Raw genomic sequence first — 56,356 nt, forward strand, 5'->3', positions numbered from 1 at the left:
CGACCACCAGGACCGTCTTGACCAACGGGGTCTCGGGCAGCACATTGGCCACCCGGTCGGCGTAGCGCCGCTCGTGGATCAGCGCCACCATGTCGGAGTTGTCGAACAGGTACTTCAGCTCGCCCTCGACATAGCGGAAGTTGACGTTGACCAGGATCGCACCGGCCTTGATGATGCCCAGCATCCCGATCACGATCTCGATGCGGTTGCGGCAGTACAGGCCGACCTTGTCGTCCTTCTTGACGCCCTGGTCCAGCAGGTAGTGCGCGAGCCGGTTGGCCCGCTCCTCCAGTTGGGCGTACGTCAGCTGTTCGCCCTCACAGATCAGGGCGACGCGGTCGGGCACGGCGTCGATGGCATGCTCGGCAAGATCGGCGATGTTCAGGGCCATGGCACCTAAACTAGAACGTGTTACATTTTTGTTCAAGTAGCACCCGCACACCGGTCCGAACGCAGAGAGGCGATACCCGATGAGTGAGACCGCCAAAGGCCCCGACGCCCTCATCGAGCAGCGCGGACACACCCTCATCGTGACGCTCAACCGGCCCGAGGCCCGCAACGCCCTTTCCGGTGAGATGCTCTCGATTATGGTCGAGGCCTGGGACCGTGTCGACAGCGATCCGGAGATCCGCACCTGCATCCTCACCGGCGCAGGCGGCTACTTCTGCGCGGGCATGGATCTCAAGGGTGCGGCCAAGAAGCCGCCCGGCGATTCCTTCAAGGACGGCAGCTACGACCCCTCACGGATCGACGGGTTGCTGAAGGGTCGTCGTCTGACGAAGCCGTTGATCGCCGCGGTCGAAGGTCCCGCCATCGCTGGCGGCACCGAGATCCTGCAGGGCACCGATATCCGTGTCGCCGGCGAGAGTGCGAAGTTCGGTATCTCCGAGGCCAAGTGGAGCCTGTACCCGATGGGCGGGTCCGCGGTACGCCTGGTTCGCCAGATTCCGTACACCATCGCGTGCGACATGCTGCTGACCGGTCGCCACATCACCGCAGCCCAGGCACTGGAGTACGGACTGATCGGGCACGTCGTGCCGGACGGAACGGCCCTGGAGAAGGCGCTGGAGATCGCCGAGGTGATCAACAACAACGGTCCGCTGGCGGTGCAGGCCATCCTGAAGACCATTCGCGAGACCGAGGGCATGCACGAGCTCGACGCGTTCAAGCCCGACACCGCCAACGGCATCCCGGTGTTCCTCTCCGAGGACGCCAAGGAGGGCCCGCGGGCCTTCAAGGAGAAGCGGGCACCGAACTTCCAGATGAAATGAGCGCCGGGCGCCCGGCGCGCACGCCCCACGTGGCGACCGCACCGGCCACCCGATCGACGTCGGAGTCGTTACCGACCAGTGCGTAGTGCGACGAGAGTTCGGTCGTGCCGTTGATCGCGCATTCGTAGTGCACACGGTGAACGACGTCGCGCAACCATGTCTGTGCCGCCGACCGCCTGTTCGGCGCGAGTCCCCGCAGCTGACACGCCACCACCAGCCGGCGCGCACCACCGCCGAGCACGGCGTCGACGGCCGCGTCCGCCGTATCCCGCGCGCAGCGACCCCGCCGGCGCCACGATGCGCGGACGTTACCGTCCACCAATGACCTTGCCGCACAGTCGGCGTCGACGACGACCACGACCGTGTGGATCGCTCCCGCCGATATGGCGGGCAGATCCGGACACCCGGCAGCCGGCGCGGCGTGCCGGACACAGGGCGACGGACCGGTCACGACCGTCCGGCCGGAAGATATGGCATGCTCGACCACCTTCGCCACGAGCACGCATTCCGGCCCGAAAACGGCTACCGCCCCCGTTGAGCTGGACATGACATTCTCCGATCACACGCGCTCTGCCCGAGGCTCGACATCGGCCAATACGGTTTCGATCACCGTGCACGCCTGCGCGATGCCGGAGCGGTAACCGGCCCCGACGTCCCCCGCCCCGTCCCCCGCGGCCGATAGTCGGTCGAGGATCCGCGACAGTGCCGAACGGACCATCGCGCGTTCCCGCCGCCGCGCCGCACCGACGCCGTCGAGGTGCAGGCCCGAGGCCGATCGCGCGATCTCGTCCAACGCACAAATTCGGGCGTACCTGGTGGCCGAGGCGTGGCCGCGCCGATACTCCGGATCGTCGTGTTCCGGAACCGCCGCGGTGATCATCGCGATCACGGCAAGCAGTTCCTCACCCGCGTTTGTGCGCCGTTCATCGACAAGCATTTTCCGTCATGTTCTTTCCACGATAAGGTCACCAGAAAAAATTCTATCCGCCACCGAATTACGAATTATTCGGCCCCTTTTAATGGCGACCCAACTGCCAATTCGCGCCGCGCGATCGCGTCGTTCTGTCACCGGAGCGCGCGCGGCCCGCAACACGCCCAATCCGTCGAAAGACGGCTACCGTGAGGGCTTTTTGCGGCGGACCACCGTCTCGTTGGAGAGTTTCTCGCGCTTGGCCGCTCTTTTTTCCTTGAGCGTCAGGGTCGCTTTTCGGAGCTCTCGCCCCTGAGATTTACTAGCCATTTTTCCTCCTGTGCGCTAGCAATACCTACGAGGCCCGACCATACCCGAGAAAAAAATAAAAGCCAGTTGCCGTAAATGGTGGTTGTATTCGTCAGCCGTGCCGGCGACGGTACTCCGCGGAAGCACCGGGGTGCAGCGGCACGGCACCGGTCTGGATCAGGGATTGCGCGTCGAGGAACTGGCTTCCGATCGCCTGGGCGGGAACGAGCGAGGCGGGTTGGTCGAGCAGCAGATCCACCATCGTGGCGACCACCGAGCCGGCGACATCGCCGCGCGCCAGCAACAGGTTCGCCACTCCGACGGTGGTCACCGCGGGATGACTGCCGTACACATCCGCGGGCACCGTCACCGCTTCGTACGTCGTTCCGTGACGCAGACGCAGGGTATCGACCACCGTCGTCAGGTCCAACAATCGGATGCCGCCGATATTCGCGAACGCCGGTGTCGGGAGACCACCGGCCCACATGACCGCATCTACCGAACCGGCTTTCAGCGCGGACGCTGCCGCGTGCATCGACTGAACCACCCGCCGCACCGCGCTCGGGGCGGCCAGCCCGACCGCGGCGAGCACCCGTTCGGACAACCTGGTCGCCCCCGATCCCGGTGCTCCGACGCTCACGACGCGGCCGGCGAGCTCCGCGGGTGACCCGATGGGAGACTCTTCGAGCACCGCGACCTGGAAGTAGTTCTCGTAGACCCGGCCGACAGCAGCCAGACCGTCGGCAGCGGTGTCATCCTGCGCGGTGTCGCTGAGGCTCATCGCCAGATCGGCGTGCCCGGAGTGGAGCATCTGCAGGTTCTCTGCCGAGCCGCCCGTGACCACCGGTTCGAGATGCACGGAACCGGCCCGGTCGGCCGCGGCGGCGAGCAGCCCGCAGAAGTCCCAGAAGAAGCCGCCGGGCTCGCCGGCGGCAAGCCGGACCGGGGCCACCGCACCGCCACCGCATGCGGTGGCGGTCAGAACGGCCGTCAGTGCCGCGAGGCCCCGCAGTGCGGACCTGCGATCCAACACCGGGGGCCTCGACGACACCGCAGACGACACCGCAGACGACATGATCAGCCAGCGTAGATCGTCACACGAATGCGCGACCCTGCTCGCGGTCCAGCGCGGTCTCGGACTTGTTCTTCAGGACGAAGATGTAGACCATCAGCGATACCGCGATCACCACCGTGACGTACCCGATGAACCATCCGACATGACCACCGCCCTTGGCGGCCTGATAGATCAGTGGCGCCGTGCCACCGAAGGCCGAGTTGGCAAGGGCGTAGCCCAATCCCACGCCGAGTGCCCGGATATGGGACGGAAACAGCTCCGCCTTCACGATGGCGTTGATCGAGGTGTAACCGGTGAGGATGACATAGCCGACGCAGACAAGGGTCAATGCCGTTGCCGCCGACGTGGTCTGGGGCAGGTAGGTGATCAGCACGTAGGTGTAGATCAACGCGCCGACGCCGAAGAACACCAGCAGCGGCTTGCGGCCCACCTTGTCGCTGATCAGCCCGCCGATCGGTTGGATGGCCATCAGGAACGTCAGACCGATCAGATTGATCCAGGTGGCCGTCATGCCCTGGTCCTCGAAGGTGGACTTGACGATTGCCGGTGCGTTGACGCTGTAGGTGTAGAAGGCGATGGTGCCACCGATGGTCACCAGGAAGCACACCAACAGCGCCCGCCAATGCGCGGTCAACAGCTCACGCATGGACCCTGACCCCTGGTCCTCACCGCGGCGGACCGCCTCGAGTTGTTCCGGGGTCAGCGACTCGTCCATGCTGCGGCGCAGCCAGAAGACCACCACGGCGGCAATACCACCGATGAAGAAGGCTATACGCCAACCGAATTCCTCGATCTGCTCACGATCCAGGAACACCTGCATGACCAGCAGCGTGAGTTGGGCCAGCACGTGACCGCCGACCAACGTCACGTACTGGAACGACGAGAAGAACCCGCGTCGCTCCCGCGTCGCCGCCTCGGACATGTAGGTCGCCGACGTGCCGTACTCGCCACCGGTGGCGAAGCCCTGGACCAACCGGCACAACACCAGGATCACCGCGGCCCAGACCCCGATGCTCTCCCGGCCCGGGGACAGCGCGATCACCAGCGAACACGCCGCCATCAGCGACACGCTGAACGTCAGCGCCGCCCGCCGGCCGCGTCGGTCGGCGAACCGGCCGAAGAACCACGATCCGACCGGGCGCATCACGAAGGTCACCGCGAAGATCGCGTACACGTAGAGGGTGGAATTCTTGTCCGCAGAGTCGAAGAACTGGTTCTCGAAGTACGAGGCGAACACGGTGTAGACGTAGACGTCGTACCACTCGACGAGGTTGCCCGACGATCCCCGCAAGGTGTTGAAGATCGCCCGGCGGGTGGCCGCCGGTGAGGATGCGGGGGGCGGAGATCCGGGCCCGTCGCCGGCGGGCTCTCGGGTGGCCGAACTGGTCATGTCTGTCCTCCTTGTCCGCGACGCCCCGCACGGATGCGCCCGCGCCGACATCGTTGTCGCTCCCCACTGTGAAGGCTGTCACAACGGTTCGGGAAGCCGCAGCACAAAGTCCTAACAGTCCCTTAGGACGAATCCGTGGCCATCGGTGCGGGGATCCGCATCGTCAGACACAGCCCGCCCGCCCGACCGGAATCGACCTCGAAAGTGCCACCGGCACGCTCGATGAGGGCGCGGGCGATCGCAAGGCCCAGACCGGAGCCCTGGCCGACGGTGTTGGCGGCCCGGAAGAAGCGGGTCGCCACCCGGGGCAGGTCTCTGGTGGGCACACCGCGGCCGTCATCCCGAATCAGTAGGACGACCTCGGCGTCGTGGCGCGCGACGGTGACCCGCGCGTGCGCGCCCGGCCCTGCGTACTTGGCGATATTGCTCAGGGCGATGTCCAAGATCTGGGTCAGGTCCTGCTCCGGCAGCAGTGCCGGGACGGCGGGCAGCGTCTCGACGGTGACGTCGATGTCGGCATCGGCCATCGCCGCTGCCCAGAACTCCACTCGCTCGGCGGCGATCGCACCGACATCGCCGGTGTGGCCGTCCCCGTCGGTCTCGGCACGGCTTTCCGCGCTCGCCAGGGCGAGCAGATCGTTGACGATGCCGGTCAGGCGATCCACTTCCAGCGTCGCCTTGTGGTGGGCAGCCGCCGATGATTCGGGCAGCGCCATGCCCAGCGTGTCCAGCCGCATGCTCAATGCTGCCAGCGGATTTCGCAGCGCATGCGCGGAATCGGCGATCAACCTGCGCTGTGCGGCGTCGGCGGCGTCGATATCGCGAGCCATCGCGTCGAAGGTCGCCGACAGTCGGCGCACCTCATGCGGTCCCGCGTACCGACCGGGGATCGGCTCATCGAGGGTGGGTGGATCCGTGGGGGCGCGGTCGCGCACGCGATGCCGCAGCGATACCGCGCGAGCCGCCAGATCGGTCAGTGGTCGTACCGTCCACCGCGACAACGCCACCGCGATCGCGGAAGCCAGTACCAGCAGGCCCACCGCGCCTGCGGCGATGAGCGCCCACGCCCGACCGATCTCGGTGCGGGCGGCGGCCGTCGACGCGGCCAACACCACCGCGCCATCGACCTGCGTGCCGGTCCCGACCGGTACCGCGATCAGCACCCGCGCGGGTGACCACGGCGTGACGGCATCCGGGAGACGGCTGCGCTGATTGCGTAACGCATCGGCGGCGGCGTCGGCGAACTCTCCGTCGATATCGCCCACCCCCGCCGCCGCACGCGGCCTACCGTCGCGTCCGACGATCACCACCGGCTCGTCGTAGAGCTGGTGGTAGCGCTGCACGACCTGCTGCAGTTCCGGATCGGGCGCGTCATCGGTACGGGCGGCCAGATCGGCGAAGTAGGAGGCCGCCGCGAGGCGGTTCTCCCCGAAGCGCTGCATCCGCTCGCGACCCAGCGTGATCGCCAACGGGACCGCGAGCCCGATGACCACGATCGCCGAATAGACGACCAGCACGAGCAGGACGCGCCGCCACATCTCAGGAACCCCAGCGGTAGCCGTACCCGCGGATGGTCGCGATCGCCTCGGGCCTGCCGAGCTTCGCGCGCAGCGAGGTCATGTGCACATCCAGACTGCGCGAGATGGCCACGTAGGCGTCACCCCAGATCGCATCCATCAGTTCCTGCCTGCTGACGGCTTCCCCCCGACGCGCGACAAGATATGCGAGGATCTCGAATTCTTTTGGTGCAAAAGCGATCTCGACGCCGGCAACTTCGACGCGGCGGGCACCGAGTTCGACCACGATGTCACCGGACCGGATCACCTCGGGCTCAGGTGGCGCCGTGGCGGCGGTTCGCCTGCGCGCAGCAACCTCGATACGGGCTCGCAGTTCGCCCAGACGCGCCGGCTTGACCACGTAATCGTCGGCACCCGCCCGCAACGCGCGCACCACCGAGCGTTCGTCGTCACGGGCGGTCAGCACCACCACCGGGATCTGGCTCACGCCGCGCAACCGGCGCAGGATGGTCATCCCGTCGTCGTCGGGCAGCCCGAGGTCCAGCAGCGCGAGATCGATATCGCGGTGACCCAGCAGCAGATCGGCTCCACGGCGCATCCGCACCGGTGCATGGCCGACCTGGGCGAGCGCGTCGACGAGCGCCTCACCGACGCCGTCGTCGTCCTCCACCACCGCGATACGCATCGCGTCAACGGTACGACAACGACGGTCGCAGTCAGGCTGTGCGCGCTGGGCTGATCAGCCGAGCACCCTCGCCGTCGGGGTGAACACCACCGGCATCGACTCCAGCCCGCTGACAAAGTTGGCGGGCCGCAGCGGCAGCATGTTCTCGTCGGCCAACCGCATATCGGGCAACCGCGCCAGCACCTTCTCGATCATGATCTTCAGCTCCAGCCGCGCCAGCTGGTTTCCCATGCAGAAGTGCGTGCCGAAGCCGAACGCGACGTGGTTGTTCGGGCTGCGGTCGATGCGGAAGTTCTGCGGGTCGCCGAACACCTGCTCGTCGAAGTTCGCGGACTCGAACATCAGCATGATCTTCTCGTCCTTGCGCAGCGGCGTGCCGTAGAACTCGGTGTCCGCGGTCAGGGTGCGGCACATGTTCTTCACCGGCGAGGTCCAGCGCAGCATCTCCTCGATGGCGCCCGGTAGCTTGCCATCATCCGCCCTCAACTGGGCCCACTGGTCCTGGTGACGCAGCAGCTGTTCGGTGCCGCCGGAGAGGGTGTGCCGGGTGGTCTCGTCACCGCCGATCAGGATCAGCAGGGTCTCCATGACGATCTCGGCGTCCTCCATCCGCTGGCCCTCGACCTCGGAATTGACCAGCACGGAGAACAGGTCGTCGGTGGGATCGGCCCGCCGCTTGGCGATCACGTCCATGGTGAAAGCGGTGTATGCCGCGAAGGTGTCCATCAACAACTGGACAGTCTGCTCGTCGACATGAGAGCTCAGCCCGCACACCAGATCATCGGACCATTTGAGCAGCAGGTCGCGCTCCTGCGGCAGTACACCGAGCATGTCGCCGATCACTGCCATCGGCAGCGGGGCGGCGATATCGCGGACGAAATCGCACTCGCCCTTCTCACACACCGCATCGATGAGGGTGTCGCACAGGACACCGATCGATGGCAGTTTGTCCATCACCCGCTTGCGGGTGAATCCGGCGTTGACGAGCTTGCGGCGCAACAGATGTGCCGGATCGTCCATATCGATCATGTACGGCATACCGGGCTGGTCGGGCCGAATTCCACCTGCGTTGGAGAACAACTCCGGGTTACGTTCGGCATCGAGCACCGCGGCGTGGCTGGCCGCGGCGGCTTGGCCGTTACGGTCCCGGAACACCGGCTCGTGCGCCCGCATCCAGCGGTAGGCATCGCGGGCCTGCCCGTCGGCGTAGAACCGGCCGTCGGCGAGATCCACATCGGGACGTGCCTCGGTGACCGAACCGGTCAGAACCCCTGTCATGCGATCTCCTCGGCGTCGGCGAAGGTCATTTCCACGTTGCGGGCGGAGCCGGAGAACATGGCGCGCTTGGGAAAACCGAGCGCCGCCAGTTCACGGCCGTAGGGATGCGAGCCGAGGCGGACCGTCACGCCACCGGGCCGGTAGCGCACACCCGACATGATCATCTGTCCCGACGTCCTGCGGGTCACCCCGTCCAGATACGAATACGTCGGGTGCACCTGCGGTTTGCCGGTGAACATCGCCGGCACCGGCAGCCCGGGCGCGAAGTCCATCCCGACGGCGAACTGTCCGTCGATCGATGCATCGAAGGAATAGTGGTGACCGTCGCGAATGACGAAGTCCGCCAGCACCTTCGGGTAGCCCCAGATCTGGCGGCCGGCGGCCATGGTGAACTGGCCGTCGACGGGCAGGTGATGGATGAAAGCGCCCGCCGCACCGAAGGCCTTGAGGCCCGTCGCGGTCGATCCGGGCGGGTTCACCATGACGTTGGTGCCGTACTCCAGATACGGACCGAGATCACCGTCGACATAGCGCATCAGCATCAGCACCACCACGGCCTTGCCGGGTCGGTAGCGGCATACGGTCAGCCCGCTGTAGTCGATCATGGCTTGCGCGGCATCGGCGTCCACCGAGAACATCGCCATGTGCTGCTCGGCGGTACGGATCTGCACGGGCATGGTCACGGTCTGGCCCGCGATCGTGTACTGCGATGTGGCGTGGGTCACGCGCCCAATCTAGGACGCGTAGTAGACACCTGGCAAGGAAGTGTCTACTCGTAGCGCCACCCCTTCCCGACGAAGAGACGCAAAACTGCCGATTACGGCACCAAAACCGCAGTTCTGCGTCTGCTCGGCAGCTAAACCAGGGCCGCGAGATCCTTGATCTGCTCCACCGACCGGGCCCCGACCACCATCATCGTCACGCCCGAGGCCTCCCAGGCCTTGATCTGCTCCTTGACGTAGTCGAGGTTGCCCACGATCGCCGAGTCGTCGACCAGTTCGTCCGGGATGATCTTGGCCGCTTCGTCTTTGCGGTCGCTGCGGAACAGCTTGGTGACGTCGTCGACCACCTCGGCGTAGCCCATCCGGCGGTAGACGTCTGCGTGGAAGTTGGTGTCCTCGGCGCCCATCCCGCCCATGTAGAGCGCCAGGTGCGGTTTCATCAACTCCATGATCGCCGGGCGGTCATCGGTGACGACGACCTGTGCGGTGGCACAGATCTCGAAGGTCTCGCGGGTGCGCCGTGCACCCGGGCGGGCGAAGCCCTCGTCGAGCCATTCGTTGTACATGCCTGCGATGCGCGGCGAGTAGAAGATCGGCAGCCAGCCGTCGGCGATCTCGGCGGCCAGCGCGACATTCTTGGGCCCCTCGGCCCCGAGCATGACGGGGATGTCGGCGCGCAGCGGATGGGTGATGGGCTTGAGGTTCTTACCCAGTCCGGTGGTGCCCTCACCGGTCAGCGGCAACGGGTAGTGCGGGCCGTCGCTGCGCACCGGCGCCTCGCGCGCCCACACCTGGCGCAGGATGTCGATGTACTCCCGGGTGCGGGCCAGCGGCTTTCCGAACTTGGCGCCGTACCAGCCCTCCACCACCTGCGGGCCGGATACCCCGAGGCCGACGATATGCCGCCCGCCGGAGAGATGATCAAGGGTGAGCGCGGCCATCGCCAGCGCGGTGGGCGTGCGCGCCGACAGCTGCAGCACCGAGGTGCCCAGCCGCATCCGCGTGGTCTCGCGACCCCACCAGGCCAGCGGGGTGTAGGCGTCCGACCCCCACGCCTCGGCGGTGAACACGGTGTCGAAGTCGGCCTCTTCGGCCGCGGCGACCAATTCGGCGTGGTTGGTCGGCGGCTGCGCGCCCCAATAACCCAGTTGCAAACCCAGCTTCATCGAAGCGCCTCCAGACCCGTGGTTGAAACCATTCTTAGAACCTGTTCTACTCGATGCTGTGACCACAGGCCAAAGCAGCCCGGTGCAGATCGACAAGCATGAGCGGCCCCTCTCGGCGCCGCTGAGGCTCTCATTCGACTACACCCGTTCAGTAGGACCGCTCCTGTCTCAGTTCTTCACCGCGCTACGCCAGCGACGCATCGTCGGCGTACGCGGATCCGACGGCAGGGTCCTTGTCCCACCCGCCGAGTATGACCCCGTCACCTACGCGGCACTGACCGAGGTCGTGCCGGTCGGTGCGGTGGGCACGGTGCAGTCCTGGACATGGCAGTCCACCCCGCTGGAGGGCCAGCCCCTGGACAAGCCGTTCGCGTGGGCGCTGATCCTGCTCGACGGCGCCGACACCCCGCTGCTGCACGCGGTCAAGGCCGCCGAGGGCGCGATCAAGACCGGCGACCGGGTGCATGCGCACTGGATCGACGAGCCCGTCGGCGCGATCACCGATATCGCCTACTTCGTCCCTGGTGAGGACTCCGAGCCGGAGGGGCAACCCGATGACCGTGAGCCCGTCACCGTGCAGGTGACGCCGAGCTTCATCGAGATCCAGCACACCGCCTCACTGCCGGAGACCACGTTCCTCAAGGCGCTGCAGGAGGGCAAGCTGCTCGGTGGCCGCACCAAGTCCGGCCGCGACGGCAAACCCGGCAAGGTGTACTTCCCGCCCAAGGAGGCCGACCCGGCCACCGGCCTGGCGCTCGACGAGTTCATCGAGCTCGTCGACAAGGGCACCGTCACCACCTTCGCGGTGATCAACATCCCGTTCCCCGGCCAGCGGATCAAACCGCCCTACGTCGCGGCCTATGTGCTGCTCGACGGTGCCGACATCCCGTTCCTGCATCTGGTCACCGAGATCGATCCCGCCGATGTCCGGATGGGGATGCGCGTGCAGGCCGTGTGGAAGCCGCGCGAGGAGTGGGGCCTGGGTATCGACAACATCGACTACTTCAAACCCACCGGTGAACCCGACGCCGACTACGACTCCTACAAGCACCATCTGTAAAGGGCTCACCTGACATGACAGATATCGCAGTGGTGGGCTTCGCACACGCGCCCCACGTCCGCCGCACCGACGGCACCACCAACGGCGTCGAGATGCTGATGCCGTGCTTCGACAAGCTCTACACCGAGCTCGGCCTCAAACAGACCGATATCGGTTTCTGGTGCTCGGGATCCTCGGATTACCTTGCCGGCCGCGCCTTCTCGTTCATCTCGGCGATCGACTCGATCGGCGCGATCCCGCCCATCAACGAGTCGCATGTCGAGATGGATGCGGCGTGGGCACTGTACGAGGCCTATATCAAGCTGTTGACCGGGCAGGTCGAGACCGCCCTGGTGTACGGCTTCGGCAAGTCCTCGGCGGGCACGCTGCGCCGAGTGCTGGCGCTGCAGACCGATCCGTACACCGTGGCCCCGCTGTGGCCGGACTCGGTGTCCATGGCGGGTCTGCAGGCCCGCGCCGGACTGGATTCCGGCAAGTGGTCCGAGGAGCAGATGGCCCAGGTGGCACTGGATTCCTACGCCGCGGGCGGCCGCACCGATCGCCACGAGGTCACCGGCAGCGTGGCCGACCTGCTGGCACAGCCGTACTTCGCCGATCCGCTGCGTCGCCACGACATCGCCCCGATCACCGACGGCGCGTCGGCGATCGTGCTGGCCGCCGGCGACCGGGCCCGCGAGCTGCGCGAGAATCCGGCCTGGATCACCGGTATCGAGCACCGCATCGAGACCCCGATCCTGGGTGCCCGCGATCTGACCACATCGCCGTCCACTGCGGCCTCGGCGAAGGCGGCCACCGGAGGTGACACGGGCTCGATCGACATCGCGGAGATCTACGCCCCGTTCACCCATCAGCAGCTGATCCTCACCGAGGCCATCGGACTCGGCTCGAACACCAAGGTCAACCCGTCCGGCGGCACCCTGGCGGCCAACCCGATGTTCTCGGCGGGTCTGGAGCGCATCGGCTTTGCCGCCCAACACATCTTCTCTCGTTCTGCGCAGCGCGTCCTCGCGCACGCCACCAGCGGCCCCGCGCTGCAACAGAATCTCGTCGCCGTCCTGGAAGGGAAATAACAGTGGCAGGTCAGCTGGCCGCGGTGCTGGGCACCGGGCAGACGAAGTACGTCGCCAAGCGCCACGATGTGTCGATGAACGGCCTGGTGCGCGAGGCCATAGATAAGGCGCTGGCCGATTCCGGCTCGACGTTCGATGATATCGACGCCGTGGTGGTCGGCAAGGCGCCCGACTTCTTCGAGGGCGTCATGATGCCCGAGCTGTTCATGGCCGACGCGACCGGCGCGACCAACAAACCGCTGATCCGGGTGCACACCGCCGGTTCGGTGGGCGGGTCGACCGCCATCGTGGCGGCCAGCCTGGTGCAGTCGGGCAAATACAAGCGCGTGCTGACCATGGCCTGGGAGAAGCAGTCGGAATCGAATGCCATGTGGGCGTTGAGCATTCCGGTGCCGTTCACCAAGCCGGTCGGCGCCGGCGCCGGCGGATACTTCGCCCCGCACATCCGTGCCTATATCCGCCGCTCCGGGGCGCCGAATCACATCGGGGCGATCGTGGCCGTCAAGGACCGGCTCAACGGGGCCAAGAACCCGTTGGCGCATCTGCATCAGCCCGATATCACCGTCGAGAAGGTGATGCAGTCCCCGATGCTGTGGGACCCGATCCGCTATGACGAGACCTGCCCGTCCTCCGACGGTGCGGCGGCGCTGGTGATCGGCAACGAGGAGGCCGCCGAGGCGCACCTGGCCAACGGCAATCCGGTGGCGTGGATCCACGCGACCGCGCTGCGGACCGAGCCGCTGGCCTACGCCGGTCGCGATCAGGTCAATCCGCAGGCCAGCCGCGATGCCGCGGCCGCGCTGTGGCGTGATGCCGGTATCACCTCACCCATCGACGAGATCGACGCCGCCGAGGTGTACGTCCCGTTCTCCTGGTACGAGCCGATGTGGCTGGAGAGCCTGGGCTTCGCCCCGGAGGGCGAGGGCTGGAAGCTGACCGAGGCCGGTGAGACCGCGATCGGCGGGCGCATCCCCTTCAACGCCTCCGGCGGTGTGCTCTCGTCGAATCCGATCGGCGCCTCCGGCATGATCCGGTTCGCCGAATCGGCCATCCAGGTGATGGGCAAGGGCGGCGATCATCAGGTCCCGGGTGCCCGCAAGGCACTGGGTCACGCCTATGGCGGTGGCGCGCAGTACTTCTCGATGTGGGTCGTCGGGGCAGACAAGCCCACGCGGTGACCGCGCCGGTGACGCTGGCGGGTCGGCGGTCGCGGGAGGCGGCCGTCGCCCGCGACAAGGATGCCTGGTTGGCGGTGTTCGCCGACGACGCGATCGTCGAGGACCCGATCGGTCCGTCGCATTTCGACCCCGAGGGTAAGGGCCATCGCGGCAAGGAGGCCATCGCCGCCTTCTTCGACAAGGCGATCGCCCCGAGTCAGCTCGAATTCCACTTCGAGAAGACCTATGTCTGCGGCCCCGAAGAGGCCAACGTCGGGCATATCGTGATCGTCGCCGGCGGCTACCGCGTGGTGGCGGAGGGCGTGTTCACCTACCGCGTGAACGCCGAGGGCAAGATTGCTGCGCTGCGCGCGTACTGGGAAGTGGACAAGGCGACCGCCAGCGCACAACGGGTGTGACGGCCGGGTGTGCGGGCTCCGATCGCGTAGGCTGGGCAGCGATTTCGTCCGCTAGGTGTCTCGAATTGATGTTGTCCCGATCACATGTAGTCACTGCCGCACTGCTCGCCGTCGGCCTCTCCGCCTGCGCTCCCAGCCAGCCGGGTGCCCCGAGCAGCGCTGCGCCGACGCTGCCCGCGTTCACCACCAGCGCCACTCCCACGACCACCGCGCCCGCGCAGGCCACCGATTACACCCGGCTGCTGTTGACCGCCGCCGATCTCAGTGACGCCGAGGACACCTTCACCGAGCGGCACATCGAAGCCTCACCCGGCGGGCTGCCGGGGGCGAGCGCGTTCTTCGTCAACGCCCAGGACACCCGTGCCATCAGCTCGACGATCCTGGTCTACGACAACCCGGGCACCGCCGCGACCGCGCTCAAGGAAGCGCGGGGGACGCTGGGCAGCAGGGTGACGGGAAACCCGGTGCCGGGCGGGGTGGGCCCGGACAGCGTGATGGTGCGTGGCGCCGACCCCGACGAGGCCAAGGACATCACCGTGCTGATGTTCACCCAGGGTCGCGCGCTGGCGCGCCTGGAGTTCCAGAGCGCGGGCGGCGACGCCACCACCGACGGCTACGTGACCACCGTCGGCAAGATGCAACAGATCGCGCTGCGCTCCGGTCTGCACGACGAGAACTGATTCGGCGCCCGGTAGAGCCGGGCGCATCTGGCGATATCTCGAGCCGAGCCGCATTCCGACCGATCAAGAGCACAAAACGGCTGTTGGCGAGGTGTGCATTGCGCAGTGCCCGGTCAAAACTGTAACGTGTTCTAGTTAGAGAGACCAGATACGGGAGGCCCACCGTGACTACCGAGACAGCCGGCATTCGCGAGATCGACACCGGCGACCTGCCCGACCGCTATGCGCGCGGTTGGCATTGCCTGGGACCGGTGAAGGACTACCTCGACGGCAAGCCGCACGGGGTGGAGATCTTCGGCACCATGCTGGTCGTCTTCGCCGACTCCGAGGGTGAGCTCAAGGTTCTGGACGGTTATTGCCGGCACATGGGCGGCAACCTCGCCCAGGGCTCCATCAAGGGTGACACCGTTGCCTGCCCGTTCCACGACTGGCGCTGGGGTGGCGACGGCAAGTGCAAGCTCGTCCCCTACGCCAAACGCACACCGCGCCTGGCTCGCACCCGCGCCTGGCACACCGACGTACGCGGCGGGCTGCTCTTCGTCTGGCATGACCACGAGGGCAACCCACCGCAGCCAGAGGTTCGGATCCCCGAGATCCCCGAGTTCGCCAGCGACGACTGGACCGACTGGCGGTGGAACACGATGCTCATCGAGGGCTCCAACTGCCGCGAGATCATCGACAACGTCACCGACATGGCGCACTTCTTCTACATCCACTATGGGTTGCCGACGTACTTCAAGAACGTCTTCGAGGGCCACATCGCCAGCCAGTACCTGCACAACGTCGGCCGTCCCGACGTCAACGACCTGGGCACCACCTACGGTGAGGCGCATCTGGATTCCGAGGCGTCCTATTTCGGTCCGTCGTTCATGATCAACTGGCTGCACAACAACTACGGCGGGTTCAAGGCCGAGTCGATCCTGATCAACTGCCACTACCCGGTCAGCCAGAACTCCTTCGTGCTGCAATGGGGCGTCATCGTCGAAAAGCCCAAGGGGCTCGATGAGAAGACCACCGACAAACTGGCCCGCGTCTTCACCGAGGGCGTCTCCAAGGGGTTCCTGCAGGACGTCGAGATCTGGAAGCACAAGACCCGGATCGACAACCCGCTGCTGGTCGAGGAGGACGGCGCCGTCTATCAGATGCGCCGCTGGTATCAGCAGTTCTACGTCGACGTCGCCGACGTGACCCCCGATATGACCGACCGCTTCGAGATGGAGGTCGACACCACCATCGCCAACGAGAAGTGGCATGTCGAGGTCGAGGAAAACCTGAAGCTGCAGCAGGACGCCGCCGAGCGCGATGCCGCCGAACAGGCTGAGCCGCAAAAAGAGCCGGCGCAGCCGAGCTGATGACCACGCATGACGAGCGGGCCGGAACACCAGATGTCGATGATCTGGCCCGCTCCATGCTGCTCCTGCACGGCGGACACGATGACGAGGACGACCACGACGTCAGCCACGTCGGGGACCACCCGGCCCCCCGGCCGAGTACCGGGAACTGGTCCAAGGCACCGGATTTCAGTTCCGATCCGCTCCGGGCGGCGGCGGTGCACGAAGCCACCGAGCGGGACAAGCAGCGGTATCTGACCTCCGGGTTGGCCTCGGTGGACTGCCGATACTGTCATGCCACCGTGCAGGTCAAGAAGCTGGGCACCGAACACACGTCGGTGCAGTGGAATTCGACGGCGACCAAGCGCTGCGCGGTCTTCGACGAGATCCGCGCGTCCGGTGGCGATCCGGCACGGGCGCGCTCGTGCCACCGGCTCACCGACAGCATCAAGCACGCCATCGCCGAGGGCTGCCTGGAGGAATTCTCCAGCGCCCCCTCCCCCGGCGACGGCTAGGTTCTCTCTCGCGATTTCGGTGAGGATACGTGCGCACGGCGTACGTATCCTCACCGAAATCACAGTCCCTTGAAGCGCTCCTTGACCTGCTCGTCGGTCAACCCGTAATCGCTGAGCGAGTAGGTGTGCTTGGGTGCCCGCGGGCCCTTCTTGCTCTCCTCGTGACTGTCGGCGATGGCCTGGCGCGCCGCATCGGTGAACTCGATCCCGAACGTGCGGTAGATCCCCTCCACCGCGGCGACCGGATCCTTGATGAACTCGAAATAGTCGACATCGCAGAACTGCGCCGGATCATGTTTGGCCCGTTCGGCGTTGAACAGTTCCAGCCCACGGGACCAGGTCTCCAAGGAGTCCTCGCCGATGACCTTGCCGGAGAAGCTGTTCGACCAGCCCTCGGTGGTGTGCTGGGCCAGTGAGCACATCGAGGCCATGATCGTCTCGGCCGGCCGGTGGCATTGCACCACCAGCGCATCGGGGTAGGTCGCGAAGAGCGCGTCGAGGGCGAACAGGTGGCTCGGATTCTTGAGCACCCAGCGCTTTTCGGACTCGTTGAGGCCGATCAACTGCAGGTTCTTGCGATGCCGCTGATAGGACTTGGTCCAGTCCTGCTGGGCCAGCCAACGCGAATAGGTGGGGATGTGCGCCAGCGTCTCATAGGACACCGAATGCAGCGATTGACGCAGCAGCTGCCAGCATTCTTCGACCTCGTCGGCGGTCATGTAGTGCAGGCCGGTGTAGTCCGGGTTCTCCTCGTGCGCCTTGGTGAACTGCGCATCGAGCTGGGCGAAGATCGGATTCTCCGACCAGGTTTCGCGCGGTGGACGCGGCTGCGGGAACTCGGCCAGCCACAGCTCGAGGCCCTGATGCCGCGGATCGGCGGTGAGCAGTCGGTGGATGACGGTGGTTCCGGTGCGCGGAAGTCCGGTCACGAAGATCGGTCGCTCGATCGGCACATCGGCATGCTGGGGGTACTGCTTGAACGCCGCCTCCGACACCAGCCGGGCCACCAGTGCATTCCTGACGAAGAAGCGCTGCATCTTGCTGCCGAATTCGGTGAGATCGGCATCGCGCTGATACGCGTCCAAAAGGACGGCGAGCGCCTCCTTGTAGTTGTCGCTGTCATCACCGAAATCGTCGAGCCCACAGGCCTTGGTCGCCGATGCGTGCAGATCTTCGACGGTTCCCACGTCGGTGCGTGTCATATCGAGTGCTCCATCAGAACTTGTACTCCCCGCAGTTGACATCCAGAGTCTGCCCGGTGATACCACTGGACAGATCGCTGGCCATGAACAGAATCGCCGAGGCCACCTCGTCCTCGGTCGGCAGTTTCTTCAGATCGCTGTTGGCGGCGGCGGCCTTGTAGATCTCGTCAACCGTGGTGCCGTACTTGCCCGCCTGATGCTCGAAGTAGCTCTGCAGCGTTCCACCCCAGATATACCCTGGCAGAACCGAATTCACCCTGATCCCGGCCTCACCGAGCTCGCTGGCCAGCGACTGCGACATGGCCAGCAACGCCGACTTGGCCAGCTTGTAGGCGCCCTGCTTGGGATCGGAGTGCCGGACGACCATCGAGTTGACATTGACCACCGACCCCTTGGACTCGGTCAGCGCGGGGGTGAAACCCTGGATGAGTCGCAGTGCGCCGAGCACGGTGAGCTCGACGGTCTCGCGGATGTGCTCGAAGCTGGTCTTGGCGAACGGTTTCATCGACGGAACCCGGAAGGCATTGTTGATCAGGACATCGACCTTGCCGAACTCCGACATCGAGGTCGACACCAGGTTGGCCACCTGCGCATCGTCGGTGATGTCCGTGCCGACGGCCAACGCCCGACGGCCGAGCGCGCGCACCTGGTTTGCGACGTCCTCCAGACGTTCCACGGTGCGGGCGGCCAGGATCACATCGGCACCCTCCTCGGCACATCGACGCGCCAGCGTGGTGCCCAGCGCCGGGCCCACACCACTGATGACGACAACTCGATCCTTCAGGAGTCCACCCACGGTCGCGGCCATGCTCAACCCACCATTCTTTCGCCGATCAGCTTCTGGCGCAGCGCGATCCGCGCCCGCCAATCATCCTTTGAGATCTTGTTCGATTCGTAATAGGGCAATGCCGCCGGCACGGCATCCAGGTCGACGATCTGCATCGTCGGGCCGTCGGCCTCGGTCAGTTCCCGCGAGACCCGCTGCCAGCGGAACTGCAGGTAACCCTTGCGGTGGCCGAGCGTCTCACACCAGTTCGTCACGCCCGGGTTGCCCTCGGACACCACGATGCGGATCTTGCCGTCCGGGTCCGCCTGTGCCTGAGTGCCATTGAGCGAGGTCTGGTGATTGATGTAATCCAGCGAGATGTACCACAGGCTGCCCAACTGGAACCCGAGGTAGGGCGCATCGGTCACCGGCAGGGTGATGACGATCGCCTGCTCACCCGTGATGTCGTAATGCCCGACCGAGGAGTACTGGGTGGCCAGCCCGCCCGGTGTCAGCCGCGGCGCGGTCAGCGTGTTGACCGGCAGGTTGTCATAGAACCACTTGGGGAACTGCAGCCAGGTCTTCACCCGCTGTACCAACTGCTTTCCCGCGACGCTGAATCTCTTCTCGATCAGTTCCTTGGACAGCGGCTCCGGCGCAGTACCCGCGGTGTCGGTACGGGCGATGGCGAAGGCGCCGCGCTGGGCCGACCAATCGTTGTAGACCTCGCGGATGACCAACTGGGCGGGCTTGTCCGGGGTGAAGCGCCATTCGAAAGTGCCGTCGGCGGCGATGTCGAGCTTGCGGTCGTCGAACGCGGTCTCACTGTCGGGCACCGCCTCGTCGGTGTACTCACCGCCGATGAGCTGGAAGCTGACGTCGGTGGTGGTGCCGCGACGCCCGGTCACGACGTACTCGTGGCCTGGTTGCACGCGGGTGCCGAAGTACATGGTGTCCGGGTTGTCCAGACCCATCTTGGTGAACGGACCGGTTCCGCTGTGCAGGAACGGATGCTCGCGGTCGTAATCGAACGCCACATGCGTGCACGCCGCGATGCATCCCGCCAGATACTGCAGGCCTTCCAGCAGATCGGCTTCGGACTCGATGAAGGGGGCTTCCGTGACGAGGCGTTCGGCCTCGGCGATGGCATCGGCCAGCGGCTGCGAATACATCCGGGCATCACCTTTCGTTCCAATATTGGACCGTCGTGGTAGAGTTTCCGACCTGAGACTAGAACGCGTTCTAGTTCACGTCAACGTCGGGAGGTGCGGTGCCAGACCAGGCGACCGGCCGCGCGTCCCCGCCCACCGAACGGGTGGTCGCGGTGCTGAACTTCCTGGCCGCACACCCGCACGACCGCTTCGGGCTCTCCGAACTGGCCCGCCGGGTCAACCTCAGCAAGCCCACCTGCCTGGGCATCCTGACCAGCCTGACCGAGTCGGGCTACCTCGTGCGCCAGGCGGGCGAAGGCACTCGGGACAAGACCTACGGGCTCGGGCCCGCCCTGATCACGCTGGGGCACACCGCGCAACAGGCCCTGCGGGTGAGCCCTGCGGCGCAGGCCGAGTTGCGCTCGCTATCGGATGCATTCGGTGCCACCGCGGCCCTGTCCGGTGTCGTCGACGACCGCATCACGCTGCTCGAACTCGTCTCGCCCCCGGGCGCACCCAGCACGGTGCGAGTCGGGCAGAGCTATCCGTTCGCGCCGCCGGTCGGGCTGATGTTCGTCCTCTGGGACGACGGGGCGGTCCGCGACTGGCTCGCCAAGGAACCCACGATTCCGTTGCACACCGACAGTGATCGGTTCGAGCGGGTCATCACCGCCTGCCGCGCCTGCGGATATCTGGTGGAGCGGCTCACCCCGGGCGGCCGGCGGCTGTATGCGCTGATGGCGGGCATGTCGAACACGCTGCCCGACGAACTGCGAGCACTGCTCGGGGAATTGGTCTCCGATATCGGTGAGCGCGTCTACCTGCCGGGCACCGACGATCCCGAGACGCGTCACGACATCAGTGTCATCGCCGCGCCCGTGTTCGATCACCACCGCCGCCAGGTGATGGTGGCGACGATGCAGATCGGCGCGGCATTGACCGACGCCGATATCGCGGCACGCGCGCACGCGCTGATGGCGACCGCCGACGCGGTCACCTCGTCCCTCGGCGGCGTCAAGCCCGGGTTCTAGCTCACCGCCGCCAGCGCGAACGGCAGCACGTCGACCGCACCTGCGGCCCGGACGGTCAACGCGGCCATCGTCATCGTCCACCCGGTATCGGTCATATCGTCGACCAGCAGCACGGTCTCGCCCGCAACACCTGCCGGCAACTCCCAGGCATCGCGCAGAGCGGCAACCCGATAGGCCGAGTTGGCGGCGATCACCGGTCGGTGTTCGGGCGAATAAGTCAGGACACCCAGGTCTTTCAGCTTCCCGACCGCAGCCAACCGGGTCGCGATGCTGCGGATCAAGACCGGGTGACGCACCGAATCGACGGCGAGTACCGCAGTCGGCCGCCGCGCCCAGTCCCACGCCTTGAGCACCTCGATGGCCGCGGTGATCACGGCATCGGGCGCCTCGGCATCCGGTTCGTCGAGCAGCGTGCGCAGCCGGGCACCCCATCCCAGATCGGTCAGCCTGCCGATCACCCGGCCCGCCGACGGCCCGTCCCCGATCCGTCCGGACAGATCCACCCCGATCCGGCTCATGCCGGTGGGCCACTGTTTGCGTGGAGCGATCTCGACGCCGGGACGCATCAGCCGCGCGCGGGTCGCCTCCACCGACTCCGCGTCGACCTCGGACCGATACCGCGGGCCGACGCAATTGTCACACCGCCCGCACGCCTGCGGACCGAGCTCCGGATCATCGAGTTGCTTGCGCAGGAACACCATTCGACAGTCGGTGGTGCGCTGGTAGTCAAGCATGGCCTGTTGTTCTCGTTTGCGTGCCTCGTCGAGGCGCGCGTATCGGGGCTCGTCGTAGGACCAGGGTTGCCCGGTGCCGATCCAGCCACCCTTCACCCGGCGCACCGCCCCGTCGACGTCGAGGACCTTGAGCACCATCTCCAACCGCGACCTGTTGAGGTCCACCAGCGGCTCCAGCGCCGCGGTGGACAACGCCCGATCAGGTTCAAGTGCACCGATCACCTTGCGCACCAAGGGTTCCGACGGAAAGGCGACCGAGGCGAAGTAGCGCCACACGTCGACATCCTCGCGGCCCGGCAGCAGGATCACCTCGGCGCTGTCGGTCGATCTGCCGGCGCGCCCGACCTGCTGGTAGTAGGCGATCGGCGAGGACGGCGCACCGAGGTGCACCACGAACCCCAGGTCGGGTTTGTCGAAACCCATCCCCAGCGCCGAGGTGGCGATCAATGCCTTGACCCGATTGCCCAGCAGGTCGGCCTCCAACTGCTCGCGCTCGGAGGCCTCGGTACCGCCGGTATAGGCGGCCACGGTGTGGCCGTGCTCGCGCAGCAGGGCGGCGATATCGTGTGCCTGGGCCACCGTCAGCGTGTACACGATGCCCGAACCCGGCAGGGAATCCAGATGCGCGGCCAACCACGCCGCACGTTGCGCCGGTCCGCCCGCCTGTACCACCGACAGCCGCAGCGATTCTCGGTCCAACCCACCGCGCAGGACCAGGGTGCCGTCCCCGGAGCCGCCGACACCCAGCTGGGTGGCGACATCCTCCACGACGCGGTCGTTGGCGGTCGCCGTGGTGGCCAGCACCGGGATATCGGTGCCCAACTCGGCAACGAGGGTGCGGATGCGCCGGTAGTCGGGCCGGAAATCATGCCCCCAGTCGGACACACAGTGCGCCTCGTCGACGACCACCAGACCCGCGTCGGCGGCCAGCGCGGGCAGCACCGCGTCACGGAAGTCCGGGTTGTTCAACCGCTCCGGACTGACCAGCAGCACGTCGAGTTCACCGGCCCGCACCCTGGTGTGCACGTCCTCCCATTCGGTGACGTTGCTGGAGTTGATGGTGGCCGCCTGCACCCCCGCTTTGCGCGCGGCCTCGACCTGGTTGCGCATCAAGGCCAGCAGCGGGGACACGATCACCGTCGGCCCACGGCCCGCGGCACGCAGGAGTTTGGCGGCGATGAAGTACACCGCCGATTTGCCCCACCCGGTGCGCTGCACCACCAGCGCGCGTCGGCGGTGGACGACGAGTGCCTCGATGGCCGTCCACTGGTCATCGCGCAGGACGGCCTGCGGCCCGGCCAGCTGTTCGAGGATGGCCTGCGCGTCGGTGCGGGTGGTCATTGGTCCATCGTGCCAACCGGGTATGACGTGCCCGCTCAGCGCACCCTGGCGATGACGTCCAGGTCGACACCGCGCGCCACGGCCAGATGCACCGGGTGCCGGGCAGCTCCACGGTGCAGATCGACAGGACCGTGCGGGGAATCCCAGCCCCACCCGTCGAAGGCCCGGCGGGCGTCGGCGACCGTGGGCACCGATGTCGTCGCGATACCGGCCAGCAGGTGCACTCCCGAGTAGGTCGTCTCGGCCATCGTGCCGGGCGCCGGTGCCGCGGGCTCCCCGATCGGGCCGGTGCCGTTGATCAGATCGAAGGCGCGGCTGAATCCGGCACTGAACTCGGCGGCGGCGGCCGAAGCCAGGCCGGCGAACCAGCCCGCCGATATGAACAGGTTCCCGGTCGCGTCGCTGCCACTGGCCAGTACCACCGTCTCGTCGGTGAACGGGCTGAACCGGGTGACGGTGGCATCCAGGCCCGCCGCGGCGAACGCCCGGTTGAAGCGCACCGCGTCGGAGCCGACCAGCAGTGTGATGACACCGTCGGCGCCGGCGGCGACGATATCGGCGAGCACCCGGTCCCACGCGGACGGATCATCGACGCCCAGTGGCAGGAACCGCTCGCCCAGGATCGAGATGTCGGTACCGTCCAAGCCGGCCCGGGTCGCCCGCGCCGATCCTCGTGGCCATACGTAGTCGTTGCCGACGATGAACCACCGACGCAACCGCAGTTCGGTGCGCAGCCAGTGCAGCGAGGCGATGATCTGATCGCCCGGGACCTCCCCGCTGCACAGCACTCCGTCACTGCGTTCACCACCTTCATAGGCCGCGGCGTACACGTAGGGGACGCGGCCACCGACCTCGCGGGCGATCGCCTGCCTGGCGTTGGACAGATGCCAGCCGGTGACGGCATCGACGGCGCCGGAGTCCACGAGCTCCCTGATCCGACTGGCGACCCCGGCGGGATCGCCACCGGCGTCCACATGCACGAACTGCACCGGGCGGCCGGCCACCCCACCCGCGGCGTCGATCTCGGCGGCGGCGAGTTCGGCGGCGGCCCGACACTCGAGCCCGAAGATGCCGGCCGGCCCACGACGCGGCAGCGCCAGCGCCACCCGGAACTCCGAACGGGAGCGCCGATGTTGTTCCGTCCTGGCGAACGGATCTGGCATGCTGTGAAGTCCTGATCGGGAAGGCATGTCATGGACGATCTCGTCGAGGCCCTCGCGTTGCTGCGGCGCGCCGCCGTCGTCGCCGCGAGCATCGACGGCGCGCTCGCCGGGACCGATCTGACCGTCGATCGCTGGCGGGCGCTGCACGTCATCCACCACGATCCCGGCTGCTCGATGTCCGATATCGTCGACGCACTCGCCATCCCGTCCACCTCGGCGACACGCATCGTCGACGCACTTGTCGAACTCGGCGCGGTGTATCGCACCGTCTCGGCGCAGGACCGCCGCCGAACCACGCTGCGGTCGTCGTCGCATGGTGCCGAACTCCTCCGAACCGCAGAGTCGGCAATCACCCCAATGGTTTTCCTTCGGGACGGCGACCCCACGCCAATCTAGGACGTGCGTATTGCGTCATTGTAAAGCGCACGGCCCGCGGCCACCGGCTGAACTGCCGCAGCCATGACGATCGTGTGAACAATCCCGGCCGACGCTGCAGATGCGCCGGTTTGCCCTTGACGGAGCGTCCCGCCGGTGTAGGTTCGACATTATTCCCAGATGGGAACATTTGACGAACAGGGTTTCCGTGCCACGCTATCGCTATCGCTGCCCGGACGACGGGCCATTCGACATGACCTTCCCCATCGGGACCGCACCGGCCAGCGTCGAATGCGAAAAGTGTTGCGCGGCAAGCAATCGCCTCTATGGCGGTGGCGCGATGGTGCGTTCGAACCCGGCCGGCACCCGCGCGCTGGACCTGCATGCGCAGTCCCAGGCCAACCCCGGCGTCGTCCGCAGATCCTCAGGTCCGTCCGATCCGGCACGCCTACGGTACGCAGATCCCCGCCACCGGATGCTACCCAAACCGTAACGCCTTGTATCAGAACGTTTTCCGTCAATCGAGGAGGCACACATGCCCGAAGTGATCTTTCCCGTCGACCAGAGCAAGCCGTTTCGCGAGCAGCAGCTGGTCGGGCACAACCGCTGGCACCCGGACATCCCGGCCGTGGCCACGGTGAAGTCCGGCGACAGCTTCCGGGTGGAGTCCAAGGAATGGTTCGACGGGACCATCGTCAACTCCGATGACGCCAATGACATCCGTGACTGCGACCTCACCATGGTCCACCAGCTGTCCGGCCCGTTCGCCGTCGAGGGCGCCCAACCCGGCGATCTACTGGTCGTCGACATTCTCGATGTCGGTCCGGTACCCCAGCAGACCGGACCGGTTGCCGGCCAGGGGTGGGGTTACACCGGGATCTTCGCCAAGGACAACGGTGGCGGATTCCTCACCGATTGGTTCCCCGACGCCTACAAGGCGATCTGGGATTTCACCGGCCAGAAGGCCACCAGTAGGCATGTGCCGGGAGTGGAGTTCACCGGCCTGATCCATCCCGGCCTGATGGGCACCGCGCCCAGTGCGGACCTGTTGGCAAAATGGAATCACCGCGAAGCCCAGCTCATCGCCACCGATCCCGACCGCGTGCCGCCACTCGCGCTGCCGCCGCTGCCGGCCAATGCGGTGCTGGGCAGCCTCACCGGAGCCGACTATGAGCGTGCCGCGGCCGAGGCGGCCCGCACGGCCCCGCCGCGGGAGAACGGTGGCAACCAGGACATCAAGAACCTCTCCAAGGGCAGCCGGATCTTCTATCCGGTGTTCGTGGACGGCGCCAATCTGTCGCTGGGCGACCTGCACTTCTCTCAAGGCGACGGCGAGATAACCTTTTGTGGCGCAATCGAGATGGGCGGCTATATTGATCTACGCGTGGAGATCATCAAGGGCGGGATGGAGACCTACGGTGTCACCACCAATCCGATCTTCATGCCGGGGATCGTGGAACCGCGTTACTCGGAGTTCCTCACCTTCGTCGGATTCTCGGTAGACCGCAACGGCACCCAGCACTACCTCGACACCACGCTGGCGTACCAGAATGCTTGCCTCAACGCCATCGAGTACCTGTCGAAATTCGGTTGGACCAAGGAGCAGGCCTACCTGATCCTGGGTGCCGCGCCGGTGGAGGGCAGGATGTCCGGCGTCGTCGATGTCCCCAATTCATGTGCCACGCTGTATATTCCGACCGCCATCTTCGATATCGATGTGCGCCCGTCCAGCACGCCACCGCAGCAGATCGACCGCGGGCAGTGCGCGGTGAGCAACTGATGCCCGCACCTACCGACGCCGAATACTTCGATCTCGGGGACTTCACCCTGCAGAACGGTTTCACGCTGCGCGATGCCCGGCTCGCCTACAAGACCTACGGCACGCTCAACGCCGACAAGTCCAACGTGATCGTCTATCCGACGTGGTATTCGGGTTGGCACACCGACAACGAATGGCTCATCGGACCCGGCCGCGTCCTTGACCCTGCGACCGCATTCATCATCGTCCCGAACATGCTTGGCAACGGTCTGTCGTCATCACCGTCGAACACGCCGGCGCCCCATGACGGACCCCGTTTCCCGGCGGTGACGTTCCATGACCAGGTGGAAGCCCAGTATCGTTTGGTCACAGAGAAATTCGGTATCGGTTCGATCTCCCTGGTGACCGGATGGTCGATGGGTGCCGGTCAGACCTATCAGTGGGCCGTGAGCCATCCGGAGATGGTGGCGCGCGCTGCACCGTTCTGCGGGTCCAGCATCACCGCCCCGCACAACAAGGTGTTCCTGGAGTCATTGGTGGCCGCGTTGACGGCCGATGCGGCGTTCGCCGAAGGCGACTACGACCCGGCCCGGCCTCCGATCAAGGGCCTGCGGGCCTTCGCCAGGGTGTACTCCGGCTGGGGTTACTCACAGGCCTTCTATTGGCGAGAGACGTGGCGCGAACTCGGCTACACCTCATTCGACGATTTCCTCTACGGATTCTGGGAGGGCTTCTTCCGCGACGGCCGCGACCCGAACAACCTGATCGCGATGATCGGCACGTGGCACAGCGGAAATGTCGGGAACACACCGGGTTTCGATGGTGACGTGCAGAAGGCGCTGGCTTCGATCAAGTGCCCGCTGTTGGCCATGCCCGCCGAGAAGGATCTGTACTTCCCGCCCGAAGACGAGCAGTGGGCCAGTCAGTTCATACCCGACGGTGAGGTCAGGGTCATCCCAGGAATCTGGGGGCATTTCGCCGGCGGTGGCGCCAACGATGTGGACACCGACTTCATCGACGCCGGGTTGCGCGAGCTGATGAGCAAGCCGGGATACGCGCCGCCGGAGTAGTCTCCCGTCAGGAGGGGGACATATGGTGCGACTGCATGTCGAACGGGTCATCGCGGCAATGCCGGAACCGGTGTTCGACTGGATTGCCGACCCGGCCAACCTGGTGACCGCCCCGATGATCCTGCGTGCCGGTTGGGCCGCGGATTCCGTGGAACCCGGGGCCGGTGCCGTGCGGGAAGCGGTCGGCACGGGAGTGTGGCTACGGGAACAGATCACCGAATACGATCGCCCGCACCGCTACTCGTATCTCATAGTGCGCTCGTTTCCGGCATTCGGTCACGAGGGCGGGACAGTGACCCTGTCGGCGGCAACCGGGGGTACCCACGTCGACTGGGTCAGCAGCTACTCTCATCCGTTGCGCGCCGGCGGCGCGGCATTGAATGTCATTACCGCACGGTTGCTGCCGTGGAACTTCGAGGCGATCCTGGCTGCCTGCGCCCGTGCACTGGAGCGCTGATCACCTCGATCACGTCGACTTTTCTCCAGAGCGGCCGCACGCTGCCCGTGTACGCGCGGCCGGTTCCGGACGGTGATTCACATCAGGCGTTCTGGGCTTCCTGTTCGCGTTTGATTTCCAGGGCGATGTCGATGAGTTGGTCTTCTTGGCCGCCGATGAGTTTGCGTTGACCGGCGCGGTGCAGTAGTTGGTGCGCGGGTACGCCGTAACGCTCGGACTGGCGGATCGCGTGCTTGAGGAAACTGGAATACACCCCCGAGTAACCCATGATCAACGCGTTGCGATCCAGCAGGCATTCCGCGGGCATCGCCGGGGCCACGACCTCTTCAGCGGCATCGGCGATCTCGAAGAAATCAATCCCGGTCTTGACACCGATCTTGTCGAACACCCCGATCATCGCCTCCACCGGCGCGTTACCCGCACCGGCACCGAACCGCCGACACGACCCGTCGATCTGCTTGGCACCCGCGCGCACCGCCTCGATGGAGTTCGCGACACCCAACCCGAGATTCTCATGACCATGAAAACCCACCTGGGCGTCATCACCGAGCTCAGCGACCAACGCGGCCACCCGATCAGCAACCTGATCGAGCACCAACGCCCCCGCCGAATCCACCACATACACACACTGGCACCCCGCATCGGCCATGATCCGGGCCTGAGCGGCCAACTTCTCCGGGGAAATCGTATGAGACATCATCAAAAAGCCCACGGTCTCCAAACCGAGTTCACGGGCCAACCCGAAATGCTGGATCGACACATCGGCCTCGGTGCAGTGCGTGGCGATGCGGCAGATCTCCCCACCGTTGTTCTGGGCCTGGATGATGTCTTCCTTGGTGCCCACGCCCGGCAACATCAAAAACGCGATCTTCGCCTCTTTGGCGGTCTCGGCCGCGAGCTTGATCAACTCCTGCTCAGGGGTTTTGGAGAACCCGTAGTTGAAGCTCGACCCACCCAGTCCGTCGCCGTGGGTGACCTCGATGACCGGCACCCCCGCAGTATCCAGCGCCGCGACGATCGAGCGCACCTCATCGGCGGTGAACTGGTGACGCTTGTGATGAGACCCATCACGCAACGACGTGTCGGTCATCCGGACATCCCACACCGGGTTGAAGAAAATCTCGCCTGTGCCGCTCACTGGTGCACCATCCTTGTGTCGGTGATCTTGGATGGATTGCCGATGCACCCGAGGTGCCGCTGATCTATCGCCCTGCTCGCTCGACGCTGTTGATGTCCAGCATGAGTTCTGCGGAGGTCAGTGGTTACCCGGGGCGCGTTGACCGTCGACAGGGCTATGCGCCACCGAGCGCCGCTCAGTGAGCGAACCGGCAGTCGTGCCCCGGAACCTGCACATAAGGGTGCCTCCCCACTGGGCTTAGCAGCGAGGAGGCTGTCATGAAGTCTGCCCGAAATACCCTGCCAACGGAACCCGCCAATGGGCTCACGTGTGGAATCGACTGGGCCTGCGATGATCACGCGGTCTCGATCGTCGATGCCAAAGGCCGCGAGATCACCCGCAAAACGATCGGTCACAACGCCGTTGGGCTGCGAGATCTGCTCACCACACTGCAACGCGCCGGTGTCAGCGAAGTCGCCATCGAACGCCCCGACGGTCCGGTCGTACACGCCCTGCTCGACGCTGGGATCACCGTCGTGGTGATCAGCCCCAACCAACTCAAGAACCTGCGCGGGCGCTACGGATCGGCCGGCAACAAAGATGACCGCTTCGACGCGTTCGTCCTGGCCGACACCTTGCGCACCGACCGGACCCGGCTGCGGCCCCTGCAGCCCGACAGCCCGGCCACGGTGGCCCTGCGCCAGACCTGCCGAGCCCGTAAAAATCTGGTCGCTCACCGCGTGGCGATCGCCAACCAGCTGCGGGCTCATCTGATGATCGTCTTTCCCGGCGCGGTCGGGCTGTTCGCCGATATCGACTCGCCGATCAGCCTGGCCTTTTTGGCCCGCTTTGACTGCCAGGACCGCGCCGATTGGCTCTCGGTCACCCGGATGGCCAACTGGCTGGCCAGCGTCGGCTACAGCGGCCGCACCCACGCCAGTGAACTGCACCGACGACTCACCGCCGCGCCTCGCGGTGCCGCCGGTATCGACGGTGCCACCATCACCGCGACCTTCGTCGAGGTGTTGAGCACTGTGAGCGCCCAGATCAAAACCCTCGACCAGAGCATCGCCGAGCAACTCGACGCTCACGCCGATACTCATATCTTCACCAGCCTGCCACGCTCGGGCACCTTCCGTGCCGCCCGACTGCTCGCCGAAATCGGCGACTGCCGCGCACGGTTCCCCACACCCGAATCGCTGGCGTGCCTGGCCGGAGTCGCCCCCTCCACCCGCCAATCCGGGAAAGTCAAACACGTCGGATTCCGCTGGGCTGCAGACAAACAGCTCCGCGACGCCGTATGCGACTTCGCCGGCGACAGTCGTCGAGCCAACCCCTGGGCGGCCGATCTCTACAACCGCGCCCGAGCCCGCGGACACGACCACCCCCACGCCGTGCGCATCCTCGCCCGCGCCTGGCTCTACATCATCTGGCACTGCTGGCACGACGAAGTCGCCTACGATCCCACCCAACACAGGGCCCTCCAAAAGCTGATCAACCAAGATCAACCCAGGGCGGCTTGACACAGGGCAACTCATGCCTGCACTCCTGCTCCCGCTGCGCTGCGTTCCTTGGCGATCTCCTCGCCGACCTTGGTCGCCGCCGCGGTCATGATGTCCAAATTCCCGGCATAGGGCGGCAGATAATCCCCGGCCCCCTCGACCTCGACGAAGATGGTCACCACATGCTGGCCACCATTGACCACCGACGGCTCATCGAACTGCGGCTCATTGAGCAACCGGTATCCGGGCACATAGGTCTGCACCTCGGCGGCGACCTCCTTGATCGAGGCGGTGATAGCCGCGTGATCGGCATCCTCAGGGATGGCACAAAAAATGGTGTCGCGCATGATCATCGGCGGATCCGCCGGATTCAAAATGATGATCGCCTTACCGCGCGCCGCCCCACCGATGTGCTGCACACCGGCACTGGTGGTCTTGGTGAACTCATCGATATTCGCGCGCGTCCCCGGCCCCGCCGACGCGCTCGACACCGACGCCACGATCTCGGCATACGGCACATCCACCACACGCGACACCGCGTACACCATCGGAATGGTCGCCTGCCCACCACAGGTCACCATGTTCACATTCGGCGCACCCAGATGCACCCGCAGATTCGCCGGCGGAATCACCCCCGGCCCCACCGCCGCCGGAGTCAGATCGATCGCGGTGATACCGGCCGCCTCATACCGCGGTGCGGCATCACGATGCACATACGCGCTGGTCGCCTCGAACACCACATCGGGCTTCTCGGACTGGCCCAACAACCAGTCCACCCCCTCATGGGAAGTCTCCAGACCAAGCTTGCGGGCACGCGCCAACCCCTCCGACGCCGGATCGATCCCGATCATCCAGCGCGGCTCCAACCAGTCCGACCGCAACAACTTGTACAACAGGTCGGTGCTGATATTGCCCGACCCCACAATCGCAACACTCAACTTCTCAGCCATATGCGGCTCCTATTCGAAAGAAAGACGGACCGAACCCAGCCCGTCGAAATCCGCTACGAAATCGTCACCGGGACGAGCATCTATCGCCCGCATACACGCACCCGGCAACACGATGTCCCCCGCACGCAGACGCACCCCGAACTGATCGACCTTGCGCGCCAACCACGCCACCGAAGTCACCGGATTACCCAACACCGCATCACTGCGACCCTCGGCCACCACCTCACCATTGCGTGTCAAGACAGCATTGATGGCTTTGATATCGATGTCCTTGGGCGACACCCGTTCCGGTCCCAACACCCACCCCGCAGACGACGCATTATCGGCGATCGTGTCGCACAACTTGATCTTCCAGTCGGTGATCCGGGTATCGATCAACTCGATCGACGGCGCGAACGCCGCCGTCGCGGCCAGCACATCATCCTCGGTACACCCCGCGCCGGGCAGATCATCGGCCAGGATGAACCCCACCTCGACCTCCACCCGCGGATACAGAAACCGGCCCGCCGCAACCGGTTTGTCCTCGAACACCTCCATATCAGCGAGCAGATGACCGTAATCGGGCTCATCCACCCCCATCATCTTCTGCATCGCCTCCGACGACAGACCCACCTTGTGCCCGATCACCCGCGCACCCTCGGCCACCCGCTGCCGGATGTTGATCAACTGGATTTCGTAGGCATCCACCACATCGATATCGGGATACCGATCCGTCAACGGAGTGGTCGGCACCCGACTGCGCTCCGCCTCGGCCAAGTCGGCAGCAAGCTCGTCGCGGACCTCGACACTGAGCATGTTGGTGAATTCCCCTCGTAATCTCATCAGGCCCTCGACCGGCACAGTTGTGGGCCTGTTGTCGAAAGGCACTGCAATTCTATAACGTGTTCTACATGACTGAACAGGACTACAGTGTCTTTGACGTAGTGGTGGTAGGGAGCGGCGCTGCCGGCATGGTCGCCGCCCTCACCGCCGCTCACCAGGGACTCTCGACAGTAGTCGTTGAGAAGGCTCCGCACTATGGCGGTTCCACGGCGCGATCCGGCGGCGGCGTGTGGATTCCGAACAACGAGGTTCTGCAGCGTGACGGGGTCAAGGACACCCCCGCCGAGGCACGCAAATACCTGCACGCCATCATCGGCGACGTCGTGCCCGCCGAGAAGATCGACACCTACCTGGACCGCAGTCCGGAGATGTTGTCGTTCGTGCTGAAGAATTCGCCGCTGAAGCTGTGCTGGGTTCCCGGCTACTCCGACTACTACCCGGAGACGCCGGGCGGTAAGGCCACCGGCCGCTCGGTCGAGCCCAAGCCGTTCAATGCCAAGAAGCTCGGTCCCGACGAGAAGGGCCTCGAACCGCCGTACGGCAAGGTGCCGCTGAACATGGTGGTGCTGCAACAGGACTATGTCCGACTCAACCAGCTCAAGCGTCACCCGCGCGGCGTGCTGCGCAGCATCAAGGTGGGTGTGCGGTCGGTGTGGGCCAACGCCACCGGTAAGAACCTGGTCGGTATGGGCCGGGCGCTCATCGCGCCGCTGCGCATCGGCCTGCAGAAGGCCGGGGTGCCGGTGCTGTTGAACACCGCGCTGACCGACCTGTACATCGAGGACGGGGTGGTGCGCGGGATCTACGTTCGCGAGGCGGGAGCCCCCGAGTCCGCCGAGCCGAAGCTGATCCGGGCCCGCAAGGGCGTGATCCTGGGTTCGGGTGGCTTCGAGCACAACCAGGAGATGCGCACCAAGTACCAGCGCCAGCCCATCACCACCGAGTGGACCGTCGGAGCGGTGGCCAACACCGGTGACGGCATCGTGGCGGCCGAAAAGCTGGGTGCGGCACTGGAACTCATGGAGGACGCATGGTGGGGACCGACCGTCCCGCTGGTGGGGGCCCCGTGGTTCGCCCTCTCCGAGCGGAACTCCCCCGGGTCGATCATCGTCAACATGAACGGCAAGCGGTTCATGAACGAATCGATGCCCTATGTGGAGGCCTGCCACCACATGTACGGCGGTCAGTACGGCCAGGGTGCCGGGCCTGGCGAGAACGTGCCCGCCTGGATGGTCTTCGACCAGCAGTACCGTGATCGCTACATCTTCGCGGGATTGCAGCCCGGGCAACGCATCCCGAAGAAGTGGATGGAATCGGGCGTCATCGTCAAGGCCGACAGCGTGGCCGAACTCGCCGAGAAGACCGGTCTTGCCCCCGACGCGCTGACGGCCACCATCGAACGGTTCAACGGTTTCGCACGGTCCGGCGTCGACGAGGACTTCCACCGCGGCGAGAGCGCATACGACCGCTACTACGGTGATCCGACCAACAAGCCGAACCCGAACCTCGGCGAGATCAAGAACGGTCCGTTCTACGCCGCAAAGATGGTGCCCGGCGACCTTGGCACCAAGGGCGGCATCCGCACCGACGTGCACGGCCGTGCGCTGCGCGATGACAACTCGGTGATCGAAGGCCTCTATGCGGCAGGCAATGTCAGCTCGCCGGTGATGGGGCACACCTATCCCGGCCCGGGTGGCACAATCGGGCCCGCTATGACGTTCGGCTACCTCGCCGCATTGCATCTTGCTGGAAAGGCCTGATATGCCCATCGATGTGGAGAAGGCGCTCGCCGCCGACCTCGATCCGATCGAGTTCTCCTGGACAAGCAGCGATATCCAGCTGTACCACCTGGGCCTGGGCGCGGGCTCGGACCCGATGGACGAGCGCGAACTGCGCTACCTGACCGATGACACCCCGCAGGTGCTGCCGACCTTCGGCAATGTCGCGGCCAGCTTCCACATGACCCAGGCGCCGACCGTGCAGTTCCCCGGCATCGACATCGAGCTGTCCAGGGTGCTGCACGCCAGCGAGGGCGTGACCGTGCCCGGCCCCATCCCGACCAGCGGGACGGGATTCTCCAAGCAGCGGTTCACCGAGATCTGGGACAAGGGCAAGGCCGCCGTCATCGTCAGCGAATCCACCGTGACCGATGCCTCGGGCACCGTGTTGTGGACGACCAAACGCTCCATCTTCGCCCGCGGCGAGGGTGGTTTCGGCGGCGAGCGCGGCCCGTCCACCTCGGTCGAATTACCCGACCGGGCACCGGATGCCGAGATCGCGTTGCCGATCCTGCCGCAGCAGGCGCTGCTGTACCGACTGTGCGGTGACCGCAATCCCCTGCATTCCGATCCGGCGTTCGCCAAGGCGGCCGGCTTCGACCGGCCCATCCTGCACGGACTGTGCACCTACGGTATCGGCGCCAAGGCGATCGTCGACCATTTCTTGGATGCCGACGTGTCCCAGGTCGCCAGCTACGGTGCCCGGTTCGCCGGCACCGTCATCCCGGGCGAAACCTTGCAGGCCAACATCTGGCGCCACGACGGCAAGTTCATCGGAACGCTGACCGCGCCGAGCCGTGACAACACCGTGGTGCTCTCGGGTGTGGAGCTCGTCCCGGCCTAGACCTGCCGGGACAGATCCTCGCCGCCGGTGGTCGGCCGCGAGGGGCCGTGGGGCGCGATCGGCGCAGGCCCCGCCGCGGATCCGCCGGCGCTGGGTCCGGGCGCGGCCGACTCCCGCGAATCCAGCTGCGCCTCACGGCGATCCTGCTGATGATCGCGGGCGTCCTGGCCGGCCTGCCGTTCGTTCTGCTGGCTCTCGCGGGCATCCTGCTGGGCGTCGCGCTGATTCTGTTGGGCCTCGCGCTGCTCCGGGGTGGGCGCGCCCGGGACACCCGGCGGCGGGCCGCCCGCGGGACCGCCCGGCCCCTGTCCCTGATCCTGCTGCGCGGCCTGGGTGCCCTGCTGCACCGCGCCCTGGGCGGCCTGCATGGCCTGCTGCATCAGCTGGCCGAAGCCGCCGCCACCGCCTTCGCCACCGCCGCCGAGGCTGCCGGCGGCCTGCTGCGGCATCTGTGCCAACTGACCCAGCTGCCCGGTCAGCTGCTCGAGCATTCCGCCGACCTGTCCCACCGACTGGCCGCCTGTTTCATCGGAGGTGGTGTAGGCGGCCTGGGCGGCCTCGACCTTGCCGGAGAAGGTGTTCTCCTTGGCGGCCAACGCCGCCACGTTGGCGGTCAACTGGGCCTCCAATGTCGGCAGGACGGCCGCGATCGTCATGCTCATGGCGTCGGCGCCGGGCGGGATCATGGGCATCGGCGGCAGTTCGACCGCCGCCGCATTCCAGTTGATCTCATCGGGCTTGAACATTCCGGTCATCGCGGGTCACCAATCATCGTCGGCATCGTCTTCGGCAAGGTCGTGCTCCAGCGCCTCGGGCATCGCCAGACCGAGCTTGGTACCACCGCCGCCTGCGCCGCGCTGACCCATCATCGGGGCGCCACCCATCCCGCCCCCGGCACCGGCGGCCACCGGTGCGAGCCCGCCCAGGGCACCGGCACCGGCGTTCGCACCCGACGGCCCCACCGAGACCGGCGGCGTACCGACCAGACTCGCCATCAACGGGGTCTGCGCGGAACCACCGCCGCCACCGGGCAACGACGCCGCGCGCATCATGCCCGCCCCGGCACCGGCCCCGGCACCGCCCGCGAGCGGATGGTTGGAAAAAGCCGAGAACGGCGAGAAACCGCCTGCGCCCATGCCGCCGCTGCCGCCACCGAGCATGGAGGTCAGCTGTTGCAGCGGCTGACCGACGGTCTGCATGAGCTGCTGCGGCGCCTGGGTGACCTGTCCCATGGCCTGGCCGAGCATCTGCGGGAGCTGGCTGACCAGACCGGCCATCTGACCCATCATCTGCATCGCCTGGCTGGGATCGGCCTGGGACACCTGCTGGGCACCGACGGCGGGCGCACCGGTCGACGGTGTGGTGGCCGGGGCGCCGATGGTGTTGGCCATCGAGGTGGCGTTGGCCGTGACGGTCGCGGTGTTCTGCGACAGACCCATCATGATCTGGCTCTGCACCAGCGCCTGGGTCTCGGGCGACCCGGATGCCTGGATCGTCATGCAGGCGGCCTGGGTCTGCTGAGCGACCATATTGGCCATCATCTTGGTCTGGACGACGGCGGCTTCCATGGTGCGCAGCTTGGCGGCGATGGCGGCGGCCTGCGCCGCGTTGGACTCGTGCCCGCCGATGATCGAGGTGGCCTCGCCCGCGGCGGCCGTCGAGGCGGGCCCCTGCCATTCGGAGCCCATCTGCACCAGCTGACCCTGCTGCTGGGGCACCACGGTGCCACCGATCTTGGCCGCCAGCGCGTCGTACTGCGCCGCGGCCGCGGCAAGCGCGTTCTCGTCGACATTCGGCCACGCCGGCCCCGTAACCGTTTGCCCCCCGTATGGGCTCACATCAGGCTGGATCCCCATGGCCTCGAGATTACCGCGCCACCGACCGGTGGCGGTGCAGTAAAATCAGCCGAGGATCAGACCGGATGTCGGCACCCCGGTACCCGCCGTGACCAGCACATGTTCGACATTGTCGACCTGGTTGACCGACGTGCCCCGCAGCTGACGCACACCTTCGGCGATGCCGTTCATCCCGTGGATATAGGCCTCGCCGAGCTGGCCGCCATGGGTGTTGATCGGTAGCTTTCCGCCGATCTCGATGGCGCCGCCGGCGATGAAATCCTTGGCCTCGCCCTTACCGCAGAAGCCGAGCTCCTCGAGCTGGATCAGCGTGTACGGGGTGAAGTGGTCGTAGAGGATCGCAGTCTGGATATCCGTGGGCGTCAGACCGCTCTGCTCCCACAGCTGGCGGCCGACCAGGCCCATCTCGGGCAGCCCGAGCTCGTCGCGGTAGTAGGAGTACATGGTGAACTGATCGGTTCCCGCACCCTGCGCCGCCGCCTCGATGACCGCCGGGCGGTGCTTGAGGTCCTTGGCCCGCTCGGGGGTGGTGACCACGATCGCGACGCCGCCATCGGTCTCCTGGCAGCAGTCCAGCAGCCGGAGCGGTTCCGCAATCCAGCGGGAGTTCTGGTGATCCTCGATCGTGATCGGCTTGCCGTAGAAGTGCGCCTTGGGGTTGGTCGCGGCGTGTTTGCGATCGGCGACCGATACCGCACCGAAATCGGCACTGGTGGCGCCGTATTCGTGCATATACCGCTGTGCGATCATGGCCACCGACGCGGCGGGTGTACTCAGACCGTGCGGGTAGGACCAGCTGTACTCGACGCCACGGGAATCGGCATTGACGGTCAATCCCGTCATCACCTGACCGAACCGGAACTCGGAGCGCTCGTTGAAGGCCCGGTAAGCCACCACGACCTCGGCCACCCCGGTCGCGACGGCCAGCGCGGCCTGCTGCACGGTGGCCGCAGCCGCACCGCCGCCATAACCGATCTGGCTGAAGAACTTCAGATCCCCGATGCCGGTGGACCGCGCGACGGCGGTCTCCAGGTTGGAATCCATCGTGAAGGTGACCAGACCGTCGACATCGGACGGCGCGAGCCCGGCGTCATCGAGCGCGTCGAGCACCGCCTCGGCGGCCAGTCGCAGCTCGCTGCGCCCGGAATTCTTGGAGAAATCGGTGGCACCGATACCGGCGATCGCCGCTTTGCCGGACAGGCCGGCCTTTCCGGACGGTGTCACTTGTCCCCCAGGGTGAGCGTCGAGGTGGCGATGACATGGTTGCCGAGGCTGTTGGCGCCCACCACTTTCAGGGTCACCACATCGCCGTCGATCTCGGTGACCTCACCACTGAAGGTGATGGTGTCGTAGGCGTACCAGGGCACCCCGAGGCGCAGCTTGATGGACTTGACCCGCGCGTTCGGACCGGCCCAGTCGGTGACATAGCGCCCGACCAGACCGGTATCGGTGAGGATGTTGACGAAGATGTCCTTGGATCCCTTGGCCTGCGCCTTGTCCCGATCGTGGTGCACATCCTGGTAATCGCGGGTGGCGATGGCGGTGGAGACGATGAACGTCGGGTCGCCGTAGATCTGCAGGTCGGGCAGTTTGGTGCCGACCGCGACGTCGGTCAGGGTCAGACTCATGCTTGCGGCTCCCATGCGTACAACGTCCAGGCCGGGCTGACCTCACTGTCGGGGAAGTCGATATAGGTTGCGGTGACCGGCATTCCGATTTTCACCTGCTCGGTATCCACCCCACGCAGCTCGCCGAGCATCCGAACGCCCTCCTCGAGTTCGACGAGGGCGATCACGAAGGGCAGCGTGCGGCCGGGCACCTTCGGTGCATGGTGGACGACATAGCTGAACACCGTGCCCCGCCCGGAGGAGACGACATAATCGGCCGGTGCGTCTTTGTCGGCCCACATGGCGGGGACAGGCGGGTGCTGCAGCGTCCCGTCCGGGCGGCGCTGGATACGCAGTTCGTGTGCGTTGACGCCATCCCAGAAGAACTTGGTGTCACGCGACGAGGACGGCCGCATCAGTTTGTCGGGGTCGAGATCCTCGGGAATCGCGGCCGTTTCGGTCTTGGCCGCGTTGGCTGCCGGCAGGAACTTCATGATGCGCCAGTCCATCTCGGCGACCAGTTCCTCTGCGCCATCCCCGACGACATGCCAGCTGATCTTCTGGTTGATGAAATAACCCTCACCGAGCGCGGTCTGTTTGGGACCGACGATGCCGACGATCTCCGCACTCATCGCCACCTGCTCCCCCGGCTGCAGATAGCGGTGGTAGGTCTGGTCGCAGTTGGTGGCGACGACGCCGACATAACCGGCGTCATCGAAGAGCTTCATGGCCCGGGCGAGCGGGTCATCGTCGGAGCGGGACCGGCCCAGCCCCATCATGGTCCACACCTGGATCATCGCCGGCGGGGCGACGATACCCGGATGACCTGCGGCGCGGGCCGCCTCGGCATCGACGTAGATCGGGTTCTTGTCCCCGATCGCATCGACCCAGTGATGGATCATGGGTTGGTTCACCGGGTCGCGCGCGACGGTCGGGCTGCTGCTCCCCGCCGCAAGGACCGCCTCGATACCCGCCTGTAGTTCGCTCATCGGGTCACCCTCGGCACCTTCAACCCCGACGCCGCGATCATTTCGCGCATGACCTCGTTGACGCCGCCACCGAAGGTGATCACCAGATTGCGTTTGGTCATCTTGTCCAACCAGTCCAGCAGCCTGCCGGTGTGGGCATCGGCGGGGTTGCCGTAGCGGCCGACGACCTCTTCGGCCAGCCGGCCGACCTCTTGGATCCGCTCGGTGGAGAAGACCTTCGTCGCCGCCGCATCGGCCACCGCGATGGTCTCACCCGAGGCGGCCACCTGCCAGTTCAGCAACTCGTTGATCCGCCAGATCGATTTGATCTGGGCCAGCAGCCGACGCGCATCGTCCTGTTCGATCGGCACGACACCATCGGATCCGGGCGTGCACGCCCACTCGTGGACCTCGTCGTAGATCCCGGCGATGCGTCCGGCCGGACCGAGCCCGACGCGCTCGTGGTTGAGCTGGGTCGTGATGAGCTTCCAGCCGCCGTGTTCCTCGCCGACCAGCATGTCGGCGGGCACCCGGACGTCGTTGTAGTACGACGCATTGGTGTGGTGCGCCCCATCGCTGAGGATGATGGGCGTCCAGGAGTAGCCGGGATCCTTGGTATCGACGATGAGGATCGAAATACCCTTGTGCTTGGCCGCTTCCGGATCGGTACGGCAGGCCAGCCAGATGTAGTCGGCGTCATGGGCGCCGGTGGTCCACATCTTCTGGCCGTTGACGATGTACTCGTCGCCGTGTCGCACCGCGGTGGTCCGCAGCGAGGCGAGGTCGGTGCCCGCCTCCGGCTCGGAGTAACCGATCGCGAAATGCACTTCACCGGAAAGGATCCCGGGCAGGAACTTCTTCTTCTGCAATTCGGTCCCGTGCACCTGCAGGGTGGGGCCCACCGTCTGCAGCGTGACCATCGGCAGCGGGATATCGGCGCGGTTGGCCTCGTTGATGAAGATCTGCTGCTCGATCGGCCCGAAGCCGAGCCCGCCGTACTCCTTGGGCCAGCCCACACCGAGCTTGCCGTCCGAGCCCATCCGCTTGATCACCGTGCGGTAGGCCTCGTTGTGGCGATCGGACTCCATCGCCGCGGCTTCCTCCGGGGTGATGAGCGTCGAGAAGTACTCGCGGAATTCGTCTTGCAGCTTGCGCTGTTCCGGGGTCAGTTCGATGTACATGGCTATTTACGCTCCCACCAGATCCAGTCGATACGCAGGCCCGCCCAGCAAGCGGGTGAGGTCCTTGATGGAGGAGAAATACCGGTCCATCGGATAGGTGATGTCCATCCCCATGCCACCGTGCAGGTGATGACACAACCGCATCGCCGGCGGTGCCTGCGAGGTGATCCAGTAGCCCAGCAGCGCCAGATCGTCATCGGCATCGAGCCCCTCGGACAACCGGTAGGTCACCGACATGGACACGAGATCGATTGTGCGTGAGGCGATGTAGACATCCGAGAGCTGTGCGGCGACGGTCTGGAAGGTCGACAGCGGACGCCCGAACTGCTCGCGGGTGGCCACGTAATCGGCGGTCAGTCGCAGCGCACCGGCGACCAGGCCCGCGGCGAAGGCACCGGTGGCGGCCAGCACCAACTGGTTGACCCGCCGGACCGTCGCATTGGTGAGCACTCCGTCCACCTCGGCGCCGTCGAAGACCACCACATACTCGTCGGTGCCGTTGGAGGTCGGCGTCTTTGTCAGCGTCACCCCACTCGCGGTCGGAGCGATCACCGCGACACCACCGGCGGCGGTGACCAGCAGCCACCGCGCGGTGCCCGCATAGGGCACACCGATCTTGGTTCCGGTGAGCTTTCCGTCGGTCAGGGTCACCGAGGGACGCTCGGGCAACGAGACTCCGGGCTCGTTGAGCGCCGCCGACAGCACGGCCCCGCCGGCGACCCCGTCGAGATAGCGGTCCTGTTCGGCGTCGGTGGCCACCTCGAGCAGCGGCAGCAACCCCAGACCCAGCGTGGCCAGTGCCGCGCCGGTGGTGCCGCGCCTGCCGATTTCGGTGAGTGCGGTGGCGATCTCGGGCAGTCCGAGCCCGTCACCACCGAGACGCTCAGGCACCGCCAGCGCGGCCACCCCACCGGAAACCAGTGCGTCCCAGCTGTTGTCCCGTTCCAGTACCGAGGTCACCACATCGGCGACGGCCTGCTGTTCGGGCTTCGGCGTGAAGTCCACCTGGATTCCCCTAGCTCGAGGCGCCGGCGCCGGCGCCGGTGTAGTCGACCTGCCAGTGCTTGATTCCGTTGAGCCAGCCGGACTTCAACCGCTCCGGCTCGCCGATCGGTGTGATGTCGGGCATCACGTCGGCGATCGCGTTGAAGATCAGGTTGATGGTCATGCGGGCCAGGTTTGCGCCGATGCAGTAGTGCGCACCGGTGCCACCGAATCCGACGTGCGGGTTGGGATCACGCAGGATGTTGAACTGGTGCGGGTTGTCGAACGCCTCGTCATCGAAGTTGGCGGCGCGGTAGGACATCACCACACGATCGCCCTTCTTGATCTTCGCCCCGGCGAGCTCGGTGTCCTCCAGTGCCGTGCGCTGGAACGCCGACACCGGTGTCGCCCAACGGATGATCTCGTCGGCGGCGGTGCCCGGGCGTTCCTTCTTGTAGAGCTCCCACTGGTCGGGATTGTCGGCGAAGGCGATCATGCCGTGGGTGATCGAGTTGCGGGTGGTCTCGTTGCCTGCGACGGCGAGCATGACCACGAAGAAGCCGAACTCGTCGTCAGAGAGCTTCTCGCCGTCGATATCGGCCTCGATCAGCTTGGTCACGATGTCCTCGGTCGGGTTCTGCGCCCGCTCCTCGGCCATCTTCATGGCGTAGGTGATGAGTTCAAAGGAGGACATCGCCGGATCGACATCGGCGTATTCGGGATCCTCGCCTGCGGTCATCTCATTGGACCAGCGGAAGATCTTGTCCCGATCGTCCTGCGGCACACCGAGCAGTTCGGCGATGGCCTGCAGCGGCAGTTCGCAGGACACCTGCTCGACGAAGTCGCCCGAACGGGCTGCCGCCGCGGTTTCGGCGATCTTGCGGGCACGGGCCCGCAGCTCGTCTTCGAGCCGACCGATGGCGCGCGGGGTGAACCCGCGCGAGATGATCTTGCGCAACCGGGTGTGCTGCGGTGCGTCCATGTTGAGCAGCACGGCCTTCTGCAGATCGATGGCGTCGCGGGTCATCTCCTGCGGCCAGACCGGGATGGCGCCGTCGGGTGAGCTGCCGAAGATGTCGTTGCGCTTCGAGACCTCTTTGACGTCGGCATGCTTGGTGACGATCCAGTAGCCCTTGTCACCGAAGCCCCCGGTCCCTTCCGGCACGTCCACCCAGTGGACGGGCTCGGCGCGGCGAATCTCCGCCAACTCCTCCACGGGCAGGCGTTCGAGGTTCAGACTGGCGTCCAGCGGGTCGAAGCCCTTGGGCAGGTTGGGGCTGGGCATGCAGAGATCTCCTTGCTCAAATCGGGGCATGTCACCGGCTACCACGGGTGCCGAGACAATTCCTTCTAGTACCACTCGTGAACCATTGAAACATGCCTTCACCGCAGATAAAAGGCGCGGCGGCATCCTCGCTTGTCAGAGTAATGAAACGTGTTCTAGCCTGACAAGCATGGGTAATCCTGTCATCGTCGAAGCCACCCGCAGCCCTATCGGCAAGCGCAACGGTTGGCTGTCCGGGCTGCACGCCACCGAACTCTTGGGCGCCGTACAGAAGGCGGTCGTCGAGAAGGCGGGTATCGACGCCGGTGATGTCGAACAGCTCATCGGCGGCTGCGTCACCCAGTACGGCGAGCAGTCCAACAACATCACCCGGGTCGGCTGGCTGACAGCGGGATTGCCCGAGCATGTGGGTGCCACCACCATCGACTGCCAGTGCGGCAGCGCCCAGCAGGCCAACCATCTGATCGCGGGACTGATCGCCACCGGCGCGATCGACATCGGCATCGCGTGCGGTGTCGAGGCCATGAGCCGAGTGGGCCTCGGTGCCAATGCCGGCCCCGATCGCGGTCTCATCCGCGCATCGTCATGGGATATCGACATGCCCAACCAGTTCGAGGCCGCCGAGCGGATCGCCAAGCGCCGCGGGATCACCCGTGCCGACCTGGACGCGTTCGGACTGGCCTCGCAGGCCAAGGCCAAACAGGCCTGGGCCGAAGGTCGCTTCGATCGAGAGATCTCGCCGATCTCGGCGCCGGTGCTCGACGAGAACAAGCGTCCTACCGACGAATGGGCGCTCGTGACCCGCGACCAGGGCCTGCGCGACACCACGGCGGAGGGTTTGGCCGCACTGAAGCCGGTCATGGAAGGGGCCATGCACACCGCGGGAACCTCCTCACAGATCTCCGATGGTGCGGCGGCGGTGCTGTGGATGGACAGCGATGTGGCCAAGGCCCACGGCCTCACGCCGCGCGCCCGGATCGTCGCGCAGGCCAATGTCGGCGCCGAGACCTACTACCACCTCGACGGCCCGGTGCAGTCGACCGCCAAGGTGCTGGAGAAGGCCGGGATGAAGATGGGCGATATCGACCTCGTCGAGATCAACGAGGCGTTCGCCTCCGTGGTGCTGTCCTGGGCGCAGGTGCACGGGGCGGACATGGACAAGGTCAACGTCAACGGTGGCGCCATCGCGCTGGGGCACCCCGTCGGATCCACCGGAGCCCGGTTGATCACCACCGCGCTGCACGAGTTGGAGCGCACCGGTAAGAGCACCGCGCTGATCACGATGTGCGCCGGCGGCGCGCTGAGCACGGGCACCATCATCGAAAGGATCTGAGACCGCATGTCTGCCTCGGATGCCGAACGGATCGCGGCGGCGCAGGCCTATATCGACGCGCTGTCGACCCATCGCGCGGATGCCGTCCCATTCCATCCGGATTGCGTCCGCATCGAGATGGGGCTCAAGACCGGTCGGTCGGGAGATCACCTGCGGCGCAGCCTGAACAACGGTCCGCAGTTCAAGGTCATCGAAAAGACCACGCCACCGGATTTCACCATCGACGGGGACCACGTGCGCGCTCGTTTCGACGTGCTGACCAAGCCTCGGCTGTTCGGCAGGCGCGTGTGCTCCCATGTCGACGAGACGTTTCTGATCCCCGCCGACGATCCCCGGATCCACCACATCCGGGCGTCGCTCAAGCCGTTCATCAGCCGTTAGGGTTTCGCCATGCCCACACCACCCAAGCCTCTGAGCCCCAAACAGATCGAAGGCCTCAACTCCAAGGCGGTCGGCACCGGCATCAAATGGATGTCGCGCGCCAACACCTGGCTGTTCAAGAAGTCCGGCGGCAAGCTCGGCAACAAATTCCTGCGTGGCGCCGAGGTGGGCATCCTGACCACCACCGGCCGCAAGTCCGGGGAGCCACGGGACAGCCCGCTGCTGTTCCTGCAGGAGGGCCGGCGCATCGTGTTGGTGGCATCCCAAGGTGGCCGGGCCACCAACCCGATGTGGTACCTGAACATCAAGGCCGATCCGCACATCACGTTCCAGACGAAGAAGGAAAAGCTCGACCTGGTGGCCAGGGAGGCCACCGATGCCGAGCGCGACGATTACTGGCCCAAGCTCGACGCCATGTACCCCGACTTTGCGAACTACCGGTCCTACACCGATCGCAAGATCCCGATCCTGATCTGCGACCCCGCGACTGCGTGAGCCCGATCATCGGGCGGGCGGTCGCCGGGCTGCTGGGTTCGACCGCAGCACTCCTGTGGTTGATGTGCCTGTATCTGGTTGCCCGGTCCGGCTTTTCCAGCGATCCCGCGATCGATCCACACGGTTATGGCCTGATGTTCGGAACCGTCGTGGGGCTGGTCGCCGGGCTGCTGTCGGCCGTGGCGTTACCCGGCGCTCTGCCTGCGGATCGTCGGGGGCGTGCGACGCGGCGGTGTCTGCTGGCCTTCGTGACCACGACCGCGGTGCTGTATGCGGCGGTGTTCCTGAGGTGAGCCCGTGCGGTTTGTGGAGTTTCACCCGCGACGAGTGCGGGTGAAACTCCACAAACCGCGAGGAACTAAGCCCCGAAGAACTAGGCCCCGAGGAACTAGGCCCCGAAGACCGGCAGCGGGGTGCGCGACTTGGCCAGCAGATCGCCGACCACGGGCCCCAGCTCGGCGGGGTCCCAGCGCGCGCCCTTGTCGACCTCGGCACCGCGTGCCCAGCCCTCGGCAACCCGGATGATCCCGCCCTCGACCTCGAACACCCGCCCGGTCACCTCACGTGATTCGACGCTGCCCAGCCACACCACCAACGGCGAAACGTTCTCCGGAGCCATGGTGTCGAAGGCCGAATCCTGGGTGGCCATCATGTCCGCGAAGACCGTCTCGGTCATCCGGGTACGGGCAGAGGGCGCAATGGCATTGGCGGTCACACCGATCCGACCCATCTCCGCCGCGGCGACCAGGGTGAGCGCGGCGATACCGGCCTTGGACGCGCTGTAGGTCGCCTGCCCGACGCTGCCCTGCAGGCCCGCGCCGGAAGAGGTGTTGATGATGCGGGCATCCACCGTCTTGCCGGCCTTGGACTGGGCGCGCCAGTATGCCCCGGCATGTTTCATGGTGGCGAAATGCCCCTTGAGATGCACGGCCGTGACGGCGTCGAACTCCTCCTCGGTGGCGTTGACGAACATCCGGTCGCGCACGATGCCGGCGTTGTTGACCAGAACGTCCAGCGTGCCGAAGTTGTCGACGGCCGTCTGGATCAATCCCTCGGCCTGTGCCCAATCGGCGACGTTGGCGCCGCTGGTCACCGCCTCGCCCCCGGCGGCGATGATCTCGTCGACCACACCTTGGGCGGCGCTACCACCGCCGGCCGGTGAGCCGTCCAGTCCGACACCGATGTCGTTGACCACGACCCGTGCACCCTCCGCGGCGAAGGCCAACGCATGCGCCCGGCCGATGCCGCCGCCTGCGCCCGTCACGATGACTACCCGGCCGTCGAGCAAACCCATGGGAATATCTCCTCTTACTTTTTGATGTCAGCTGTGGTGGTCGACAGATAGTGCGGCGGCTCGCCGCCGCCGTGCACCGCCAGCGCGGCGCCACTGATGTAGGACGCCGCCGGCGACGCCAGAAAAGCGGTAGCCCAACCGATATCGGCCGGTTTGGCCAGGCGCCGCAGTGGCACATTGGCCGATATCGCGGCGATCGACTCGGCATCACCGTAGAACAGGTCGGCCTGTTCGGTCTCGACCATGCCCACGACGACCGAATTCACCCGGACCTTGGGTGCCCATTCGACCGCCAGCGTGGTGGTGAGGTTGTCGATGCCCGCCTTGGCGGCACCGTAGGCCGCGGTTCCCGGGGTGGGCCGGTGCCCGCTGACGCTGGAGATGTTGATGATGACGCCGCCGGTCGCCTGCTTCTGCATGACGGTATTGGCGTGGGTGGAGACCGACAGCGCGCCGATCAGATTGAGTTCGATGATCTTGGTGCTGAACTTCGCCGAGGCATCGGCGGCCGGCACGTAGGGCGATCCGCCCGCGTTGTTCACCACCACGTCCAGGCGGCCGTGGGTTGCCACGATCGCGTCGATCAGGCCCTGCACGGCCGCATCGTCGCGGATATCGCAGGAGTGGAACTCATAGGGCGAACCCTCGACCGGGCGGCGCGCGCAGGTGATGACGGTGGCACCCTGACCGGCGAAAACCTCACTGATGCCCGCGCCGACCCCGCGGACCCCGCCGGTCACCAAGACCACCCGGCCACCCAGTTGCAGATTGATTCCAGCCGCGTCAGTCACTGTGCTAGCGTACCAAGCAAGTGCTTGCTTAGGTAGCGACCCCACGAGGAAGTGACTGATGATCACCACCACGACAGTCGAACCGGGCATCGTCTCGGTGACCGTGAATTACCCACCCGTGAATGCCATCCCCTCGCAGGGCTGGTTCGAGCTCGGCGATGCCATCACCGCCGCCGGCCGTGACCGCAGCACCCACGTGGTGATCCTGCGGGCCGAGGGCCGGGGGTTCAACGCCGGTGTGGACATCAAGGAGATGCAGAACACCGACGGATTCACCGCGCTCATCGATGCCAACCGCGGCTGCTATCACGCCTTCAAGGCGGTGTACGAGTGCGAGGTACCCGTGGTGGCCGCCGTCAACGGCTTCTGCGTCGGGGGCGGTATCGGCCTGGTCGGCAATGCCGATGTCATCGTCGCCTCCGATGATGCGAAATTCGGTCTGCCCGAGGTGGAACGCGGCGCGCTCGGCGCGGCGACCCACCTGTCCCGATTGGTTCCTCAGCACCTGATGCGCCGGCTGTTCTTCACCGCCGCCACGGTTCCCGCCGAGACCCTGCACCACTTCGGCTCGGTGCACGAGGTGGTGCCACGCGCCGATCTCGACGAGGCCGCCTTGCGGGTCGCCCGCGATATCGCCGCCAAGGACACCCGGGTGATCCGTGCCGCCAAGGAAGCGCTGAACTTCATCGACGTGCAGCCCGTGAATGCGCGATACCGCATGGAGCAGGGCTTCACCTTCGAGCTCAACCTCGCAGGCGTATCCGATGAGCACCGCGACGCGTTCGCCGGCACCGACAAGGGATCTAAATAGCTATGACAGACAAGAGAACAACACTGGACGAGGCCGTCGCCTCCGTCGAGAGCGGTATGACCATCGGTATCGGCGGGTGGGGCTCGCGGCGCAAGCCGATGGCCTTCATCCGCGCGCTGCTGCGCACCGACGTCAAGGACCTGACGGTGGTGACCTACGGCGGACCCGATCTGGGGCTGCTGTGCTCGGCCGACAAGGTCAAGCGCGCCTACTACGGATTCGTGTCGCTGGATTCCCCGCCGTTCTACGATCCGTGGTTCGCCAAGGCCCGCACCAGTGGTGCCATCGAGGCGCGCGAGATGGACGAGGGCATGCTGCGCTGCGGACTGCAGGCCGCCGCCCAGCGGCTGCCGTTCCTGCCGATCCGCGCCGGCCTCGGCAGCGATGTCCGCACCTTCTGGGGTGACGAGCTCAAAACCGTCAAATCGCCCTATGACGACCAGGAACTGATCGCCATGCCCGCGCTGAACCTGGATGCCGCATTCGTGCACATGAACATCGGGGACGAGCGCGGCAACGCCGCCTACACCGGTATCGACCCCTACTTCGACGATCTGTTCCTCATGTCGGCCACCCGGCGGTTTCTTTCGGTCGAGAAGGTGGTGTCCACCGAGGAACTGGTGAAATCGACCGTCCCGCAACAGCAGCTGATCAACCGGATGATGGTCGACGCCGTGGTGGAAGCACCCAACGGCGCGCACTTCACCACCAACGAGCCCGATTACCGCCGCGACGAGAAGTTCCAGCGGCACTATGCCGAGGCCGCCGGTTCCGACGAGAGCTGGGCCGCGTTCGTGCAGACCTACCTATCCGGCAGCGAAGCCGATTACCAAGCGGCCGTGCGCAAGTTCGCCGATGAGCGCTCGCGCGAAGAGCGTGTGAAGGAGGATCAGGCGTGATGTCCGTGACCCGTGCCGAGGTGTGCGCCGTCGCGTGCGCCGAACTGTTCCGTGATGCCGGCGAGATCATGGTCTCGCCCATGACGACCCTCGTCCAGATCGGTGCGCGCCTGGCGCGGCTGACCTTCGCCCCCGATATCGTGCTGACCGACGGTGAGGCACGCATGATCGCCGACACCCCGGCCATCGGCGCGCCGGCCGCCATCGAGGGCTGGATGCCGTTCAACCGGGTCTTCGAGACCCTGGCCTGGGGCAGGCGCCACGTGGTGATGGGCGCCAACCAGATCGACCGGTACGGCAACCAGAACCTGTCCGCATTCGGGCCGATCCAGCACCCGACCCGCCAGATGTTCGGTGTGCGCGGCGCCCCCGGCAACTCCATCAACCACGCCACCAGCTACTTCGTCGGCAACCACTCCGCCAGGGTGTTCTGCGACCAGGTCGATATCGTCTCCGGAATCGGTTGGGACAAGATCGATCCGGCCAACCCAGCCTTCCGGTTCGCCGACATCCATCGGGTGGTGAGCAATCTGGGCGTGTTCGACTTCAACGGCCCCGACCGCCAGATGCGCGCCGTGTCCCTGCATCCCGGTGTCGACGCCGATCAGGTCGCCGAGAACACCTCCTTCGAGGTACACGGGCTGGCCGAGGCCGAGACCACCCGGCTGCCGAACGCCGAGGAGCAGCGCCTGCTGCGCGAGGTCATCGATCCGAAGTCGCTGCGCGACAAAGAGGTCCGGGTTTAGCGATGGCAACACTGAGCACGGCACTGACCGAACTGGTCGGCATCGAGCATCCCGTCGTCCAGACCGGTATGGGTTGGGTGGCCGGTGCGCGACTGGTCGCCGCCACCTCCAATGCGGGCGGCCTGGGCATCCTCGCCTCGGCAACCATGACACTGGCCGAACTGCAGACCGCCGTCACCAAGGTCAAGGCCGCTACCGACAAGCCGTTCGGGATCAACATCCGTGCCGACGCCGGGGATGCGAACGACCGCGTCGACCTCCTGATCCGCGAAGGGGTCAAGGTCGCCTCCTTCGCGCTGGCTCCCAAGCCCGACCTGATCGCCCGGCTCAAGGACGCCGGTGTGGTGGTCATCCCGTCGGTCGGGTTGGCCAAGCACGCCAAGAAGGTGGCCGGCTGGGGTGCGGACGCGGTGATCGTGCAGGGCGGTGAGGGCGGCGGTCACACCGGCCCGATCGCGACGACCCTGCTGCTGCCCTCGGTTCTCGACGCCGTCGCCGACACCGGGATGCCGGTCATCGCCGCAGGCGGATTCTTCGACGGGCGCGGCCTGGCCGCGGCCCTGTCCTACGGTGCGGCGGGCGTGGCGATGGGGACCCGCTTCCTGCTGACGTCCGATTCGACGGTGCCCGAGGCGGTCAAGCAGCGCTATCTGCAGGCGGCCCTGGACGGCACCGTGGTCTCCACCCGCGTCGACGGTATGCCGCACCGGGTCTTGCGCACCGGCCTGGTGGACAAGCTCGAAAACGGCTCGCCGGTGCGGGGGCTGGCCGCCGCGGTGGGCAACGCGCAGAAGTTCAAGAAGATGTCGCAGATGTCCTGGCGCTCCATGATCACCGACGGCCTGGCGATGCGTCACGGCAAGGACCTCACCTGGTCGCAGGTCATCATGGCCGCCAACACCCCGATGCTGCTCAAGGCCGGCCTGGTCGAGGGCAACACCGAGGCCGGTGTGCTGGCCTCCGGACAGGTGACCGGCATCCTCGACGATCTGCCGAGCTGCGCCGAACTCGTCCCGCGGATCGTCGACGAGGCCGTCGCACGGTTGACCGAGGCCGCCGCCTTCATCCGATCCTGAGGCGCAATTCCCCGATTCGCCGGACCCACGTCCCGACCAGCTCGTAGCGTGGGGCGATGAAGATGGACGCGGCGGTTCTCTCGGAGATCAACGGAGACTGGAGTATCGAGCAGGTCGACCTCGACCCGCCCCAGGAGGGCGAGGTGTTGGTCTCCTTCGAGGCGACCGGGCTGTGCCACTCCGACCACCATCCGCGCACCGGCGACTTCCCGGTCCCGTTCCCGGTGATCGGCGGCCACGAGGGCGCGGGCATCGTCCAGGAGGTCGGCCCCGGCGTCCGCGACCTCAAGCCCGGTGACCACGTGGTCGCCTCCTTCCTGCCCGCCTGTGGCAAGTGCCGGTGGTGCGCCAGCGGGCAGCAGAATCTCTGCGACCTCGGCGCCATGCTGCTTGCGGGAACCCAGCTCGACGGCACGTTCCGCAGACATATCGGCGATCAGGGAATCTATGTGGCCCTGCTGTTGGGAACCTTCGCCCAGTACGGCGTCGTCTCGGACGCCTCACTGGTCAAGATCGACGACGACCTGCCGCTGAACCGGGCCTGCCTGCTGGGTTGCGGTATCACCACCGGCTGGGGATCGGCGGTGAACACCGCCGAGGTCGCCCCCGGCGACACCGTCGTGGTGATCGGCGTCGGCGGCGTGGGCGCCGGAGCCATCCAGGGCGCCAGGATCGCCGGGGCCGCCCACATCATCGCCGTCGATCTGGTGCCCGAGAAGAACGCCAAGGCAACCGAACTGGGCGCCACACACTTCGTCACCTCCTTCGAGGAGGCCACCGCGCTGGCCGCCGAGCTCACCAAAGGGGTGATGGCCGACTCGGCCATCCTGACCGTCGGCCTCGTCGAGGGACAGATGATCGGCTCCGCACTGGACATGGTGCGCAAGGGTGGGGCGGTGGTGCTCACCGGCATAGCATCGATGACCGACGTCACCCCGACGCTGCCGATGGCGATGTTCACCCTGTTCCAGAAACGACTCCTGGGCAGCCTGTACGGTGAGGCCAACCCGCGTGCCGACATCCCGAAACTGCTGAGCCTCTATCGGGACGGGCAACTGCTGCTCGACGAGTCGGTGACCACCGAATACAAGCTCGGTGACATCAACGTCGCCTTCGACGACATGCTGGCGGGCCGCAACATCCGCGGCGTCATCCTGCACGACCACTGACCCGGCGCATCGGCCACATCGGCAACGTGGGCGAAACGCGCGCGACACGAAAACTGAGCACGGCTGCCGGATTCTGATCGGCATGTCGGCACCCACCAAGAGCCAGCGCAAGCGCGTGCACCCCGTCGACGAGGTGCTGCCCCTGCCCAAACTCGCCACCTACGGCTTCCAGCACGTGGTGGCGTTCTACGCGGGTGCGGTGTTGGTGCCGATCCTGATCGCCAATGCGCTCGGGCTGTCGCGCGAAGAGCTGGTCATGTTGATCACCGCCGATCTGTTCACCTGCGGTATCGCATCCATCATCCAGGCCGTCGGATTCAAGAATGTCGGCGTGCGACTGCCGCTGCTGCAAGGTGTCACCTTCGCCGGGGTCGCGCCCATCATCGCGATCGGTCTGGCACACGGCGGTGGCACCGCGAGCCTGCTCTACGTCTACGGCGCCGTCATCGTCGCCGGTGTCTTCACCTTCCTCATCGCACCGGTGTTCGTCCGGCTGCTCACCTTCTTCCCCCCGGTGGTCACCGGCACCCTGATCACCATCATCGGTCTGTGCCTGGTGCCCATCGGGGCATTGGACGCGGTGACCAATCCGGCCACCCACGAACCCGATCCCGGCAACCTGCGGTGGGTGCTCTACGCCCTGGGCACCATCGCGGTCATCGTCACCATCCAGCGGCTTTTCCGCGGATTCATGTCGACCATTGCCGTCCTGCTCGGGTTGGTGGCAGGTTGTGCGGTCGCCTATGCGCTCGGTGACATGAACTTCGACCGGGTCGGCGAAGCCGCCATGTTCGGGTTCACCCCGCCGTTCGCCTTCGGAATGCCCAAATTCGACATCACCGCGATCATCACCATGATGATCGTGATGATGATCATCGCCGTCGAATCCACCGGCAGCACGATCGCGACCGGTGAGATCGTCGGCAAGCGGGTCCGCCCGTCCGATATCGGCAACGTGTTGCGCGCCGACGGTGTCGCCACCACGATCGGCGGCATCTTCAATTCCTTTCCCTACACCGCGTTCTCCGAGAATGTCGGGCTGGTGCGACTCACCGGCGTCAAGAGCAGGTGGGTGGTCGCGGCGGCCGGCGCCATCATGATCCTGCTCGGCTTCCTGCCCAAGGTCGCGGCCATCGTCGCGTCGATACCGAACCCCGTGCTCGGCGGTGCGGCGCTGACATTGTTCGCCACCGTCGCCGTCGTCGGCATCCAGACCCTCGGCAAGGTCGATTTCACCGACCACCGCAACGTCATCATCGTCACCACGAGCCTGGCGTTGGCACTGCTGGTCACCTCCTACCCGGCGATCTCCTCGACGCTGCCCGCCGGGCTGGACATCCTGTTCGGCAGCGGTATCAGCACCGGCGCCATCACCGCGATCGCGCTGAACATCGTGTTCTTCCACCTGGGCAAGAAGGGCCCGCGGGTGGCGGGATCCGGGTCGATCACCCTCGACGAGGTGAACACGATGACCCGCGAACGGTTCACCGAGGTGTTCGGGCACGTGGTGCAGGGCGTCGGGTGGGCCGCAGACCGAGCCTTCGATCAGCGGCCGTTCGCCGACACCGCAGCGCTGCGGGAGGCCTTCCAGGATGCGGTGCTGACCGGCAATACCGAACAACAGCAGGAAATGCTCGACTCGTTTCCCGATCTGGGCGCCGAGGACGAGACCGGGCAGGTTCTCGCCGTCGACCATGTCGCCCTGAGCAATCTGGACTCCGACGACCACCAGGATGTGGTCAGCCTGGCCGCGGCCTACCGCGAGCACTTCGGCTTCCCGCTGATCATCTGCGCCAGGGAGACCGAGCGTTTCGACCGGGTGCTGCGCAACGGCTGGTCACGGATGGACAATTCGGTGTCGACCGAGCGGGCCTACGCGCTGATCGAGGTGGCCAAGATCGTCAATTATCGATTCACCGATCTGGTCGCCGATGCCAATCCCATTGCCGCGGCGCGGTTCGGCAGGCTCAACGACCTCCCGTGAAGGCAATCGGACTGGACAACTTCAACTCGCTGTCCGAGCGGGGGCAAATGCATCTGCTGTTCGAGGTGTGCTCATCGACCATCTGGGCTCGGCGGGTGCTGGCGGCCGCGCCGTTCCGGGACGCCCACGCCCTCTACGACCGGGCGGATCGCATCCTCGCCGAGCTTCCCGATGCCGAGATCGACGCCGCGCTCGACGGGCACCCGCGCATCGGGGCCAGGGCAGACAATCCGTCGTCGGCCCGCGAACAGGCTCGGGTTTCCGACGCCGACGATTCGGTGAAAGCGGCGCTCGCCCAGAAGAACCGGGATTACGAGCAGCGGTTCGGCTATGTGTATCTGGTGTGCGCCAGTGGCCGTTCGGCCGAGGAACTACTGGACATCCTCACCGACCGCCTGGCCAACGACCCCGACACCGAGCGTCGGGTGATGCGCAACGAGCTCGCCAAGATCAACCGGTTACGGCTGGAACGACTGCTGAGTGACCCGACATGATGGGTCACATGACGCTGTCGACACATGTCCTGGATGCCACCACCGGAAGGCCCGCAGCCGGGATGGCGGTCGCCCTGACCGCCGCCGGCACCGAGGTGGCCGACGGCATCACCGATTCCGACGGGCGCATCCCGGAGTTCGGTGGCGAGCTCGCCGCCGGGGTGTACCGGCTGCACTTCGACACCGCGGCCTACTTCGCCGCCGAAGGACTCGTGGGCTTCTACCCGGAGGTGGTGATCGCCTTCGAGATCACCGAACTCTCGGGGCATTATCACGTGCCGCTGCTGTTGTCCCCGTACGCCTACTCCACCTACCGCGGGAGCTGAACAATTGAAGGTCGCCATCATCGGCGCGGGCATGGGCGGATTGAGCGCGGCCATCGCACTGCGCCAGATCGGAATCGACACCGCCGTCTACGAGCGCGTCACCGAGAACAAGCCGGTGGGTGCGGCGATCTCGGTGTGGTCCAACGGGGTGAAATGCCTCAACTATCTGGGCCTGCGCGAGGAGACCGAACAGCTCGGCGGACTGGTCGAGACGATGAGTTACGTCGATGGGCACAGTGGTGCGACGATGTGCCGATTCTCGATGCAACCCTTGATCGATGAGGTCGGCCAACGCCCCTACCCCATCGCCAGGGCCGAACTCCAACTGATGTTGATGCAGGCCTACGGGATGGATGACATCACGTTCGGTATGACCATGGTCGAGGTCAGCGACGGTCCCGACGCCGCGAGTGCCACCTTCGCCGACGGTACGACAATCCACGCCGATGCGATCATCGGCGCGGACGGGGCCGGCTCGATCACCCGCGAGTATGTGTTGGGCACTGCGGTGACGCGGCGCTACGCCGGCTACGTGAACTACAACGGCTTGGTCGCCACCGATGACGCGATCGGTCCGGCCACCGAATGGACCACCTATGTCGGTGACGGCAAGCGGGTTTCGGTGATGCCCGTATCCGACGGGCGCTTCTATTTCTTCTTCGATGTCGTCGAGGAGCAGGGTCTGCCCTACCGCCGGGGCAGCGCACGCGAGGTGCTGCGCGGGCACTTCGCCGACTGGGCTCCGGGGGTGCAGACCCTGATCGACGCGCTGGATCCGCAGACCACCAACCGGGTCGAGATCCTTGATCTGGACCCCTTCGATACCTGGGTGAAGGGGCGCGTGGCGGTGCTGGGCGATGCGGCGCACAACACCACACCCGATATCGGACAGGGTGGGTGTTCGGCCATGGAGGACGCCATCGCACTGCAATGGGCATTCAAGGATCATCCCGACGATGTGCACGCGGCATTGATCGCGTATCAGGCGGCCCGTACCGAACGCGCGGGCGAGCTCGTCCTGCGGGCCCGCAAACGTTGTGATGTCACCCATGCCAAGGATCCCGAGTTGACCGCGCAATGGTACGAGGAGCTGCGAAACGAGGACGGCACCAACATCCTCCGCGGTATCGCGGGCAACATTTTCGGTGGGCCACTCACCCCGACCACCGACTAATCGGCAGTCAGCAGGCGACCGCGCACATACACCTGATCGACGGCATCCTCGCGCATACTCATCAGCAGCACGAACAGCAGCCGATCGGTGTCCTCGGAGTCGATGCGCGCCAGCACCTCCGGCAACATCACCTGCCGATCGGGGTCGATCACCACGAAGTCTGCTTCCTTGCCTGCGTCGAGGTTGCCTACCCGGTCCTGTATGTCCAGCGCCCGCGCCCCCGCCACCGTCGCCGTGTACAGCAGCTCGGCAGGCGTTATCGACAGCCCTTGTCCGGCCGGCTCGCTGATATGAACCTTGAAGCAGTCGTTGAGCACACGCGGAATCAACCACTCGTCGCCCGCGGCGATATCGGTACCCAGGGCGATGTTCACGCCGGCATCGGCGGTTCGTCGCCACGGCATGGTGCCCGACCCGAGGAACAATTGCGAAGTCGGGCAATGTGCCACCGAGCTCCCGGTCTCGGCCAACCGGGCGAGTTCGTCCTGGCTGCAGTGCACGGCGTGGGCGAAGACACTTCGTCTGCCCAGCAACGACCGAGCGCCACCCGTGAGCCGTCCGTCGTAGGTATCCAGATAGTCCCGCACACCGAAACTGGAACGGACCGAATCGATCTCGGCTGTGTTCTCGGACAGATGGGTATGGAAGTAGACGCCACCATCCCGAACCGAATCATAGAGCTCGCCCAGTCCGTGCAGGGTGGCGGCGGTGACCGACAGCGCAAAACGCGGTATCACCGCGACACCGGCCAGTCCGGATCCGGCGCCGTGCCAACGCCGGATCTCGCTGTCGGTCAGCGTGATCGCGGCATCCTCGGTGGTGATCAGCGGAGCCGCCGCATCCGGTCCCACCGTCTGGATGCCCCGCCCCGACACCGTGCGCAGA

58 protein-coding genes (2 of these 58 running past the window's edge) are annotated in these 56,356 nt (G+C 66.1%); 29 read left to right on the forward strand and 29 right to left on the reverse strand.

Annotated features, from left to right (window positions below; genetic code table 11):
* Positions 1–391: the 5' portion of a medium/long-chain-fatty-acid--CoA/3-oxocholest-4-en-26-oate--CoA ligase gene (gene fadD19, locus FBY28_RS10055; protein WP_141866362.1), read on the reverse strand. Its footprint begins 1,262 nt before the window's first position; 391 of the gene's 1,653 nt are visible here — the first part of the coding sequence; the start codon lies at positions 389–391; its stop codon lies beyond the left edge, outside the window.
* Positions 392–470: 79 nt separating this feature from the next.
* Between fadD19 and FBY28_RS10060 the strand changes: the two genes are divergently transcribed.
* Positions 471–1,271, forward strand: a complete 801-nt coding sequence (locus FBY28_RS10060; RefSeq protein ID WP_019511006.1) for a crotonase/enoyl-CoA hydratase family protein — start codon at positions 471–473, stop codon at positions 1,269–1,271.
* Here the strand turns inward: FBY28_RS10060 and FBY28_RS10065 are convergent.
* From FBY28_RS10065 to FBY28_RS10105, 9 genes are all read right to left on the reverse strand, one after another.
* Positions 1,234–1,818, reverse strand: coding sequence for a hypothetical protein (locus FBY28_RS10065; RefSeq protein ID WP_141866364.1), 585 nt, complete (start codon positions 1,816–1,818; stop codon positions 1,234–1,236). The two genes, FBY28_RS10060 and FBY28_RS10065, sit on opposite strands and share 38 nt — an antisense overlap.
* Before the next feature lie 12 nt (positions 1,819–1,830).
* The gene (locus FBY28_RS10070) at positions 1,831–2,208 is read right to left on the reverse strand and encodes a hypothetical protein (RefSeq protein WP_141866366.1); all 378 of its coding nucleotides are present in this window, start codon (positions 2,206–2,208) and stop codon (positions 1,831–1,833) included.
* 394 nt (positions 2,209–2,602) lie between these two features.
* Positions 2,603–3,565, reverse strand: a complete 963-nt coding sequence (locus FBY28_RS10075) for a TAXI family TRAP transporter solute-binding subunit (RefSeq protein WP_141866367.1) — start codon at positions 3,563–3,565, stop codon at positions 2,603–2,605.
* A 19-nt stretch (positions 3,566–3,584) separates the two neighbouring features.
* The gene (locus tag FBY28_RS10080; RefSeq protein WP_141866370.1) at positions 3,585–4,955 is read right to left on the reverse strand and encodes an MFS transporter; all 1,371 of its coding nucleotides are present in this window, start codon (positions 4,953–4,955) and stop codon (positions 3,585–3,587) included.
* Between the two features lie 122 nt (positions 4,956–5,077).
* Positions 5,078–6,493, reverse strand: coding sequence for a sensor histidine kinase (locus tag FBY28_RS10085; RefSeq protein ID WP_141866372.1), 1,416 nt, complete (start codon positions 6,491–6,493; stop codon positions 5,078–5,080).
* A 1-nt stretch (position 6,494) separates the two neighbouring features.
* The gene (locus FBY28_RS10090) at positions 6,495–7,157 is read right to left on the reverse strand and encodes a response regulator transcription factor (RefSeq protein WP_141866374.1); all 663 of its coding nucleotides are present in this window, start codon (positions 7,155–7,157) and stop codon (positions 6,495–6,497) included.
* A 54-nt stretch (positions 7,158–7,211) separates the two neighbouring features.
* Complete coding sequence (locus tag FBY28_RS10095; protein ID WP_141866377.1) at positions 7,212–8,435, reverse strand: cytochrome P450; 1,224 nt, start codon at positions 8,433–8,435, stop codon at positions 7,212–7,214.
* A complete protein-coding gene (locus FBY28_RS10100) occupies positions 8,432–9,160 on the reverse strand; it encodes an acetoacetate decarboxylase family protein (protein ID WP_141866379.1) in 729 nt (242 codons plus the stop codon). The genes FBY28_RS10095 and FBY28_RS10100 overlap by 4 nt, the downstream gene beginning before the upstream one ends.
* Before the next feature lie 131 nt (positions 9,161–9,291).
* A complete protein-coding gene (locus tag FBY28_RS10105; RefSeq protein WP_141866381.1) occupies positions 9,292–10,323 on the reverse strand; it encodes an LLM class F420-dependent oxidoreductase in 1,032 nt (343 codons plus the stop codon).
* Between the two features lie 58 nt (positions 10,324–10,381).
* Between FBY28_RS10105 and FBY28_RS10110 the strand changes: the two genes are divergently transcribed.
* The 7 genes from FBY28_RS10110 (at position 10,382) to FBY28_RS10140 (ending at position 16,555) form a co-directional block, all read left to right on the forward strand.
* On the forward strand, positions 10,382–11,383 hold the full coding sequence (locus tag FBY28_RS10110) for a Zn-ribbon domain-containing OB-fold protein (protein ID WP_141866383.1): 1,002 nt from the start codon (positions 10,382–10,384) through the stop codon (positions 11,381–11,383).
* Between the two features lie 14 nt (positions 11,384–11,397).
* Positions 11,398–12,453 (forward strand): thiolase family protein, encoded by a 1,056-nt coding sequence (locus FBY28_RS10115; protein WP_174241588.1) that lies wholly within the window; start codon positions 11,398–11,400, stop codon positions 12,451–12,453.
* Between the two features lie 2 nt (positions 12,454–12,455).
* Positions 12,456–13,631 (forward strand): thiolase family protein, encoded by a 1,176-nt coding sequence (locus tag FBY28_RS10120; protein ID WP_141866384.1) that lies wholly within the window; start codon positions 12,456–12,458, stop codon positions 13,629–13,631.
* A complete protein-coding gene (locus tag FBY28_RS10125; protein WP_141866386.1) occupies positions 13,628–14,029 on the forward strand; it encodes a nuclear transport factor 2 family protein in 402 nt (133 codons plus the stop codon). Before FBY28_RS10120 ends, FBY28_RS10125 begins: the two co-directional genes overlap by 4 nt.
* A gap of 68 nt (positions 14,030–14,097) precedes the next feature.
* Positions 14,098–14,709: a hypothetical protein gene (locus tag FBY28_RS10130; RefSeq protein ID WP_141866388.1), complete on the forward strand. Its 612-nt coding sequence runs from the start codon at positions 14,098–14,100 to the stop codon at positions 14,707–14,709.
* A 164-nt stretch (positions 14,710–14,873) separates the two neighbouring features.
* The gene (locus FBY28_RS10135; protein WP_036460240.1) at positions 14,874–16,061 is read left to right on the forward strand and encodes a 3-ketosteroid-9-alpha-monooxygenase, oxygenase component; all 1,188 of its coding nucleotides are present in this window, start codon (positions 14,874–14,876) and stop codon (positions 16,059–16,061) included.
* Entirely contained in the window at positions 16,061–16,555 is a 495-nt protein-coding gene (locus tag FBY28_RS10140; RefSeq protein WP_141866390.1) for a hypothetical protein, read from the forward strand. The genes FBY28_RS10135 and FBY28_RS10140 overlap by 1 nt, the downstream gene beginning before the upstream one ends.
* Positions 16,556–16,614: 59 nt before the next feature.
* Here the strand turns inward: FBY28_RS10140 and FBY28_RS10145 are convergent, their stop codons facing one another.
* Genes FBY28_RS10145 through FBY28_RS10155 form a run of 3 tightly spaced genes read right to left on the reverse strand, consistent with a single transcriptional unit; the run spans position 16,615 to position 19,695 of the window.
* Positions 16,615–17,757: a sulfotransferase family protein gene (locus FBY28_RS10145; RefSeq protein ID WP_141866392.1), complete on the reverse strand. Its 1,143-nt coding sequence runs from the start codon at positions 17,755–17,757 to the stop codon at positions 16,615–16,617.
* A gap of 13 nt (positions 17,758–17,770) precedes the next feature.
* Positions 17,771–18,565 carry an SDR family oxidoreductase gene (locus FBY28_RS10150; protein ID WP_174241589.1) on the reverse strand — a complete coding sequence of 265 codons (795 nt, stop codon included), beginning with the start codon at positions 18,563–18,565 and terminating at the stop codon, positions 17,771–17,773.
* Between the two features lie 2 nt (positions 18,566–18,567).
* Positions 18,568–19,695: a hypothetical protein gene (locus FBY28_RS10155; RefSeq protein ID WP_141866394.1), complete on the reverse strand. Its 1,128-nt coding sequence runs from the start codon at positions 19,693–19,695 to the stop codon at positions 18,568–18,570.
* Positions 19,696–19,793: 98 nt separating this feature from the next.
* On the opposite strand from FBY28_RS10155, the gene FBY28_RS10160 reads away from it, so the two are divergent.
* Positions 19,794–20,705 (forward strand): IclR family transcriptional regulator, encoded by a 912-nt coding sequence (locus FBY28_RS10160; RefSeq protein WP_174241590.1) that lies wholly within the window; start codon positions 19,794–19,796, stop codon positions 20,703–20,705.
* On the opposite strand, the gene FBY28_RS10165 is transcribed toward FBY28_RS10160, so the two are convergent.
* Positions 20,702–22,780, reverse strand: coding sequence for a RecQ family ATP-dependent DNA helicase (locus FBY28_RS10165; RefSeq protein WP_141866396.1), 2,079 nt, complete (start codon positions 22,778–22,780; stop codon positions 20,702–20,704). The two genes, FBY28_RS10160 and FBY28_RS10165, sit on opposite strands and share 4 nt — an antisense overlap.
* A 35-nt stretch (positions 22,781–22,815) precedes the next feature.
* The gene (locus tag FBY28_RS10170; RefSeq protein ID WP_216847609.1) at positions 22,816–23,943 is read right to left on the reverse strand and encodes a substrate-binding domain-containing protein; all 1,128 of its coding nucleotides are present in this window, start codon (positions 23,941–23,943) and stop codon (positions 22,816–22,818) included.
* 30 nt (positions 23,944–23,973) lie between these two features.
* Between FBY28_RS10170 and FBY28_RS10175 the strand changes: the two genes are divergently transcribed.
* The 4 genes from FBY28_RS10175 (at position 23,974) to FBY28_RS10190 (ending at position 27,604) form a co-directional block, all read left to right on the forward strand.
* Complete coding sequence (locus FBY28_RS10175) at positions 23,974–24,339, forward strand: MarR family winged helix-turn-helix transcriptional regulator (RefSeq protein ID WP_141866398.1); 366 nt, start codon at positions 23,974–23,976, stop codon at positions 24,337–24,339.
* 514 nt (positions 24,340–24,853) lie between these two features.
* Complete coding sequence (fmdA, locus tag FBY28_RS10180) at positions 24,854–26,098, forward strand: formamidase (protein ID WP_141866401.1); 1,245 nt, start codon at positions 24,854–24,856, stop codon at positions 26,096–26,098.
* The gene (locus tag FBY28_RS10185; protein ID WP_141866403.1) at positions 26,098–27,147 is read left to right on the forward strand and encodes an alpha/beta fold hydrolase; all 1,050 of its coding nucleotides are present in this window, start codon (positions 26,098–26,100) and stop codon (positions 27,145–27,147) included. The genes fmdA and FBY28_RS10185 overlap by 1 nt, the downstream gene beginning before the upstream one ends.
* A gap of 22 nt (positions 27,148–27,169) precedes the next feature.
* Positions 27,170–27,604 (forward strand): SRPBCC family protein, encoded by a 435-nt coding sequence (locus FBY28_RS10190; protein WP_141866405.1) that lies wholly within the window; start codon positions 27,170–27,172, stop codon positions 27,602–27,604.
* Between the two features lie 82 nt (positions 27,605–27,686).
* Here FBY28_RS10190 and dmpG read toward each other — a convergent pair whose 3' ends face one another.
* Complete coding sequence (dmpG, locus tag FBY28_RS10195; RefSeq protein WP_286177906.1) at positions 27,687–28,742, reverse strand: 4-hydroxy-2-oxovalerate aldolase; 1,056 nt, start codon at positions 28,740–28,742, stop codon at positions 27,687–27,689.
* A gap of 257 nt (positions 28,743–28,999) precedes the next feature.
* Between dmpG and FBY28_RS10200 the strand changes: the two genes are divergently transcribed.
* Positions 29,000–30,244: an IS110 family RNA-guided transposase gene (locus FBY28_RS10200; RefSeq protein ID WP_064896048.1), complete on the forward strand. Its 1,245-nt coding sequence runs from the start codon at positions 29,000–29,002 to the stop codon at positions 30,242–30,244.
* Between the two features lie 11 nt (positions 30,245–30,255).
* Here FBY28_RS10200 and FBY28_RS10205 read toward each other — a convergent pair whose 3' ends face one another.
* Together FBY28_RS10205 and FBY28_RS10210 are read right to left on the reverse strand one after the other, a co-directional pair.
* Entirely contained in the window at positions 30,256–31,173 is a 918-nt protein-coding gene (locus FBY28_RS10205; RefSeq protein WP_141866407.1) for an acetaldehyde dehydrogenase (acetylating), read from the reverse strand.
* A 9-nt stretch (positions 31,174–31,182) separates the two neighbouring features.
* Positions 31,183–31,995: a 2-keto-4-pentenoate hydratase gene (locus FBY28_RS10210; protein ID WP_216847610.1), complete on the reverse strand. Its 813-nt coding sequence runs from the start codon at positions 31,993–31,995 to the stop codon at positions 31,183–31,185.
* 68 nt (positions 31,996–32,063) lie between these two features.
* Between FBY28_RS10210 and kstD the strand changes: the two genes are divergently transcribed.
* Both kstD and chsH3 read left to right on the forward strand, forming a co-directional pair.
* On the forward strand, positions 32,064–33,755 hold the full coding sequence (gene kstD, locus FBY28_RS10215; RefSeq protein WP_141866409.1) for a 3-oxosteroid 1-dehydrogenase: 1,692 nt from the start codon (positions 32,064–32,066) through the stop codon (positions 33,753–33,755).
* Position 33,756: 1 nt separating this feature from the next.
* Positions 33,757–34,617, forward strand: a complete 861-nt coding sequence (gene chsH3, locus FBY28_RS10220) for an enoyl-CoA hydratase ChsH3 (RefSeq protein WP_141866411.1) — start codon at positions 33,757–33,759, stop codon at positions 34,615–34,617.
* Here the strand turns inward: chsH3 and FBY28_RS10225 are convergent.
* From FBY28_RS10225 to FBY28_RS10260, 8 genes are read right to left on the reverse strand one after another with little or no spacing between them, the layout of a single operon-like run.
* Positions 34,614–35,372 carry a PE domain-containing protein gene (locus FBY28_RS10225; RefSeq protein WP_141866413.1) on the reverse strand — a complete coding sequence of 253 codons (759 nt, stop codon included), beginning with the start codon at positions 35,370–35,372 and terminating at the stop codon, positions 34,614–34,616. The two genes, chsH3 and FBY28_RS10225, sit on opposite strands and share 4 nt — an antisense overlap.
* Positions 35,373–35,378: 6 nt before the next feature.
* Positions 35,379–36,473: a hypothetical protein gene (locus FBY28_RS10230; RefSeq protein WP_141866415.1), complete on the reverse strand. Its 1,095-nt coding sequence runs from the start codon at positions 36,471–36,473 to the stop codon at positions 35,379–35,381.
* Positions 36,474–36,518: 45 nt separating this feature from the next.
* Positions 36,519–37,673 carry a 17-hydroxy-3-oxo-4-pregnene-20-carboxyl-CoA lyase gene (gene ltp2 / locus FBY28_RS10235; protein ID WP_174241813.1) on the reverse strand — a complete coding sequence of 385 codons (1,155 nt, stop codon included), beginning with the start codon at positions 37,671–37,673 and terminating at the stop codon, positions 36,519–36,521.
* A 20-nt stretch (positions 37,674–37,693) separates the two neighbouring features.
* Positions 37,694–38,101 (reverse strand): MaoC family dehydratase, encoded by a 408-nt coding sequence (locus FBY28_RS10240; RefSeq protein ID WP_174241591.1) that lies wholly within the window; start codon positions 38,099–38,101, stop codon positions 37,694–37,696.
* Positions 38,098–39,069, reverse strand: coding sequence for a bifunctional MaoC family dehydratase N-terminal/OB-fold nucleic acid binding domain-containing protein (locus FBY28_RS10245; RefSeq protein ID WP_141866421.1), 972 nt, complete (start codon positions 39,067–39,069; stop codon positions 38,098–38,100). The genes FBY28_RS10240 and FBY28_RS10245 overlap by 4 nt, the downstream gene beginning before the upstream one ends.
* Positions 39,066–40,229: an acyl-CoA dehydrogenase FadE29 gene (fadE29, locus tag FBY28_RS10250; RefSeq protein ID WP_141866423.1), complete on the reverse strand. Its 1,164-nt coding sequence runs from the start codon at positions 40,227–40,229 to the stop codon at positions 39,066–39,068. The genes FBY28_RS10245 and fadE29 overlap by 4 nt, the downstream gene beginning before the upstream one ends.
* A 6-nt stretch (positions 40,230–40,235) precedes the next feature.
* The gene (locus tag FBY28_RS10255) at positions 40,236–41,234 is read right to left on the reverse strand and encodes an acyl-CoA dehydrogenase family protein (protein WP_141866425.1); all 999 of its coding nucleotides are present in this window, start codon (positions 41,232–41,234) and stop codon (positions 40,236–40,238) included.
* Positions 41,235–41,244: 10 nt separating this feature from the next.
* Entirely contained in the window at positions 41,245–42,498 is a 1,254-nt protein-coding gene (locus tag FBY28_RS10260; RefSeq protein ID WP_141866427.1) for a cytochrome P450, read from the reverse strand.
* Positions 42,499–42,667: 169 nt separating this feature from the next.
* On the opposite strand from FBY28_RS10260, the gene FBY28_RS10265 reads away from it, so the two are divergent.
* Genes FBY28_RS10265 through FBY28_RS10280 form a run of 4 tightly spaced genes read left to right on the forward strand, consistent with a single transcriptional unit; the run spans position 42,668 to position 45,000 of the window.
* Positions 42,668–43,831: a steroid 3-ketoacyl-CoA thiolase gene (locus FBY28_RS10265; RefSeq protein WP_141866429.1), complete on the forward strand. Its 1,164-nt coding sequence runs from the start codon at positions 42,668–42,670 to the stop codon at positions 43,829–43,831.
* Between the two features lie 6 nt (positions 43,832–43,837).
* Positions 43,838–44,212 carry a nuclear transport factor 2 family protein gene (locus FBY28_RS10270; RefSeq protein ID WP_141866430.1) on the forward strand — a complete coding sequence of 125 codons (375 nt, stop codon included), beginning with the start codon at positions 43,838–43,840 and terminating at the stop codon, positions 44,210–44,212.
* A gap of 9 nt (positions 44,213–44,221) precedes the next feature.
* A complete protein-coding gene (locus FBY28_RS10275) occupies positions 44,222–44,707 on the forward strand; it encodes a nitroreductase family deazaflavin-dependent oxidoreductase (RefSeq protein ID WP_141866432.1) in 486 nt (161 codons plus the stop codon).
* On the forward strand, positions 44,704–45,000 hold the full coding sequence (locus tag FBY28_RS10280) for a hypothetical protein (protein ID WP_141866434.1): 297 nt from the start codon (positions 44,704–44,706) through the stop codon (positions 44,998–45,000). The genes FBY28_RS10275 and FBY28_RS10280 overlap by 4 nt, the downstream gene beginning before the upstream one ends.
* Before the next feature lie 95 nt (positions 45,001–45,095).
* Here FBY28_RS10280 and FBY28_RS10285 read toward each other — a convergent pair whose 3' ends face one another.
* Positions 45,096–46,001, reverse strand: coding sequence for an SDR family oxidoreductase (locus tag FBY28_RS10285; protein ID WP_141866436.1), 906 nt, complete (start codon positions 45,999–46,001; stop codon positions 45,096–45,098).
* Positions 46,002–46,015: 14 nt separating this feature from the next.
* Positions 46,016–46,792, reverse strand: coding sequence for an SDR family oxidoreductase (locus FBY28_RS10290; RefSeq protein WP_216847611.1), 777 nt, complete (start codon positions 46,790–46,792; stop codon positions 46,016–46,018).
* A gap of 58 nt (positions 46,793–46,850) precedes the next feature.
* On the opposite strand from FBY28_RS10290, the gene echA20 reads away from it, so the two are divergent.
* From echA20 to hpxO, 9 genes are all read left to right on the forward strand, one after another.
* A complete protein-coding gene (gene echA20, locus FBY28_RS10295; protein ID WP_216847612.1) occupies positions 46,851–47,603 on the forward strand; it encodes a (7aS)-7a-methyl-1,5-dioxo-2,3,5,6,7,7a-hexahydro-1H-indene-carboxyl-CoA hydrolase in 753 nt (250 codons plus the stop codon).
* A gap of 2 nt (positions 47,604–47,605) precedes the next feature.
* Positions 47,606–48,502, forward strand: coding sequence for a CoA transferase subunit A (locus tag FBY28_RS10300; RefSeq protein WP_141866443.1), 897 nt, complete (start codon positions 47,606–47,608; stop codon positions 48,500–48,502).
* On the forward strand, positions 48,502–49,248 hold the full coding sequence (gene ipdB / locus FBY28_RS10305; RefSeq protein ID WP_174241592.1) for a cholesterol ring-cleaving hydrolase subunit IpdB: 747 nt from the start codon (positions 48,502–48,504) through the stop codon (positions 49,246–49,248). Before FBY28_RS10300 ends, ipdB begins: the two co-directional genes overlap by 1 nt.
* Positions 49,249–49,250: 2 nt before the next feature.
* Positions 49,251–50,324 (forward strand): (3aS,4S,5R,7aS)-5-hydroxy-7a-methyl-1-oxo-octahydro-1H-indene-4-carboxyl-CoA dehydrogenase, encoded by a 1,074-nt coding sequence (gene ipdC / locus FBY28_RS10310; protein ID WP_141866447.1) that lies wholly within the window; start codon positions 49,251–49,253, stop codon positions 50,322–50,324.
* 56 nt (positions 50,325–50,380) lie between these two features.
* Complete coding sequence (locus FBY28_RS10315; RefSeq protein WP_141866449.1) at positions 50,381–51,493, forward strand: NDMA-dependent alcohol dehydrogenase; 1,113 nt, start codon at positions 50,381–50,383, stop codon at positions 51,491–51,493.
* 82 nt (positions 51,494–51,575) lie between these two features.
* The gene (locus tag FBY28_RS10320) at positions 51,576–53,477 is read left to right on the forward strand and encodes a PbuX/PucJ/PucK family nucleobase permease (RefSeq protein ID WP_141866451.1); all 1,902 of its coding nucleotides are present in this window, start codon (positions 51,576–51,578) and stop codon (positions 53,475–53,477) included.
* Positions 53,474–53,971 carry a 2-oxo-4-hydroxy-4-carboxy-5-ureidoimidazoline decarboxylase gene (gene uraD / locus FBY28_RS10325; protein WP_141866453.1) on the forward strand — a complete coding sequence of 166 codons (498 nt, stop codon included), beginning with the start codon at positions 53,474–53,476 and terminating at the stop codon, positions 53,969–53,971. Before FBY28_RS10320 ends, uraD begins: the two co-directional genes overlap by 4 nt.
* The gene (uraH, locus tag FBY28_RS10330; protein WP_216848060.1) at positions 53,971–54,297 is read left to right on the forward strand and encodes a hydroxyisourate hydrolase; all 327 of its coding nucleotides are present in this window, start codon (positions 53,971–53,973) and stop codon (positions 54,295–54,297) included. The genes uraD and uraH overlap by 1 nt, the downstream gene beginning before the upstream one ends.
* Before the next feature lie 4 nt (positions 54,298–54,301).
* Entirely contained in the window at positions 54,302–55,471 is a 1,170-nt protein-coding gene (hpxO, locus tag FBY28_RS10335; RefSeq protein WP_141866457.1) for an FAD-dependent urate hydroxylase HpxO, read from the forward strand.
* Here the strand turns inward: hpxO and FBY28_RS10340 are convergent.
* A protein-coding gene (locus FBY28_RS10340) for a guanine deaminase (protein ID WP_141866459.1) crosses the window boundary here: on the reverse strand, positions 55,468–56,356 show its 3' portion. The gene runs 458 nt beyond the window's last position; only the last 889 of its 1,347 coding nucleotides appear in the window; its start codon lies beyond the right edge, outside the window; its stop codon occupies positions 55,468–55,470. The genes hpxO and FBY28_RS10340 overlap by 4 nt on opposite strands.

The organism is Arthrobacter sp. SLBN-53, assembly GCF_006715585.1.
Lineage (GTDB): Bacteria > Actinomycetota > Actinomycetes > Mycobacteriales > Mycobacteriaceae > Mycobacterium > Mycobacterium neoaurum_A.

Coding starts and splice junctions, on each gene's coding strand:
- FBY28_RS10060 (WP_019511006.1), top strand. CDS start 471: ATGAGTGAGACCGCCAAAGGCCCCGACGCCCTCATCGAGCAGCGCGGA.
- FBY28_RS10065 (WP_141866364.1), bottom strand. CDS start 1,818: ATGTCCAGCTCAACGGGGGCGGTAGCCGTTTTCGGGCCGGAATGCGTG.
- FBY28_RS10070 (WP_141866366.1), bottom strand. CDS start 2,208: ATGCTTGTCGATGAACGGCGCACAAACGCGGGTGAGGAACTGCTTGCC.
- FBY28_RS10075 (WP_141866367.1), bottom strand. CDS start 3,565: ATGTCGTCTGCGGTGTCGTCTGCGGTGTCGTCGAGGCCCCCGGTGTTG.
- FBY28_RS10080 (WP_141866370.1), bottom strand. CDS start 4,955: ATGACCAGTTCGGCCACCCGAGAGCCCGCCGGCGACGGGCCCGGATCT.
- FBY28_RS10085 (WP_141866372.1), bottom strand. CDS start 6,493: ATGTGGCGGCGCGTCCTGCTCGTGCTGGTCGTCTATTCGGCGATCGTG.
- FBY28_RS10090 (WP_141866374.1), bottom strand. CDS start 7,157: ATGCGTATCGCGGTGGTGGAGGACGACGACGGCGTCGGTGAGGCGCTC.
- FBY28_RS10095 (WP_141866377.1), bottom strand. CDS start 8,435: ATGACAGGGGTTCTGACCGGTTCGGTCACCGAGGCACGTCCCGATGTG.
- FBY28_RS10105 (WP_141866381.1), bottom strand. CDS start 10,323: ATGAAGCTGGGTTTGCAACTGGGTTATTGGGGCGCGCAGCCGCCGACC.
- FBY28_RS10115 (WP_174241588.1), top strand. CDS start 11,398: ATGACAGATATCGCAGTGGTGGGCTTCGCACACGCGCCCCACGTCCGC.
- FBY28_RS10130 (WP_141866388.1), top strand. CDS start 14,098: ATGTTGTCCCGATCACATGTAGTCACTGCCGCACTGCTCGCCGTCGGC.
- FBY28_RS10140 (WP_141866390.1), top strand. CDS start 16,061: ATGACCACGCATGACGAGCGGGCCGGAACACCAGATGTCGATGATCTG.
- FBY28_RS10145 (WP_141866392.1), bottom strand. CDS start 17,757: ATGACACGCACCGACGTGGGAACCGTCGAAGATCTGCACGCATCGGCG.
- FBY28_RS10150 (WP_174241589.1), bottom strand. CDS start 18,565: ATGGCCGCGACCGTGGGTGGACTCCTGAAGGATCGAGTTGTCGTCATC.
- FBY28_RS10155 (WP_141866394.1), bottom strand. CDS start 19,695: ATGTATTCGCAGCCGCTGGCCGATGCCATCGCCGAGGCCGAACGCCTC.
- FBY28_RS10165 (WP_141866396.1), bottom strand. CDS start 22,780: ATGACCACCCGCACCGACGCGCAGGCCATCCTCGAACAGCTGGCCGGG.
- FBY28_RS10170 (WP_216847609.1), bottom strand. CDS start 23,943: ATGCCAGATCCGTTCGCCAGGACGGAACAACATCGGCGCTCCCGTTCG.
- FBY28_RS10175 (WP_141866398.1), top strand. CDS start 23,974: ATGGACGATCTCGTCGAGGCCCTCGCGTTGCTGCGGCGCGCCGCCGTC.
- fmdA (WP_141866401.1), top strand. CDS start 24,854: ATGCCCGAAGTGATCTTTCCCGTCGACCAGAGCAAGCCGTTTCGCGAG.
- FBY28_RS10185 (WP_141866403.1), top strand. CDS start 26,098: ATGCCCGCACCTACCGACGCCGAATACTTCGATCTCGGGGACTTCACC.
- FBY28_RS10190 (WP_141866405.1), top strand. CDS start 27,170: ATGGTGCGACTGCATGTCGAACGGGTCATCGCGGCAATGCCGGAACCG.
- FBY28_RS10200 (WP_064896048.1), top strand. CDS start 29,000: ATGAAGTCTGCCCGAAATACCCTGCCAACGGAACCCGCCAATGGGCTC.
- FBY28_RS10205 (WP_141866407.1), bottom strand. CDS start 31,173: ATGGCTGAGAAGTTGAGTGTTGCGATTGTGGGGTCGGGCAATATCAGC.
- FBY28_RS10210 (WP_216847610.1), bottom strand. CDS start 31,995: ATGAGATTACGAGGGGAATTCACCAACATGCTCAGTGTCGAGGTCCGC.
- kstD (WP_141866409.1), top strand. CDS start 32,064: ATGACTGAACAGGACTACAGTGTCTTTGACGTAGTGGTGGTAGGGAGC.
- chsH3 (WP_141866411.1), top strand. CDS start 33,757: ATGCCCATCGATGTGGAGAAGGCGCTCGCCGCCGACCTCGATCCGATC.
- FBY28_RS10225 (WP_141866413.1), bottom strand. CDS start 35,372: ATGACCGGAATGTTCAAGCCCGATGAGATCAACTGGAATGCGGCGGCG.
- FBY28_RS10230 (WP_141866415.1), bottom strand. CDS start 36,473: ATGGGGATCCAGCCTGATGTGAGCCCATACGGGGGGCAAACGGTTACG.
- FBY28_RS10240 (WP_174241591.1), bottom strand. CDS start 38,101: ATGAGTCTGACCCTGACCGACGTCGCGGTCGGCACCAAACTGCCCGAC.
- FBY28_RS10245 (WP_141866421.1), bottom strand. CDS start 39,069: ATGAGCGAACTACAGGCGGGTATCGAGGCGGTCCTTGCGGCGGGGAGC.
- fadE29 (WP_141866423.1), bottom strand. CDS start 40,229: ATGTACATCGAACTGACCCCGGAACAGCGCAAGCTGCAAGACGAATTC.
- FBY28_RS10260 (WP_141866427.1), bottom strand. CDS start 42,498: ATGCCCAGCCCCAACCTGCCCAAGGGCTTCGACCCGCTGGACGCCAGT.
- FBY28_RS10265 (WP_141866429.1), top strand. CDS start 42,668: ATGGGTAATCCTGTCATCGTCGAAGCCACCCGCAGCCCTATCGGCAAG.
- FBY28_RS10270 (WP_141866430.1), top strand. CDS start 43,838: ATGTCTGCCTCGGATGCCGAACGGATCGCGGCGGCGCAGGCCTATATC.
- FBY28_RS10275 (WP_141866432.1), top strand. CDS start 44,222: ATGCCCACACCACCCAAGCCTCTGAGCCCCAAACAGATCGAAGGCCTC.
- FBY28_RS10285 (WP_141866436.1), bottom strand. CDS start 46,001: ATGGGTTTGCTCGACGGCCGGGTAGTCATCGTGACGGGCGCAGGCGGC.
- echA20 (WP_216847612.1), top strand. CDS start 46,851: ATGATCACCACCACGACAGTCGAACCGGGCATCGTCTCGGTGACCGTG.
- FBY28_RS10300 (WP_141866443.1), top strand. CDS start 47,606: ATGACAGACAAGAGAACAACACTGGACGAGGCCGTCGCCTCCGTCGAG.
- ipdB (WP_174241592.1), top strand. CDS start 48,502: ATGTCCGTGACCCGTGCCGAGGTGTGCGCCGTCGCGTGCGCCGAACTG.
- ipdC (WP_141866447.1), top strand. CDS start 49,251: ATGGCAACACTGAGCACGGCACTGACCGAACTGGTCGGCATCGAGCAT.
- FBY28_RS10315 (WP_141866449.1), top strand. CDS start 50,381: ATGAAGATGGACGCGGCGGTTCTCTCGGAGATCAACGGAGACTGGAGT.
- FBY28_RS10320 (WP_141866451.1), top strand. CDS start 51,576: ATGTCGGCACCCACCAAGAGCCAGCGCAAGCGCGTGCACCCCGTCGAC.
- uraH (WP_216848060.1), top strand. CDS start 53,971: ATGGGTCACATGACGCTGTCGACACATGTCCTGGATGCCACCACCGGA.